Source organism: Zoogloea sp. (assembly GCF_041914405.1).
Classification (GTDB): Bacteria; Pseudomonadota; Gammaproteobacteria; order Burkholderiales; family Rhodocyclaceae; genus Zoogloea.
On the sequence record NZ_JAYSDK010000008.1, the window covers coordinates 115,344 to 157,462 of the forward strand.

General features: G+C 60.4%; 39 protein-coding genes and 1 pseudogene. 12 read left to right on the plus strand and 28 right to left on the minus strand.

All coding sequences use genetic code 11. From position 1 onward, the window contains the following. Window positions 1–87 precede the first annotated feature (87 nt). Window positions 88–537 (plus strand): thioredoxin TrxC, encoded by a 450-nt coding sequence (trxC, locus tag ACE3RX_RS07060; RefSeq protein WP_374481755.1) that lies wholly within the window; start codon window positions 88–90, stop codon window positions 535–537. 16 nt (window positions 538–553) lie between these two features. Here the strand turns inward: trxC and ACE3RX_RS07065 are convergent, their stop codons facing one another. After that, complete coding sequence (locus tag ACE3RX_RS07065; RefSeq protein ID WP_374481757.1) at window positions 554–1,915, minus strand: protein kinase; 1,362 nt, start codon at window positions 1,913–1,915, stop codon at window positions 554–556. A 162-nt stretch (window positions 1,916–2,077) separates the two neighbouring features. Here ACE3RX_RS07065 and grpE point away from each other — a divergent pair, with 162 nt between their 5' ends. The 4 genes from grpE to ACE3RX_RS07085 all read left to right on the plus strand — a co-directional run bounded on the left by grpE (window position 2,078) and on the right by ACE3RX_RS07085 (window position 7,216). Further along, window positions 2,078–2,668: a nucleotide exchange factor GrpE gene (gene grpE / locus ACE3RX_RS07070; RefSeq protein WP_374481759.1), complete on the plus strand. Its 591-nt coding sequence runs from the start codon at window positions 2,078–2,080 to the stop codon at window positions 2,666–2,668. 92 nt (window positions 2,669–2,760) lie between these two features. After that, complete coding sequence (gene dnaK / locus ACE3RX_RS07075) at window positions 2,761–4,695, plus strand: molecular chaperone DnaK (protein ID WP_374481761.1); 1,935 nt, start codon at window positions 2,761–2,763, stop codon at window positions 4,693–4,695. 105 nt (window positions 4,696–4,800) lie between these two features. Then, on the plus strand, window positions 4,801–5,925 hold the full coding sequence (dnaJ, locus tag ACE3RX_RS07080; protein WP_374481763.1) for a molecular chaperone DnaJ: 1,125 nt from the start codon (window positions 4,801–4,803) through the stop codon (window positions 5,923–5,925). Between the two features lie 133 nt (window positions 5,926–6,058). Beyond that, on the plus strand, window positions 6,059–7,216 hold the full coding sequence (locus tag ACE3RX_RS07085; protein WP_374481765.1) for an ABC transporter substrate-binding protein: 1,158 nt from the start codon (window positions 6,059–6,061) through the stop codon (window positions 7,214–7,216). Between the two features lie 99 nt (window positions 7,217–7,315). On the opposite strand, the gene cysS is transcribed toward ACE3RX_RS07085, so the two are convergent. Continuing rightward, window positions 7,316–8,698, minus strand: a complete 1,383-nt coding sequence (gene cysS / locus ACE3RX_RS07090) for a cysteine--tRNA ligase (RefSeq protein WP_374481833.1) — start codon at window positions 8,696–8,698, stop codon at window positions 7,316–7,318. Between the two features lie 223 nt (window positions 8,699–8,921). Between cysS and ACE3RX_RS07095 the strand changes: the two genes are divergently transcribed. From ACE3RX_RS07095 to ACE3RX_RS07115, 5 genes are read left to right on the plus strand one after another with little or no spacing between them, the layout of a single operon-like run. Further along, window positions 8,922–9,998: a tetratricopeptide repeat protein gene (locus ACE3RX_RS07095; protein ID WP_374481767.1), complete on the plus strand. Its 1,077-nt coding sequence runs from the start codon at window positions 8,922–8,924 to the stop codon at window positions 9,996–9,998. Then, window positions 9,965–11,188 (plus strand): L,D-transpeptidase family protein, encoded by a 1,224-nt coding sequence (locus ACE3RX_RS07100; RefSeq protein WP_374481769.1) that lies wholly within the window; start codon window positions 9,965–9,967, stop codon window positions 11,186–11,188. Before ACE3RX_RS07095 ends, ACE3RX_RS07100 begins: the two co-directional genes overlap by 34 nt. 31 nt (window positions 11,189–11,219) lie before the next feature. Beyond that, on the plus strand, window positions 11,220–11,789 hold the full coding sequence (locus tag ACE3RX_RS07105; protein WP_374481771.1) for a peptidylprolyl isomerase: 570 nt from the start codon (window positions 11,220–11,222) through the stop codon (window positions 11,787–11,789). 28 nt (window positions 11,790–11,817) lie between these two features. Beyond that, window positions 11,818–12,312: a peptidylprolyl isomerase gene (locus ACE3RX_RS07110; protein WP_374481773.1), complete on the plus strand. Its 495-nt coding sequence runs from the start codon at window positions 11,818–11,820 to the stop codon at window positions 12,310–12,312. A gap of 21 nt (window positions 12,313–12,333) precedes the next feature. After that, a complete protein-coding gene (locus ACE3RX_RS07115) occupies window positions 12,334–13,074 on the plus strand; it encodes a UDP-2,3-diacylglucosamine diphosphatase (protein ID WP_374481776.1) in 741 nt (246 codons plus the stop codon). Between the two features lie 157 nt (window positions 13,075–13,231). Here the strand turns inward: ACE3RX_RS07115 and purF are convergent, their stop codons facing one another. The 25 genes from purF to fdxA form a co-directional block, all read right to left on the minus strand. After that, window positions 13,232–14,761: an amidophosphoribosyltransferase gene (purF, locus tag ACE3RX_RS07120; protein WP_374481778.1), complete on the minus strand. Its 1,530-nt coding sequence runs from the start codon at window positions 14,759–14,761 to the stop codon at window positions 13,232–13,234. A 10-nt stretch (window positions 14,762–14,771) separates the two neighbouring features. Then, window positions 14,772–15,263, minus strand: a complete 492-nt coding sequence (locus tag ACE3RX_RS07125) for a CvpA family protein (protein ID WP_374481780.1) — start codon at window positions 15,261–15,263, stop codon at window positions 14,772–14,774. Window positions 15,264–15,275: 12 nt separating this feature from the next. After that, window positions 15,276–16,097 (minus strand): SPOR domain-containing protein, encoded by an 822-nt coding sequence (locus ACE3RX_RS07130; RefSeq protein WP_374481782.1) that lies wholly within the window; start codon window positions 16,095–16,097, stop codon window positions 15,276–15,278. A gap of 13 nt (window positions 16,098–16,110) precedes the next feature. Continuing rightward, the gene (folC, locus tag ACE3RX_RS07135; RefSeq protein ID WP_374481784.1) at window positions 16,111–17,385 is read right to left on the minus strand and encodes a bifunctional tetrahydrofolate synthase/dihydrofolate synthase; all 1,275 of its coding nucleotides are present in this window, start codon (window positions 17,383–17,385) and stop codon (window positions 16,111–16,113) included. A gap of 3 nt (window positions 17,386–17,388) precedes the next feature. Next, complete coding sequence (accD, locus tag ACE3RX_RS07140) at window positions 17,389–18,264, minus strand: acetyl-CoA carboxylase, carboxyltransferase subunit beta (protein ID WP_374481786.1); 876 nt, start codon at window positions 18,262–18,264, stop codon at window positions 17,389–17,391. Continuing rightward, window positions 18,261–19,073, minus strand: coding sequence for a tryptophan synthase subunit alpha (trpA, locus tag ACE3RX_RS07145; protein ID WP_374481788.1), 813 nt, complete (start codon window positions 19,071–19,073; stop codon window positions 18,261–18,263). The genes accD and trpA overlap by 4 nt, the downstream gene beginning before the upstream one ends. Before the next feature lie 58 nt (window positions 19,074–19,131). Beyond that, window positions 19,132–20,343, minus strand: coding sequence for a tryptophan synthase subunit beta (trpB, locus tag ACE3RX_RS07150; protein ID WP_374481790.1), 1,212 nt, complete (start codon window positions 20,341–20,343; stop codon window positions 19,132–19,134). Further along, window positions 20,330–20,953 carry a phosphoribosylanthranilate isomerase gene (locus tag ACE3RX_RS07155; protein WP_374481835.1) on the minus strand — a complete coding sequence of 208 codons (624 nt, stop codon included), beginning with the start codon at window positions 20,951–20,953 and terminating at the stop codon, window positions 20,330–20,332. The genes trpB and ACE3RX_RS07155 overlap by 14 nt, the downstream gene beginning before the upstream one ends. 5 nt (window positions 20,954–20,958) lie before the next feature. Beyond that, window positions 20,959–21,753: a tRNA pseudouridine(38-40) synthase TruA gene (gene truA / locus ACE3RX_RS07160; RefSeq protein WP_374481792.1), complete on the minus strand. Its 795-nt coding sequence runs from the start codon at window positions 21,751–21,753 to the stop codon at window positions 20,959–20,961. Then, window positions 21,750–22,355 carry a CbiQ family ECF transporter T component gene (locus tag ACE3RX_RS07165; RefSeq protein WP_374481793.1) on the minus strand — a complete coding sequence of 202 codons (606 nt, stop codon included), beginning with the start codon at window positions 22,353–22,355 and terminating at the stop codon, window positions 21,750–21,752. Before ACE3RX_RS07165 ends, truA begins: the two co-directional genes overlap by 4 nt. Before the next feature lie 29 nt (window positions 22,356–22,384). Then, a complete protein-coding gene (locus ACE3RX_RS07170; protein ID WP_374481795.1) occupies window positions 22,385–24,952 on the minus strand; it encodes a FimV/HubP family polar landmark protein in 2,568 nt (855 codons plus the stop codon). Between the two features lie 568 nt (window positions 24,953–25,520). Continuing rightward, a complete protein-coding gene (gene asd, locus ACE3RX_RS07175; RefSeq protein ID WP_374481797.1) occupies window positions 25,521–26,645 on the minus strand; it encodes an aspartate-semialdehyde dehydrogenase in 1,125 nt (374 codons plus the stop codon). 37 nt (window positions 26,646–26,682) lie between these two features. Next, a complete protein-coding gene (gene leuB / locus ACE3RX_RS07180) occupies window positions 26,683–27,744 on the minus strand; it encodes a 3-isopropylmalate dehydrogenase (protein WP_374481799.1) in 1,062 nt (353 codons plus the stop codon). A gap of 45 nt (window positions 27,745–27,789) precedes the next feature. Continuing rightward, window positions 27,790–28,428: a 3-isopropylmalate dehydratase small subunit gene (leuD, locus tag ACE3RX_RS07185; RefSeq protein ID WP_374481801.1), complete on the minus strand. Its 639-nt coding sequence runs from the start codon at window positions 28,426–28,428 to the stop codon at window positions 27,790–27,792. Continuing rightward, complete coding sequence (locus tag ACE3RX_RS07190) at window positions 28,428–28,553, minus strand: entericidin A/B family lipoprotein (RefSeq protein ID WP_374481803.1); 126 nt, start codon at window positions 28,551–28,553, stop codon at window positions 28,428–28,430. Before ACE3RX_RS07190 ends, leuD begins: the two co-directional genes overlap by 1 nt. Window positions 28,554–28,573: 20 nt before the next feature. After that, window positions 28,574–29,983, minus strand: a complete 1,410-nt coding sequence (gene leuC, locus ACE3RX_RS07195) for a 3-isopropylmalate dehydratase large subunit (RefSeq protein ID WP_374481805.1) — start codon at window positions 29,981–29,983, stop codon at window positions 28,574–28,576. Between the two features lie 34 nt (window positions 29,984–30,017). Further along, the gene (locus ACE3RX_RS07200) at window positions 30,018–30,737 is read right to left on the minus strand and encodes a M48 family metallopeptidase (RefSeq protein ID WP_374481807.1); all 720 of its coding nucleotides are present in this window, start codon (window positions 30,735–30,737) and stop codon (window positions 30,018–30,020) included. A 153-nt stretch (window positions 30,738–30,890) separates the two neighbouring features. Continuing rightward, on the minus strand, window positions 30,891–32,042 hold the full coding sequence (locus tag ACE3RX_RS07205) for an MFS transporter (protein ID WP_374481809.1): 1,152 nt from the start codon (window positions 32,040–32,042) through the stop codon (window positions 30,891–30,893). Window positions 32,043–32,122: 80 nt separating this feature from the next. Beyond that, on the minus strand, window positions 32,123–32,365 hold the full coding sequence (locus ACE3RX_RS07210) for a YdcH family protein (protein ID WP_374481811.1): 243 nt from the start codon (window positions 32,363–32,365) through the stop codon (window positions 32,123–32,125). An 85-nt stretch (window positions 32,366–32,450) separates the two neighbouring features. Continuing rightward, on the minus strand, window positions 32,451–33,590 hold the full coding sequence (aroC, locus tag ACE3RX_RS07215; RefSeq protein WP_374481813.1) for a chorismate synthase: 1,140 nt from the start codon (window positions 33,588–33,590) through the stop codon (window positions 32,451–32,453). A gap of 99 nt (window positions 33,591–33,689) precedes the next feature. Next, a complete protein-coding gene (ilvN, locus tag ACE3RX_RS07220) occupies window positions 33,690–34,025 on the minus strand; it encodes an acetolactate synthase small subunit (RefSeq protein WP_374481815.1) in 336 nt (111 codons plus the stop codon). 18 nt (window positions 34,026–34,043) lie between these two features. Next, on the minus strand, window positions 34,044–35,708 hold the full coding sequence (gene ilvB, locus ACE3RX_RS07225) for an acetolactate synthase large subunit (RefSeq protein WP_374481817.1): 1,665 nt from the start codon (window positions 35,706–35,708) through the stop codon (window positions 34,044–34,046). Between the two features lie 287 nt (window positions 35,709–35,995). Beyond that, window positions 35,996–37,660, minus strand: a complete 1,665-nt coding sequence (locus ACE3RX_RS07230) for a long-chain-fatty-acid--CoA ligase (protein WP_374481819.1) — start codon at window positions 37,658–37,660, stop codon at window positions 35,996–35,998. A 219-nt stretch (window positions 37,661–37,879) separates the two neighbouring features. Continuing rightward, window positions 37,880–38,329 (minus strand): CBS domain-containing protein, encoded by a 450-nt coding sequence (locus ACE3RX_RS07235; RefSeq protein WP_374481821.1) that lies wholly within the window; start codon window positions 38,327–38,329, stop codon window positions 37,880–37,882. A gap of 178 nt (window positions 38,330–38,507) precedes the next feature. Next, window positions 38,508–38,831, minus strand: a complete 324-nt coding sequence (gene fdxA, locus ACE3RX_RS07240) for a ferredoxin FdxA (protein ID WP_374481823.1) — start codon at window positions 38,829–38,831, stop codon at window positions 38,508–38,510. A gap of 337 nt (window positions 38,832–39,168) precedes the next feature. On the opposite strand from fdxA, the gene trxA reads away from it, so the two are divergent. Both trxA and rho read left to right on the plus strand, forming a co-directional pair. Beyond that, complete coding sequence (gene trxA, locus ACE3RX_RS07245; protein ID WP_374481825.1) at window positions 39,169–39,495, plus strand: thioredoxin TrxA; 327 nt, start codon at window positions 39,169–39,171, stop codon at window positions 39,493–39,495. Window positions 39,496–39,656: 161 nt separating this feature from the next. Continuing rightward, the gene (gene rho, locus ACE3RX_RS07250; protein ID WP_374481827.1) at window positions 39,657–40,916 is read left to right on the plus strand and encodes a transcription termination factor Rho; all 1,260 of its coding nucleotides are present in this window, start codon (window positions 39,657–39,659) and stop codon (window positions 40,914–40,916) included. A gap of 181 nt (window positions 40,917–41,097) precedes the next feature. On the opposite strand, the pseudogene ACE3RX_RS07255 reads toward rho, so the two are convergent. Beyond that, window positions 41,098–41,776, minus strand: a pseudogene (locus ACE3RX_RS07255) (IS3 family transposase); the annotation flags it as partial. Window positions 41,777–42,119: the final 343 nt, after the last annotated feature.

Here is a 42,119-nt window from a genome sequence, read left to right on the forward strand (position 1 = left end):
TTAGATTTTCACGATATAACCAACGGTTTTCACTTGAAACACCGGATGCCCCGCCCAACATAGACAGAAACCCTCTGGAGCCCTTCGATGAGCGACACCGTGCTGATTGCCTGCCCCCACTGCCACACACTCAACCGCATGCCCGCCACACGCCTCGACGACGCCGGGCAATGCGGAAAGTGCAAGCAAGCCCTATTCAATGGCCAGGCCTTGCATCTGACCGGAACAAACTTCGCTTCTCATGCGGAACGCAGCAGCCTTCCCCTGCTGGTGGACTTCTGGGCGGCCTGGTGCGGCCCCTGCCGCAGCATGGCGCCAGCCTTTGCGAGCGCCGCAGCCAAGCTCGAGCCGCGGGTCAGGCTGGGCAAGGTAAACACCGAGGAAGAACCTGGACTGGCCGCGCGCTTTGGCATTCGCAGTATCCCGACCCTGGTCCTTCTCCACGAAGGGCAGGAAATCGCGCGCCACTCGGGCGCCATAGGCAGCGAGGACATCTGCCACTGGACGCTGGCGAATCTCGGTCGTCACGCCAGCTGAAGGCAGCAGAGCTGCCTCAGTTGTCGACGAGCTGAAGTTCCATACCAAAGCCACTCGCCGTGATGCGCTCGGCTGGAGGGCCGTCCTTCGACACATCCCGGTAGGCCTGCCCCAGACGGCGCGCCACAACGGTGACGAGCCGGGAGCGGAAGGCCTCCTGACATTCGTCCGTGGCCAGGGACAAGGCCGCCGGGTTGAGCTCCAGATAGACGGTGGACGTCGTCGTAACCACCGTAGTCATATGTTTGTGCTCCTGCTGGTCGAGATAGGCCAACTCACCGAAAACCTCGCCATAGCCATGCTCGCAGACACGATGGCCATCGACGGAGATCTCGACGCGCCCGTCGATGACAATCCCAAAACGCTGATCGGCATCCCCTTCGCGCATCAACAGGGTGTTCGAATCCACCTTACGCCAACGGGAGATACGCAGGATCTCCCAGATCTCCACATCCTCGAACTCCACAAAGAAAGGCATCTTGCGGAGGATTGAGTAACGCGTCGTATCCTGCGGGAGGCTCGTGTCATCAAGGATCTTGTACCTCACGGCCGACAAGTCCTTGGCAAAGTCAGCGCCGTTCTTGTAACGGGAATACAGATCCTTCTCGAGCGCCTTGCGGATAACCGTATCCAGTTGCTCAGGTAGATCCGCGTTGATCTGCGAGACTAACGGCGGCTCGGTATTGAGGATCTTGTAGATCAACTGGGCCGGATTCTTGGCCCGAAACGGCAAACGCCCGGTCAGCATATGGAAGAGCACGACGCCAAGTGAAAACAGGTCGGTCTTCTGGTTCAGCGGATAACCCTTGATCTGCTCGGGGCTCATATATGCCGGAGACCCGACCCCCATGATGAAGGTCGAGTCGGACTCGCTCTTCTTGCAGATGTTGAGGGCCAACCCGAAGTCAGTGATTTTGACGTTGTCCTGCTCGTCGATCAGGATGTTGGCCGGCTTGATGTCCCGGTGCACGATGCCCTGGCGGTAGGCGTAATCCAACGCCATGCAGCACTTGAAAACAACACCGATCGTCCGGTGCAGCGGCAACAGATTCTGGAAAGTGCAGTACTGCTCCAGCGTCGAGCCGGGGAAGTACTCCATGACGATATAGGCGTAATCTTTTTCGACAGCCGTATCGAAGATCTTGATGATGTTCGGGTGATCCAGGCGGCGGGAAACGTCCATCTCGGCCCGCAATAGCTTGAGAAGCCGCCGGTTCCACTTCGCCCCGTCCTTCGACTTGTCCTCAAAACGGATCAGCTTGAGCGCAACCGGATCTGGATACTGGGGGTGCTCGGCGAGATATACGGTTGCCGTTGCACCACGACCAACCTCGCGGAGTAGCTTGTATTTGCCGATTTTGCCGGGTTCTTGTTCCATACCTGCTTTACGCCCCAGAGCCTGGAAAGATGACCGGGACACGCCGGACTCAACATAATTTTACACCCTCGGTGGATATCGAGCGGTGCAGATGAAAATTACCCCTTGAAATCTTAACCCGCGCCCCCAAGTTATCGCGAGTCCCAAAAAGGAGCCTTACCCATGCAAGACCAAGACACCCCGCTGAGCGCCGACGAAAAGCAGGCACCTGAACTCGTGGATAACGCCGCCGGCATCGCGGCCGAGCAAGTCTCCCAGCCCGCCGACGAGCCGAGTGTCGACTCCCTGCCGAACATTGCCGAGCAGCTCCGCCAAGCCGAATTGAAGGCGGTTGAACACCATGATGCGTGGTTGCGCGCCAAGGCCGAGACCGAGAACGTCCGCCGTCGCGCCCAGGACGACATCGCCAAAGCCGGCAAATTCGCCGCCGACAAATTTGCCCAGGCCATGCTTCCGGTCAAGGACAGCCTCGAGGCAGCCCTCGCCACCGAAAACGCCACGCTGGATAGCCTGAAGCAAGGTGTCGAGCTGACTCTCAAGCAACTGATTTCCGCGTTTCAGGGTGCCAACGTCGTCGAGGTGAATCCGGTCGGCGAGAAGTTCGACCCGAACAAGCATCAGGCGATCAGCGCCATCGAGGCCGACGGCGAACCCAACACTGTGATCAATGTGCTGCAGAAGGGTTACCTGCTGCACGACCGCACCATCCGCCCGGCGCTCGTCGTCGTGTCGAAAGCCAAATCCGCCGCTTGAAAGCGGCGACGACATCCCCATATCGGTAACAAGCCGGCGCCCCGACACCATCGGAGCGCATGTCAAACAGAATTCGAACTGAAGGAAAACTCATGGGCAAGATCATCGGCATCGACCTCGGCACCACCAACAGCTGCGTTTCCGTGATGGAAGGCGGCAAGCCGAAGGTCATCGAGAACTCCGAAGGTGCGCGCACCACCCCGTCCGTCGTTGCCTACGCCGACGACGGTGAAATCCTGTGCGGCGCTCCGGCCAAGCGCCAGGCCGTCACCAACGCCCGCAACACCCTCTACGCGGTCAAGCGCCTGATCGGCCGCCGCTTCGAAGAGAAGGAAGTACAGAAGGACATCGATCTGATGCCCTTTACCATCACCAAGGCCGACAACGGTGACGCCTGGGTTGAAGTGCGCGGCAAGAAGATCGCTCCGCCGCAGGTTTCCGCCGAAGTGCTGCGCAAGATGAAGAAGACCGCCGAAGACTACCTCGGCGAAGAAGTGACCGAAGCGGTCATCACCGTGCCGGCCTACTTCAACGACAGCCAGCGCCAGGCCACCAAGGACGCCGGCCGCATCGCCGGCCTCGACGTGAAGCGCATCATCAACGAGCCGACCGCCGCGGCGCTCGCCTTCGGCCTGGACAAGCACGGCAAGGGCGACCGCAAGATCGCCGTCTATGACCTGGGCGGCGGCACCTTCGACATCTCCATCATCGAGATCGCCGATGTCGACGGCGAGAAGCAGTTCGAGGTGCTGTCGACCAACGGCGACACCTTCCTCGGCGGCGAGGACTTCGACCAGCGCATCATCGACTACATCGTCACCGAGTTCAAAAAGGAACAGGGCGTCGATCTCAAGAATGACGTGCTGGCCCTGCAGCGCCTGAAGGAAGCCGCCGAGAAGGCCAAGATCGAGCTGTCCTCCGGCCAACAGACCGAAATCAATCTGCCCTACATCACCGCCGACGCCACCGGCCCGAAGCACCTGGCTCTGAAGATCACCCGCGCCAAGTTCGAATCGCTAGTCGAAGACCTGGTCGAGCGCACCATCGAGCCCTGCCGCGTGGCCCTGAAGGATGCCGGCGTGAAGGTCTCCGACATCGACGACGTGATCCTGGTCGGTGGCCAGACCCGCATGCCCAAGGTCATCGACAAGGTGAAGGAGTTCTTCGGCAAGGAGCCGCGCCGCGACGTCAACCCGGACGAGGCCGTCGCCGTGGGCGCCTCCATCCAGGGCGGCGTGCTGCAGGGCGAAGTCAAGGACGTGCTGCTGCTCGACGTCACCCCGCTGTCGCTCGGCATCGAGACCCTGGGCGGCGTGATGACCAAGCTGATCCAGAAGAACACCACGATCCCGACCAAGGCTTCGCAAGTGTTCTCCACCGCCGACGACAACCAATCCGCCGTGACCATCCACGTGCTGCAAGGCGAGCGCGAAATGGCTGCCGGCAACAAGAGCCTCGGCCAGTTCAACCTGTCCGACATCCCGCCGGCCCCGCGCGGCATGCCGCAGATCGAAGTCACCTTCGACATCGACGCAAACGGCATCCTGCACGTGTCCGCCAAGGACAAGGCCACCGGCAAGGAAAACAAGATCACCATCAAGGCTAACTCCGGCCTGTCGGATGACGAGATCCAGCAGATGGTCCGCGATGCCGAGGCTCACGCCGAGGAAGACAAGAAGGCCCACGAACTGGTCGACGCCCGCAACCAGCTCGACACCCTGGTCCACTCCGTGAAGAAGGCCCTGGCCGAGCACGGCGACAAGATCGGCGAAGACAAGGCCAAGATCGAAGCTGCCATCAAGGATGCCGAAGAGGCGATCAAGAGTGGTGACAAGGCCGCGATCGATGCCAAGAGCGAAGCCCTGGCTGCCGTCAGCCAGAAGCTCGGCGAACACATCTACGCCCAGGCCCAGGCTGAAGCCGGTGCCGCCGGTGCCGGTGCAGGTGCTGCTGGTGGCAGCAGCTCCAAGGCCAACGATCCGGACGTTGTCGACGCCGAGTTCACCGAGGTGAAGGACAAGAAGTAAGCCTGTCCGGCATCACTGCCGCATAGACAGTTCCGGCCGAGCCATGCCGGCGCCCCGTGCGCCGCTCGGCTCGGCCTTTCCACAAGATAGCCAGAGCACCCAAAAATGGCGAAACGGGATTTATACGAGATCCTCGGCGTCAATCGCGACGCCTCCGAGGATGAATTGAAAAAGGCCTACCGCAAGCTGGCCATGAAGTACCACCCGGACCGCAATCCGGACAACAAGGAAGCCGAGGAGAAGTTCAAGGAGGTCAAGGAAGCCTACGAGATCCTCACCGACAGCAACAAGCGCGCAGCCTACGACCGCTATGGCCATGCCGGCGTCGATCCCTCCATGGGCGGCGGCGGTGGCGGCCAGGGCTTCGAGGGCTTCGCCGATGCATTCGGGGACATCTTCGGTGACATCTTCGGAGGCGGCGGCGGACGCGGGCGTTCTAACGTCTATCGCGGCGCCGACCTGCGCTACAACCTCGAGATCACCCTTGAGGAAGCCGCCCGTGGTGCCGAGAAGACCATCCGGATTCCGGCCCTCGAGGAATGCGACAGCTGCCACGGCAGCGGCGCCAAGCCCGGCACCCAGCCCAAGACCTGCCCGACTTGCGGCGGCGCCGGCCAGGTGCGCATCCAGCAAGGCTTCTTCTCGATCCAGCAAACCTGCCCGAAGTGCCACGGCAGCGGTCGCATCATTCCAGAGCCCTGCACGTCCTGCGGCGGCGCGGGCCGGATCAAGCGCCAGAAAACACTGGAAGTGAAGATCCCCGCCGGCATCGACGACGGCATGCGCCTGCGCCACAGCGGCCACGGCGAGCCTGGCGTCAATGGCGGCCCAGCGGGCGATCTCTATGTGGAAATCCACATCAAGCAGCATCCGGTCTTCCAGCGGGACGGCGACGACTTGCACTGCGAGATGCCGATCAGCTTCACTACCGCCGCTCTGGGTGGCGAGATCGAGATCCCGACCCTCGACGGTGCCGCCAGCATCCGCATTCCGGCCGAGACCCAGAGTGCCAAGGTCTTCCGGCTACGCGGCAAGGGCATCCGCAACGTGCGTAGCCACGCCCCCGGCGACCTGATGGTGCACGTTATCGTGGAAACCCCTGTCAAGCTGACCGACAGACAGAAGGAACTACTGCGGGAATTCGATGAGATCGCGTCTTCCAATGCAGAGCGTCACAACCCCAAAGCCAAGTCCTGGATGGACAAGGTGAAGGACTTCTTCGGCGCCTGATTTTTGCCGCAGTGCAGCACCCTGGCACACGGGCCGACGTTGAAACAACGTCGGCCCGTGTGCTTTCCGAAAGGCATTTTTTTTGTCCTATACTCGGGGCCGGCTCCGATTTGATTAACAAAAAATAATGACAATGATGCCCTTCCACACCATCAAGAAACTGATCGCATGTATTGGCGCCGGCCTGATGCTCACGGCCAGCGCCACCGGATACGCAGCAGATACCGGGGTAGGAGACACCACCATCACGCTGGGCATGTCGGCCCCGTTCAGCGGCCCCAACGGCGCCTACGGCAAAGAAATGAAGGAAGGCGCTCTCGCCTACTTCGCGCAATTGAATGCCAGCGGCGGCATCAACGGCCGGAAGGTGGAGCTGGTTGCTCTCGACGATGGTTACGAAACCGAGAAGACGGTCGCCAACACCCGCAAGCTGATCAACGAACAGAAGGTTTTCGCTCTAATGGCCTTTTACGGCTCGTCGCCGACAACTGAGGCGATGAAAGTCTTCAGCGAGGCGAAGGTTCCGCTAATCGGCACCATCAGTGGCGCGGGCAGCCTGCGCAGCCCGGTCAATCGCTACATGTTCCATCTGCGCGCCAGCTATGCCGACGAGACCGAAGCCATCGTCAACCACCTTGTCGGCCTGGGCATAACCAGCATCGCGGTGTTCTACCAGAACGACGGTTTCGGAAAATCAGGACTGGACGGCGTGACCGCCACCCTCGCCCATCACAAGCTCAAGCCGGTCGCCGTCGGCTCGATCGAACGCAACTCACTGGAAGTCGGCCCCGCCGTCACCCAGATCGCCAAGGCCAGTCCGCAGGCGGTCATCATGGCAACTCTTTACAAGCCCAGCGCCGAGTTCATCCGGCAGATGCGCAAGGCCGGACAAATGCCTCAGTTCTCAACCCTGTCGCCTATCGGAGCAGATCTACTGGTCGGAGAACTGGGCGCGAAGGAGGCCCACGGCATCGGCATCTCCCAGGTCATGCCCTACCCCTGGAACGACATCCTGCCGGTCGTGAAGGAATACCAGAAGGCCTTGCAGGCCTCTGCGAAGCACAGCAATTACAGCTATTACGGCATTGAGGGCTATATCAACGCCAAGTTGGTCAGCGAAGCGCTCAAGAGGGCAGGCAAGGACCCCAGCCGGGACAAATTGGTCTCGATACTTGAGGGCGGCAGCATCGATGTCGGCGGCTATCGGGTGACCTACACGCCATCCAATCACAATGGATCGCGCTTTGTCGACCTGACAGTGTTGGGCCGCGACGGTCGCGTGCTGCACTGAACCACCGCACAGTACGGGCGTCAGCCCCACGGCAAAAAGCCTCGCAACCCTCTAGGGTCCGCGAGGCTTTTTGACTTGCCAGCAGCGACGAACGGACTATCAAGCGCGCCGCCAGATCGTTCCCTGCGGCGTGTCCTCAAGCACAATGCCGGCGGCGAGCAATTCGGCACGAATCCGGTCGGCCTCGGCAAAATCCTTCGCTTTCTTGGCTGCGATCCGTGCGGCAATCTTTGCATCGATCTCTGCCGCACCACCCTCCTCGCCGTCAGCACCGCCTTGCAGAAAGGTCGTGGGGTCCTGCTCCAGCAGCCCCAGCACGCCCGCCAGTGCCTTGAGTTCAGCCGCAACCTCCGCCGACTGGGACCGATTCACCTCGTTGGCCAGATCAAAGAGCACCGACAGGGCCTCAGCCGTGTTGAAGTCATCGTCCAGCGCCAGCTTGAAGCGGGCAGCGGCGGGCGAGGACCAGTCGATCCCGACATCCGCTGCCGGCGGTACATTGCGCAAGGCGGTGTACAGGCGCGACAGGGCGTTGCGGGCATCTACCAGGTGGGCATCGGAATAATTGAGCGGGCTGCGGTAGTGGGCTCGCAGGATGAAGAAGCGCACCACTTCCGGCGCATAGTCCTTCAGCACGTCGCGAATGGTGAAGAAGTTGCCAAGGCTCTTCGACATCTTCTCGTCGTCCACACGGACAAAGCCGTTGTGCATCCAGTAATTGACGAAAGAACACTGATGCGCGCCTTCACTCTGCGCGATCTCGTTCTCGTGGTGGGGAAACTGCAGGTCAGCACCACCACCATGGATATCGAAGTGCTTGCCCAGCAGTTCGGAACTCATTGCCGAGCACTCGATATGCCAACCCGGGCGTCCGACACCCCACGGGGAATCCCACTTCACCTCGTCGGGTTCTTCGGCACGAGCGTGCTTCCACAGCACGAAATCGAGGGGATCATTCTTGCCGCCGGCAACCTCGACACGCTCGCCGGCGCGCAACTCGTCAAGCGACTTGCCTGACAACTTGCCATAGCCATCGAACTTGCGCACCGAATAGCACACGTCCGAATTGTCCGCCTTGTAGGCCAGGCCATGCTGCTCAAGATCCCCGATGAGCCGCAGCATCGATGGGACAAACTCCGTGGCTCGCGGCTCGTGGTCCGGGCGTAGCACGCCCAGCGCATCGGCATCCTCGTGCATCGCCGCGATGAAACGGTCAGTCAGCGCACGGATGCTCTCCCCGTTCTCCTGGGCCCGCTTGATAATCTTGTCGTCGATGTCGGTGATGTTGCGCACGTAGGTCACCGCATATCCGCTCGAACGGAGCCAACGAGCCACCATGTCGAAAACCACCATCACGCGCGCATGCCCCAGATGACAAAAGTCATAAACCGTCATTCCGCAAACGTACATGCGGACCTTGCCAGCTTCGATGGGAGAGAACTGCTCCTTCTTACGCGTCAGGGAGTTATGAATTTTCAACATGAGGAAAACCGCTAGGCAGAAAACCGATTGGAAATGGTGAGCTGCGGCGGGCACCACGCCGACAAAAGACGGATGCACACCACGAATGTGATGGCTTCAGGCTTCAGAGACACCGGGGGTGCTCATGGTAGGCAACTACGCTTCTTGCTAAAATGAAGAGCTTGTAGCCGAACCACCCCGACACAAAGCCTGCGTGCCTTGCGCATGGGCCTGATCATAACACATGTCAAAACGAGCCCTGGCCGCCGCCCTGTTCCTTCAATCCCTGCTGTTATGCACCCCGGCACGAGCGGAATCGGCGCAGGACCTGCAGCTACTCCTCAAGCAAGGCCAGTTCGCGCGAGTCGTGGAACGTGCGGACGTAGCACTCTCGGCCAAGCCGCGCGATGCGCAAATGCGCTTTCTGAAGGGCGTCGCGCTGGTAGAGCTCAACCGTAATGCGGAGGCCATCGCGGTTTTCCAGAAGCTGGCTGAGGACTATCCCGACCTGCCCGAGCCCTACAACAATCTAGCCGTGCTCTACGCACAGCAGAAGCAGTACGAGAAGGCACGCGTCGCCCTGGAAACCGCCATCCGGACTCACCCCAGTTATGCCACGGCCCACGAGAATCTGGGCGACATCTACGCGCGGCTGGCGAGCCAGGCTTACGACAAGGCCCTGTCCTTGGACTCATCCAACGCCGCGGCCCAGAATAAGCTGTCAATGATCCGAGAGATCATGAGCCTGCCTAGAGCCAGCCAGCCCGCTCCTGCAGCCATCGCCACGGTATCGCCCCCCGCTCGCCCGACACCGCAGCAGCCTTCTGCCGCACCGGTCGCCAAGGCGGCGCCCGCTTCAGTTCCGGCTACGCCAGCTCCTGCCCCAGTGGCCGCAGCGCCAGCAACGGCACCAACAGCCAGGGAAAATGCCAAAACAGAGCCCAAGCGCACATCGGAAACGAGTGAAGACGCAACACTTTCGGCGACAGCTGTCATCAAGACTGTACAAAGCTGGGCGGCAGCCTGGTCCCGGAAAGACGTGAAAGGCTATCTTGCCTGTTACTCCCGCGATTTCACTCCCCCCAAAGGTCAGAACCGTAAGGCATGGGAGGATGAACGCAATCAGCGCCTGTCAAAGCCTGGCGAAATCGAGGTCAAGATCGAAGACCTCAAGGTCGTCGGCATTGATAGCAACCGAGCCACGGTCAAGTTGCGCCAGAACTATCGGTCCGCCAATCTATCTTCCTCGTCCGGCAAGACCCTCATCCTGGTCTGGCAGGACGGGAAATGGCTGATCCAGCAGGAGCGGGTTGGCAACTGATGCGCCGGGTTCACACCGTCTTGCGGGGAGGGCTTGTGTTAGCGCTGTCCCTCCCCCTGCTCGCAGAGGGAGGGACAGCCGCGCCCTCGGCGAGCGGCGCTGATGCGGCACTCGGAGCTATCATCCAGGCAATCTCACATGCCAGGCTGGATGAGGCTCTGGCCAAGACCGACACGCTCATTGCCCAGTACCCCAACTTCCGGCTTGCCCACCTGATCCGTGGCGATCTTTTGCTCGCCCGCGGGCGCCCGCTAGATCGTTTTGGCAGCGGCAGTAGTGCGCCAGAGGAAAAAGTCGACGATTTGAGGGACGAAGCAGTCGTTCGGCTGAAGGCTTATCGCAATCGCCCCCCCAGCAGCTACATCCCGCGCTATCTGCTCCAGATGGCCCCCGAGCAAACGCATGCGGTTGTTGTGGACACCCTTCGCTCGCGCCTTTACGTCTATCAGAACGACAACGGCCAGCCCCGCTTTGTCAGCGACTACTACATCACTCATGGCAAGCTCGGCACGGAAAAGGGACGCGAAGGAGACAAGCGCACACCCATCGGCGTCTATCACGTCACGGCCAGTCTGCCGCCGCAGAAGCTCACCGATTTCTACGGAAACGGTGCCTTTCCTATCAATTACCCGAACGAGTGGGACAAGCTACAGGGAAAGGATGGACACGGCATCTGGCTGCACGGCACGCCCAGCGACACCTATTCCCGCCCCCCCCGGGCCTCGGATGGCTGCGTCGTGCTGACCAACCCCGACCTTGCCAGCCTCGCTGGCTTTCTGCAGGTTGGCGTAACGCCGGTTATTATCAGCAACACCGTCGAATGGCTCAATATCGATGACTGGCGCACCGAGCGTACCGCCGTGCTGCGCCAAGTGGAGGCTTGGCGCAAGGATTGGGAAAGTCGCCGTGTTGATCGATACCTTGCCCATTATTCCCAGCGATTCCGCAACAACGACGGTGGTTACGACCAATGGGCTGAGCAGAAACGCATGGTGGCCGCGGGCAAGACCTGGATCAAGGTCGAACTGGGCAGACTGAGCGCCTTCCGCAGTCCAGGCAAGCAGGACATGGTCGTGGTCACCTTCGAGCAGGACTACCGCAGCAACAATCTTTCAAACGTGCTCCGAAAGCGGCAATACTGGCAGAAGGAACGGGGCCGCTGGAAGATCGTCTATGAAGGCTTCGCCTGATCCTCACCATCACCGCACCCAAGGACATTACATGAAGAAAGCCCTTCTGGCCCTAGCGCTTGCCGGCCAAAGCCTCCTTGCCCTGGCCGCCAATCCCCAGGTCGAAATGAAGACCAGTGAAGGCACTATCGTACTTGAGCTCTATCCCGAAAAAGCCCCCAAGTCGGTGGCGAATTTTCTCGAGTATGTGAAGAGCGGCTTCTACGACGGACTCATCTTCCACCGTGTCATCGACGGATTCATGATCCAGGGCGGCGGCATGAATGCCCGGATGGAAGAAAAGCAGACTCGTGCGCCAATCGCCAACGAGGCCCGCAACGGACTTAAGAACGACGCGGGCACGATCGCCATGGCCCGCACCCAGGATCCCAATTCCGCCACCGCCCAGTTCTTCATCAATCTCGAGGACAACCGCCCGCTAAACTACCCGTCGCCTGACGGCGCAGGCTACGCGGTTTTCGGTAAGGTCACCGGTGGAATGGACGTCGTCCGCAAAATCGGCAAAGTGCCCACCACCAACCGCGGCTTCCACCGGGACGTTCCCGCCTCACCCGTCACCATCCAGTCGGTCCGCCAGCTTCCTGAGCAGGCCGGCAAATAAGCCTCACACCAACCAACAGGAGTACTTCATGGCTGTCAAACTCAGCACCAACCACGGCGACATCGTCCTCGAACTCGACGCCGAAAAGGCCCCCGAAACCGTCAAGAACTTCCTTGCCTACGTAGAAGCCGGGCACTACGACAACACGATCTTCCATCGCGTGATCAACGGTTTCATGATCCAGGGCGGCGGTTTCGAGCCGGGCATGAAGCAGAAGGCCACCCAGGCTCCGATCAAGAACGAAGCCGACAATGGCCTCAAGAACGACATCGGCACCATCTCCATGGCCCGTACGCAGGATCCGCACTCTGCCACGGCCCAGTTCTTCATCAACGTGGGCAACAACGACTTCCTCAACTACCGCTCCCCTGACATCCAGGGCTGGGGCTACTGTGTATTCGGCCGCGTGACCGAAGGCCTGGACGTCGTCGAGAAAATCAAGGGCGTGAAGACCGGCTCCGCAGGCTTCCACCAAGATGTGCCGAAGGACGACGTGGTCATCACCCGCGCCGAAGTCATCTAAAGACTAGGGGCGACCGGCACCATGCAAATCCATTTCATTTCCGATCTGCACCTGAGCGCCGATCGCCCCGAGCTGACCACCCTGTTTGAACGCTATCTGGCCGGCGTGGCTCGGGAGGCCGGCAGCTTGTACATCCTGGGCGACCTGTTCGAATACTGGGCTGGCGACGACGACCTCGACGACCCGCTCAATCGCGAAGTAGCCGAAGAGCTTGCCCGCTTTGCCCACAGCGGCAGAACGGTCTACTTCATGGCGGGCAATCGTGACTTCCTGCTTGGAAACGAGTTCGCCGCGCGCGCGCGCCTGACGATCTTGCCGGAACCGACTCCGATCCAACTGGGTGAACAGCCTACTCTGCTGTGCCACGGCGACAGCCTGTGCACCGACGACATCGCTTACCAAGCTTTCAGAAGCCAGGTGCGCAACCCAGCCTGGCAGGCCCAATTTCTGGCGCAGCCCCTAGCTGTCCGCAAGCAGATCATCGCCGGTGTGCGTATGCAAAGCGAAACCGCCAAGTCCGGGAAGGACGCGGCAATCATGGACGTCAATGGCTACGCGGTTGCGGCGCTACTGCGCAAGCATGGTTTTCCACTGCTGATTCATGGCCACACTCATCGGCCAGCGGTCCACAAGCTCGACGTGGACGGACACGACTGTGAGCGCTGGGTACTGGCAGATTGGCGAGTAGAGGCGGCCGGGCAGGCCTCTGGAGAAGTATTGGTATGGGCCGACGGGAAACTCTCCCGGCGCCCCCTGAACTGATAGACGTGCTGCCGCAGACTCAGGTCTACACCAACCGCCGCAGAAGACGAAACTCGACGCAGCTTCTACAGACAGCCCCACAACGTATTTGTTGAATTGACTGCACTCAATGCCGGGGCGTGCCGCCGACATCAAGTGCAGGTCATCCATCACCCACTTAACCTTCGCTGCGGGAAATCAGGTTAAGGTCCATCTGGCCACCACCTTCTTCACCAGCCGGCTTGCTGGCAGCATCGCTACGCTGGTTCTCGACACCGCTCAGGTATTCCTGAGTCACGTCGCCTGTGACGTAAGTACCGTCAAAACAGGACGTCTCGAAGACCGAGATCGACGGATTCAGCGCTTTCACGGCTGCCTTGAGATCCTCCAGATCCTGGTAGATCAGCGCATCGGCACCAATCTCGGCACAGATCTCCTCTTCGGTGCGATCGCTGGCGATCAACTCGGCCTTGGTCGGCATGTCGATACCATAAACGTTCGCATAACGCACCGGGGGCGCGGCGGAGGCCATGTAGACCTTGGTTGCCCCAGCATCCCGGGCCATCTGCACGATCTCACGGCTGGTGGTGCCGCGTACGATGGAGTCGTCCACCAGCAGCACGGCCTTGCCCTTGAACTCCTGATGAATGGTGTTGAGCTTCTGGCGCACTGACTTCTTGCGGATCGCCTGCCCAGGCATGATGAAAGTACGACCGATGTAGCGGTTCTTCACGAAGCCTTCCCGGTACGGCACGTTCAGCTGGTGGGCCATCTCCATTGCCGACGGACGGCTGGAATCGGGAATCGGAATAACCACGTCGATCTTCAGGTGCGGCAGGGTCTCGCGCAACTTCTTGGCTAGGGAGCTGCCCATGTTGATGCGCGCGTCGTACACCGAGATGCCATCGATCAACGAGTCCGGACGGGCCAGATACACGAATTCGAACATACAGGGAGCATGCACCGTGTGGGTCGCACACTGGCGGCTGTGGAAACGCCCTTCGGTGTCGATGAGGATCGCCTCGCCCGGCGCCACGTCACGCACCAGCTTGAAGCCCATCACATCCAGCGCCACGCTCTCGGAGGCGATCAGCCACTCGACGCCATTGGACGTGTCGTTCCGACCGATGACCAGCGGACGAATACCGTACGGATCGCGGAAGGCCAGCAGGCCGGTTCCGGAGATCATCGCCACAGTGGCGTAGGCGCCGCGACAACGGCGATGCACGCCAGCCACCGCATCAAAGACGGTCTCTTCATCCAGGCGGAAGCTCTTGGCAGCCGCTTGCAACTCGTGGGCCAGCACGTTGAGCAGCACTTCAGAGTCGGAATTGGTGTTGATGTGCCGCAGATCCGACAGGAACATTTCCCGCTGCAGCTCTTCCGCGTTGGTCAGGTTGCCGTTGTGGGCCAACATGATGCCGAAAGGCGAGTTCACGTAGAAAGGCTGGGCCTCTGCAGCGGCCGAAGCCGAACCGGCCGTCGGATATCGAACATGAGCGATACCCATATTGCCGGGCAGATCCCGCATGTTCCGGGTCCGGAACACGTCGCGCACCAAGCCCGACGCCTTGTGCATGTGAAACCGCCCGCCTTCCGCAGTGGCGATACCCGCTGCGTCCTGGCCACGGTGCTGAAGCACTTGCAGGCCATCATAAAGGAGCTGATTGACGGGGGTTGTCGCTACTACGCCCAGAATGCCACACATTTCAAACCACCTATCGGTATCTAAGTCTCTTTGCCAGAAGCTCGGGGAGCCACGGTTTGGAAGCCATTGCAGCAGTTTCGAGGGGCGCCGAGAAACTCGCCTCCTGCCACCACCTGCTTCCGGCGAAGCCGCCGAGGCCGACGAGCAACGCCACTGCAAACACAATCACACCACCTCGGACAGCACCAAAACATGCCCCGAGAAAACGATCCGCAAAGCCCAGCCCCGCCGCCTTCACGAGTTCACCAAGGGCCCAGCGCAGGATCGCTACCAGAATCAGTACGACTACAAATATCGAGACAAATGCCGCCGGCACCTGCAGCACCTGCTCCTTCACGAGCACTGCCACATAAGGCTGCACACTCGCCGTAAGCGCTTTGGCAGCCAGGAATGCCAACACCCATGCGCACAGCGCAACCAGCTCCGACAGCAGGCCCCGCCAGAAACCCAGCACTGCCGACACGCCCACAACGGCCAACAGGAAATAATCAAACCCGTTCAAGGAAGTCGCACGTCAGGGCTTCGAGGCCACGGAAGCCGGCACCCCGAGGATCTTGCTGATCCGCGCCGCCGCCTTGTCCGCAGCCGCTTTGTTGGGGAAAGGGCCTGCGCGCACGCGGATCTTGTCCCCTAGAGGCTCCACATAAGAAGCGTAGCCTTCCGCCTTCAACTTGGCACGCAGACTCGTCACGTTCGCCGCCTCACGATAGGCGCCAAGCATCACCACGTGCGCGCCGGCACTGGCCTCCTTCGGCGGAGTGGCTCCAGTCAGCAGCGCTTTGGCGCGCTCTGCTTCGGCACGAGCCTTATCGGCTTCTGCCTTTTCCTTTTCGCGCTCCCGTTCCTTCTGCTTGGGTTCGGTCTTCGCTTCAAGCTTCGGCTCAGGCTTCTTTACATCGGGCTTGGCTTCGGCTTTTTTGGGAGGCTCCGGCTTGGGCTCGGGCTTCTTCGCAGGTTCGGGCTTAACCACCTCGGCCTTCTTCAGCCTAGACGGCGGCAGCAGCTCCTGACCCGGCTTGAGCAGGGGCGGCGGCAGCTCCGCATCCTCCTTGTGGTGCGCCCCGTCGTCCACCTCCGGCACAATGACCGCATCCTCTGCAGCCGTCCCTGCCACCGGTTGCGACGGAGCGGGCGCCTTGCCGGTGATCACCCTTGACGTGAAATTGCCGCCCTCCTGGCTCGGAATACGGATCTGCACATCAGGCACGGCTTGTCGCGGCTCGTGATCCATCACCATCGGCAGAATGATCACTGCAGCCAGCGCCAGCGCAGCAGACCCAACCAGGCGACGACGCGCGCGCTTCTTCAGGTCGATCTGGGAATCGTTATCGGCCATCTTGCAGCAATACCTATTTGGACGCCCCGGCCACAGCCAGAACATCGGCTACCGTGAGGAAGGAGCCAAAGACTACAATTCTATCACCCTCGGCAGCCTGACCACGCGCCGCTTTATAGGCTGCGCCTGGCGATGCGAACTCAGTGATGTCGACACTCACCCCTACCTCGCGCAGGATACCAGCCAGGTGCTCCGCCCCAAGGCCTCGCGGCCCCGGCAGGGTCGCGACCAACCAGTGATCGACACGATCACGCAGCAGACGGATCACACCCGGCACATCCTTGTCAGCCAGCATGCCAATCACCGCCCAGGTTTCCGGGAAGAAACCCATGCTCGCAAGGTTTTCGTTGAGCACCCCGGCGGCCTGGGGATTGTGGGCCACATCCAGGATTACCGAAGGACGTCCCGGCAAGACCTGGAATCGCCCCGGCAGGTCGACAAGCATGAAGCCCTCGCGGATCGCCTGCATCGGCACCGGCAAGATCTCACGAACCGACTCGCAGGCTGCCATCACCGCCGACGCGTTGAGCAGCTGGTTCGTACCGCGCAGCGCCGGATAAGCAAGCCCCCCACGTCTGGAGCCTCCTGCCAGCCAGAAGGCCCATTGCTGCTGATCGCCGGCGAAGCCAAAATCACGGCCACTGACCAGCAGCTTCGCGCCGATCGCTTCAGCATGGGCCAGCAAGGAAGCCGGGGGCATAGGGTCACTACAGATTGCCGGCTTGCCGGCGCGGAAGATGCCGGCTTTCTCGAAGCCGATGGTCTCCCGGTCGTTACCCAGGAACTCCATGTGATCCAACGCTACGCTGGTGACGATGGCACAGTCAGGCTCGAAGACATTAACCGCGTCGAGACGGCCGCCGAGGCCCACTTCAAGGATGATCGCATCCAGCCCGGCTCGACAGAAGGCCACCCAGGCAGCCAGCGTCCCGTGCTCGAAATAGGTCAAGGGCGTCTCGCCGCGGGCGCGCTCCACCTCGGCAAAGGCATCGACCAGCACCTTATCCTCGACCTCAAGGCCATCGATGCGCACGCGCTCGTTATAGCGCAGCAGGTGCGGCGAGGTGTATAGCCCCACGCGATAACCGGCCGCCAGCAATACGGACTCCAGCAGTGCGCACGTGGACCCCTTGCCATTGGTGCCGCCAATCGTGAAGACTGGACAAGCCTGGGGAAGATTCAGTGCATCACGAACCTGGCGGACACGCTCGAGACCGAGCTGGATGGCCTGGCCATGACGCGCCTCCAGCAGGCCGAGCCAGCCTTCAAGGGTTTCAGGCAATTGCATGGATCAGACGACGCCGCCGACGGACGGCTGGCGGGTGAGAAGTGTGATGAGTTCAGGAAGCCGGTCGCGCAGTTCGCGACGGTCGATGATGAGGTCCAGCGCGCCCTTCTCAAGCAGAAACTCGGAACGCTGGAAGCCTTCCGGCAATGTCTCCCTCACGGTCTGCTCGATGACCCGCGGGCCGGCGAAGCCGATCAGGGCACCCGGCTCACCGATCACGAGATCCCCCATGAAGGCGAAGCTGGCCGACACACCGCCCATGGTCGGATCGGTCAGCAGGGTGATAAACGGCAGGCGACGCTCGCCGAGACGCGTAATGGCCGCCGTGGTCTTGGCCATCTGCATCAGCGAGAACAAACCCTCCTGCATCCGAGCGCCGCCGGTGGCCGTCGCACAGATGAAAGGCAGGCGCTGCTCCAGCGCAGCCTTGACGCCACGCACGAAACGCTCGCCAACAACGGACCCCATGGAGCCGCCGAGAAACTCGAACTCGAAGCAGGCCACCACAACCGGCACCGTTTTGATCGCGCCCTGCACCACCACCAGCGCATCAGCTTCACCGGTATCCTCGTTGGCCGCAGCAAGTCGATCCGGATAGCGCTTGGAATCCTTGAACTTCAGGGGGTCGACAGGAACGACCTCGGCGCCGATCTCGAAACGTCCTTCCGGATCGAGCAGGAAGTCGATCCGCTGTCGGGCACGAATACGTTGATGGTGCCCGCACTTCGGGCAGACATTGAGATTGCTCTCCAGATCGGAACGATAAAGCACCGCCTCGCAGGACGGACATTTGCTCCACAAGCCTTCGGGAATCGACTTGCGCGCCGACGGCGTATCCCGCTTGATCTTGGGAGGCAGCAGCTTGGTCAGCCAGCTCATTGTTGCCCCCCTGCGGCGTCGATCGCTTCACGAATGCCGCGGATAAACGCCTGCACGCGAGCCGGAGCCTCGGCGCGCTCGCCTTGCTCGATCTCTTCGATGATGCGGCTGCCGATCACAACCGCATCGGCAAGCCCGGCAATCCGCGCAGCAGTCTCCGCATCGCGGATACCAAAGCCGACGCCAACCGGCATACCGACCTTCTCCCGGATGACGGGAATACGCCGGGCAACCTCATCCAGATCGAGCGTCGCCGAACCCGTAACGCCCTTCAGGGACACGTAGTAGATATAGCCGCTACCGGCTGCCGCCACATCGGCAAAGCGCTTCTCGGTAGACGTCGGGGCCAGCAGGAAAATCGGGTCGAGGCCAGCCGCACGACAAGTCTCGGCAAAGCCTTGGCATTCTTCCGGCGGATAATCCACTACCAGTACACCATCGGCGCCCGCAGCCGTGGCTGCACGGGTGAAAGTCTCCAGCCCCATCGCCTCGATCGGGTTGGCGTAGCCCATCAGCACGATCGGGGTCTCATCCCCCGTCGCCCGGAAGCTGCGCACGATCTCCAGCACCTTGCGCAGGCTCATACCAGCCGCCAGCGCCCTTTCGGACGCACGCTGAATGGTCGGCCCGTCGGCCATCGGGTCGGAGAACGGGACACCAAGCTCGATGACATCGGCGCCGCCCGCCACGAGTGCCTGCATCAGCGGCAGGGTCATCTCGGGAGCAGGGTCGCCAGCCGTGATGAAGGGGATGAGCGCCTTGCGGCCTTCGCCCTCCAGGCGCTTGAAGGTTCGTTGAATTCTGGACATGAATGGGTACGAATGATCAGCAGCCTCGCCGACCTGGGCCGGCAAGGCTGTGAAGAGGTTAGAACTGGATACCAGACTTCTCGGCGACGGTATGCATATCCTTGTCGCCACGGCCGGAAAGATTGACCAGCAAGACCTTGTCCTTCGGCAGCGTCGGCGCCAGCTTGGCAGCATAGGCCAGGGCATGGGACGACTCCAGTGCCGGAATGATCCCCTCGAAGCGGCAAAGGTCGTGGAACGCCTTCAGGGCCTCCGCGTCAGTGATGCCGACATACTCGGCGCGCTCGATGTCCTTGAGCCACGCATGCTCAGGACCGACGCCGGGGTAATCCAGACCCGCCGAAATCGAATGCGTCTCGATGATCTGCCCATCTTCGCTCTGCAGGAGGTAAGTCCGGTTTCCGTGCAGCACGCCGGGACGTCCGGCCGACAGGGAAGCCGCGTGCATGCCCGTCTCGATGCCGCTGCCGGCCGCCTCGACGCCGACGAGGCGCACGTCCTTCTGATTGATATAGGGGTAGAAGATCCCCATTGCGTTGGAGCCGCCGCCCACACAGGCGATCACGTAGTCCGGCTGGCGACCGACCATCTCCGGCATCTGTTCGATGCACTCTTCACCGATGATCTTCTGGAAATCGCGCACCATCATCGGATAGGGATGCGGCCCGGCGACCGTACCGATAATGTAGAAGGTATCGCCGATATTGGTGACCCAGTCACGCATCGCTTCGTTGAGTGCGTCCTTGAGGGTCTTGGAACCGCTCTCCACAGGCACCACTGTGGCACCCAACAGCTTCATGCGGTACACGTTGGCAGCTTGGCGGCGCACGTCCTCCGAGCCCATGTACACAACGCACTCCATGCCGTAACGGGCCGCCACCGTGGCCGTTGCCACGCCGTGCTGCCCGGCACCGGTCTCGGCAATCACCCGCGGCTTGCCCATCCGACGCGCCAACATGGCCTGGCCGATACAGTTATTGACCTTGTGAGCGCCGGTATGGTTGAGATCTTCCCGCTTCAGGTAGACCTGGGCGCCGCCCAGCAACTCGGACCAGCGCTTGGCATGGTAGATCGGGCTCGGACGCCCGACGTAGTGCTTCAGCTCGTAAGCGTACTCGGCCATGAAAGCCGGATCCCGTTGAGCCTCTTCGTAGGCCTGGCGCAGCTCACTCAGCGCCGGAATAAGGGTTTCCGCGACGAACACGCCGCCATAGGGACCAAAATGGCCGCGCGCATCGGGTAGATCGTAAGGGGCATCAGCCATGTGCATGTCGAACTCCGGCAACAAATTCGGTAATTCTGGCGGCGTCCTTGACGCCCTTCGCCGCTTCCACGCCACTGGACACATCAACGGCCCAAGGCCGGACGCGCCGCACGGCTTCCGTCACATTGCCCGCGTGCAACCCACCGGACAGGATCAGGGGCACGGGTAGCCCGGAAGGAATCAGCGACCAGTCAAAAGTCTCACCCCCACCGCCATAGCCTTCGACAAAGGCATCAAGGAGCAAACCCTGGGCGCCGGGGTAACAAGCCGCGTATTTTAGCAGATCAAGACCCTGCCGCATCCGCGCCGCCTTGATGTAGGGCAGACCGAAGCCAAGGCACTGACTCTCGGACTCATCACCGTGGAACTGCAGCACCTGAAGCGGCACCGCCGCCTTGGCAGCCTCAATGTAGCTGCGCTCGGCATTGACGAACAGGCCAACCACCGTCACGAAGGGCGGCACGAGACGAGCCAACTCAGCCGCCCGCTCGAAGCAGACGAAACGTGGGCTGGGGGGGTAGAAAACGAAGCCAATGGCGTCCGCGCCAGCATTGACGGCCGCGAGAACGTCTTCTTCCCGAGTCAGACCACAGATCTTGATGCGGGTACGATGCATGGCGTTCATGGCACGAGAAGTTGGGGAGGCGCGATGATACGCCCCCCGCCGGGCAAGGGCCACCGATCGGGATACTCGACCCCAGCCAAGTAGAGGCCACCAGGCGCGAACGTCGGCGCAGCCTGGGTCCGGTCCCGCTCCGCAAGCAATTCTGCCATCCATTCAACGGACTTGCGCCCGAGCCCAACATAAACGAGGGAACCCACAAGATTGCGGATCATGTGATGCAGGAAAGCATTCGCATGGAAGTCAAACAGAACGACCTCCCCCGCACGCTGGATCCGCACCGAATGCATCTGCCGCACCGGCGATTTGGCCTGGCATTCAGCAGCCCGGAACGATGTGAAGTCATGAGTCCCGATCAAACACTCCGCGGCCCGCACCATCCTATCCACATCGAAGTCGCCATGAATCCAGCCGACGCGCCCCTCAAGCAGACTGGGACGAACCCGCCGGTTGAGCAAGACGTAGCGGTAGTGACGGGACTCCGCGCTGAAGCGTGCGTGAAACTCTTCATCCACCTCGACCGCCCACAGAACACCAACGCTCACTGGCAGATGGCTGTTGACGCCACGCACCCACGCCTCGATGGGACGCTTGGCCGTGGTATCGAAATGCGCAACCTGCATACTGCCGTGCACCCCTGTATCCGTTCGCCCGGCGCAGACCAGCGCCACCGGATGCTGGGCAATGATCGCCAGCGCCCGCTCCAGCGCATCCTGAACCGTCCGCCCATGGGGCTGGGTCTGCCAACCCAGAAATGCATTGCCGGCGTACTCGACACCTATTGCGATCCTCAACGAACAGCTCCCAACAAAATCAACACCACCACTCCAAAGCCTACGATTCCATCCCACCAGCGCAGCGGAAACATCCGTATACGCAGGTTCTCCGCGACGGGCGTCACGTCCTCGTGCACAAGCAATGCTCTCCACCCCCCCACAGGAGGACGCTCCACATAGCGAAAGACCAGCAACACGCGCACCGCAAGTCGATCCACCGGCAAACCCAGCCCGCGCAGAGGTCTGCTCAGCACCATCAGGCCCGCCACCAGATCCTGCTCCCGTGTCGTTTCCAGCAAGACCGCCACCAGGAGCACCACCACCAGAAGCTGGACACAGTGCGCGAAGGCCGCTCCCAAACCCTCCTGCGTGGGTCCCGCACTACCGAGAAGCGGAACGACCAGCTCCCCCGGGGTGAACAGCGCAAACAGCACACACAACACCAACAACAGCACTCTCACCCGCTTGATGAGCCGCCACGCACGATGCCGGGAAAATAAAACAGCCACTACAAGAACAATAAGCCCGAGGCCCCATAACCAGGGACCTCGGGCCAATTGCGCTAGAACTACCAGCGCAGCCCAGGCGACAAGTCGCGTCGCCGGGTGCAATCCAATCATCTTAGCTTCATGGAGCTAACTTCAGAAAATCAGGAAAGGCGGGCGAGAATCTTGCGCGCCTCGTCCTTCTGCTCAGCACTACCTTCCCGCAAAACCTCTTCCACCAGCTCACGCGCGCCATCCTTGTCGCCCATTTCTTCGTAAGCGCGAGCGAGTTCGAGCTTGGTCGCCACCTCCTGCTGCAGTTCCAGATCCAGCGGCGGCTCGGTAGGCGGCCCCGCGTCCGGAAGTTCAAGCTCGTTATCAGCAGCTGAAGGCAGATCAAGATCAATGGAGTTCAGATCGACCACCGGCTCAAAAGGACGCGTCTCCGACATCTTGTCGTCCAGCTTCTCGTCCAGCTCGAAATCGAAGTCCAGCAGACTGCTGTCGAAACTGGTCTTCTCGAGATCCATCGTAGCCGCCCCTGCCTCATCACGCAGCGCTTCATCGGCGAGGGTCGCAGTCAGATCGACATTTACAGTCGCATCCATGGCTGGCTCGAGCTTGTGCTCACCAAACTCCGAGCTGATTTCGAAATCCAGGTCACTCGGATCAGGCAGACTGAAGTCGTCGCTCAACCGCTGGGGACGCGTCGACGTTGCCTCGAGACTTGCCGGCATGCGATCCCCCACCATCTGCGTGGTCTGTGCAGCCGCCGGCTCGTGGTCAAAGCCGAGATCGAAATCCAGGGCACTGGCCGTCGGCGAAGCCCCTTCGCTGGCATGCGACTCCTGCCCTGCACCTGCGTCGGCATTCAAATCCAGGTCGAAATCAAGTACCCCAACATCCGGAGTAACAGCCGGCGCATCCGACGCTGCTGCGGGTGCAACCCGACCAATGTCCTCGAGGCTGGCATACTGGTTTAGCTCACCAGGCAGCGCCCAGGTGTCTTTGAGCTGGGAAGGCGACTCCAACGGATCTTCGTGCCCGGTTGCAGCGGTCGGCACGGGCGCGGGCTCAGGCGCGCGGCTCTGGGCCGACGCCGATTGAGCCGACACGAAACCCGTCGAAATTGGAGCAACAGTCTGCGGACCTGGCGCAGCAGCCACGCCGGCGCTGGACACCGCCCCAGGCGTCGGAATGCGGTACAGGGGGCTGTCAGGATCCACCTTGCGCCCGAGGGCGGCGGCCTTTTCCCAGTCCTGCCCATTCCCGCCCGTCAGCGAATAGAGCTCGGTCGCCGTCGTTTCGAACTGCTTCAGATTCTTGCGCTGGGCATAAATCTCGAGCAGCTTCAGATGAACACCGGTGCGGCCAGGGTCCGTCTTAAGGGCATCCAGCAGGATCTCCTCCGCCTGGGCATCCCTGCCATACGCCATGTACACATCGGCCTCGGCCACCGGGTCGACACCTTCGTCGGTATCGATCGAGGACAAGCCAGACTGGCTGAAATCGGTCTGGATCTGGCTGCTGCTGCCGGTATCCACGCTTTGCCCACCCGAACTGCCGAATACGGAATTGGAACCCTCCCCAAATTCCGAGAGCGCAGAAGTCGTCGTCGGTGCGACTTGGGCGCGGCGGCGCTGATAAAGCTTGTAGCCCCCCCAGCCCAGCAGCAGCGCGAGAATCCCACCGCCCCCCATCACCAGGGAGAGATCTTCGGAAGACTCCGCCTGAGGCGCAGCCTCCGCAGGCTTGGCCTGCGTCGGCGCGGGGAGCGGCGGAGCAGCCGGCGACACAGGCTTGGCTTCCGGAATGGAATCCGGCACTTTCTCAGGCTCAGGCTTAGCAGCTTCCGGCGCGGGAGGATTGACCTGCGCGCTGGCCGGCGCCTCGACAGGGGCGGCAGCAGCCGGTGCAGCCGGCTTGGCTTGCTCGGCTGTGGACGCCAGCCCCTGGCTCTTCAATTCCACCAGTCGCTGGAGCTCCTTGATGCTCTTTTCGAGATCTGCGAGCCGATTGTTTGCTTCCTTCAGTGCCTTGTCGCGGGAAACCAGATCCTCTTCCAGCGCCTGCAGGCGCGCCCCGGACTTGTCTCCACCGACGGCCCCCGTGCGACCTTCATCACCCTTCGAAACCTTAAGCTGGTCGGTAGTGCCGCCGGCCATCACCGCGCGGTCATCCACCTTCGCACCAATCCGCCCCCCAGCCCCTTGGCGGGCGGGCGTTTCCTTAGCCGGCACATTCGCAGCTTGTTCTGCCAGTTTCTGCCGGTAACGCCCGAAATCGGCAGACTTGCCGACCAGCTGCCCACGCTCTGCACCGCCAGCGAGCTGACGCGCCGTCTCTGCATCGGGAATACGCAGGATCTTTCCAGCCTGCAAGCGATTGACGTCATTGGCATCGAAGGCGGAGCGATTGCCCTGGAACAAGGCCGCTAGCATCTGCTCCATCGAAACACCATCGGGACGGTTGTCAGCCGCAATCCGGTGCAGCGTATCTCCGGGCTTGACCATGTAAGTACGACCAGCCGCCCCACTTTCCCGAGCCGCGCGGCCTGCCGGCAACGGACGACGCGCAGCTGGAACCTCGGCACGCGTGGCCGCCACGCTGGAGCGGATCTCAGGAGCAGCTACAGGCACGGCACGACGCCCTGCGCCAGTGTCAGGCGGATCCAGCAGGAAGGTGTACTCGCGGATCAGCCGACCCGCAGCCCAGTTCAGCTCGACCAGCATGTCGACGAAGGGCTCGTTGATGGGCCTGTCACTGCTAACCCTCACGACAGCGCCCCCTCCCCTGCGCTCTATCGCCATACGCAGGCCATTGATGGAAGGAGCGTAATCGACGCCAGCCTGCCGGAAAGCCTCCGCCGATGCGAGCCGCGCCGTCATGTTCTGGAGTTCTTCGGGGGTCGCTGCCACCTCAACTTCGGCCCGCAGAGGCTGCCCCAGGCCACTCAGGACCGTGATCCGCCCTAGACCCGCCGCGTTGGCTCCAAGGGACAGGGCGCTGATGGACGCGGCAAGCAGGGTAAGCTTTAGCCGGCTATTCACAGGGTTCTTATGCACGAAGGCTGATCATTAGAATCAAGTTATTGATGAACATAACATCATGGGTTTGGAGTGGCAAGTTCAAGCCGTTTTTGAAGTCCTTACCCCGAGCCCGGTGCGGCTATACAGCAACGAGGCATCCCGTTTCCAGGCCTTGAGCCGCCGGGGCACGGCCCGCTTGTATCCCGTAAGCCTCAAAAAAAATGCCGTTCCACTATTGCGGAACGGCATCTGGACTACCGATCAACAGGGATCAGTCTTCGAGCAGGATACGCAGCATGCGACGCAGCGGCTCGGCCGCTCCCCACAAGAGCTGGTCACCCACGGTGAAGGCGGACAGGTACTCACCCCCCATCGCCAACTTGCGCAGACGACCGACCGGCACGGTCAAAGTCCCCGTTACCGCAGTCGGCGTCAGGTCGCGCACAGATGCCTCACGCTGATTCGGCACTACCTTGACCCAGTCATTGGCGCTGGCCAGCATACCTTCGATCTCGTCGATCGGGATATCCTTCTTCAGCTTCAGGGTCAGAGCCTGGCTATGGCAGCGCATTGCACCGATGCGCACGCAAAGGCCGTCGATGGGCACCACCGGCGTACCAAAGCCTTCGCCACGGCCGAGGATCTTGTTGGTTTCGACGCCGCCCTTCCACTCTTCCTTGGACTGGCCATTACCCAGATCCTTGTCGATCCAAGGGATCAGGGAGCCCGCCAGCGGCACACCAAAGTTGGACGCCGGGAATGCGTCGTCGCGCATCGTGCCCGCAACCTCACGGTCGATGTCGAGGATCGCGGAGGCCGGGTCGTCCAGCAGCTCCTTGACCGAACGGTTCAGCTCGCCCATCTGGGTCAGCAGCTCACGCATGTTCTGAGCACCGGCGCCAGAGGCGGCCTGGTAGGTCATGGAGGTTGCCCACTCGACGAGGTCGCGCTGGAACAAGCCACCCAGAGCCATCAGCATCAGGGACACGGTACAGTTACCGCCGATCCAGTCACGGCCGCCCTTACCCAGGGAATCCTTGATGACGTTCTGGTTCACCGGATCAAGAATGATCACGGCACGGGGGTCCATCCGCAGGGAGGAGGCAGCGTCGATCCAGTGGCCATTCCAGCCGGCAGCACGCAGCTTCGGATACACCTCGTTGGTGTAATCACCACCCTGGCAGGTGATGATGATGTCCAGGCCCTTCAGCTCGTCAATGCTCTTGGCATCCTTCAGTGCCGGGGCTTCCTTGCCGAAATTGGGTGCCTTGCCCCCCGGATTGGACGTGGTGAAGAACACCGGCTCGATCAGAGCAAAGTCGTTTTCCTCGCGCATGCGCTGCATGAGCACGGAACCGACCATCCCGCGCCAGCCAACCAGACCTACTTTTTTCATATTGATCCCCAATCAGGCTTGAATTGTCTTCTTGTGCTCAGAGGGACGCGATGACTGCGTCGCCCATCTCCTTGGTGCCCACGCGCCGGGTACCCGCCTCATAGATATCACCAGTGCGATAACCGGCAGCCAGCACCTTCTTCACGGCCGTTTCGATGCGAGCAGCTTGTGCCTCCAGGTTGAAGGTGTATCGCAGCATCATCGCCGCCGAAAGGATGGTTGCCAGCGGATTGGCCAGCCCCTTGCCGGCGATATCCGGTGCGGAACCATGACTGGGCTCATAGAGGCCTTTGTTATTGGCATCGAGGGAGGCCGAGGGCAGCATGCCGATGGACCCGGTAAGCATGGAGGCCTCGTCCGACAGGATGTCGCCGAACATGTTGCCGGTCACCATCACGTCGAACTGCTTCGGTGCACGCACAAGTTGCATCGCAGCGTTATCCACGAGCATGTGGGACAGCTCGACATCCGGGTAGTCGGCCGACAGCTCGATCATCACATCGCGCCACAGTTGGGTACATTCAAGCACGTTCATCTTGTCCACTGAGCACAGCTTTTTGCCGCGCTTGCGGGCCGCCTCAAAGGCCACCTTGCCGATACGGCGGATCTCGGATTCCGAGTACACCATCGTATTGAAACCAACGCGCTCGCCGTTTTCCTCACGAATGCCACGGGGCTGACCGAAGTAGATATCACCAGTCAGTTCACGCACGATCAGGATATCCAGGCCAGACACCACTTCGGGCTTCAGCGTGGAGGCGTTGGCCAGTTCCGGGTAAAGAATGGCCGGACGCAGGTTGGCGAACAGGTTGAGCTCCTTGCGGATGGCCAGCAGGCCACGCTCGGGACGCTGCTCACGCGGCAGAGAGTCCCACTGCGGGCCGCCCACGGCGCCCAGCAGAATCGCGTCTGCTTCCTTGGCCAGCTTGCTGGTTGCCTCGGGGTACGGCGTACCGGTGGCATCGACAGCACAACCACCGATCAGGGCCTTCTCGGCCACGAAGTCGAAACCATCACCGCGCAGCGCCTCGAGCACGCGCAGCGCCTGCTCCATGATTTCGGGGCCAATGCCATCACCGGGCAGAACACAAATCTTCATCGTCATTCTCTAAATCGAATTCGTTACAGGGACGCCAGTCGGCGATCAGGCAAAAAGCCAGGGTTGGTCGATACGCCGACGCGCCTCAAACTCCCGGATCTTGTCGGCATGGCGCAAGGTCAGGCCGATATCGTCCCAGCCATTGAGCAGGCACTCGCGGCGGAAGGCATCCACGTCGAAGGGGATCACCTTGCCATCGGGGCGAGTAATGGTCTGCGCTTCGAGATCCACCGTCAGGCGATAGCCGACCGTCTCGGAGCACTGCGCGAACAGCGCGTCCATTTCCGAAGCCGACAGCTTGATCGGCAACAGGCCGTTCTTGAAGCAGTTGTTGTAGAAGATATCGGCGAAGCTTGGCGCGAGAATCACGCGGAAGCCGAAATCCTCCAGCGCCCAAGGCGCATGCTCACGCGAACTGCCGCAACCGAAGTTGTCACGGGCGAGCAGAACCTGCGCGCCTTGATAACGCTGCTGGTTTAGCACGAAGTCCGGGTTTTTCGGACGCGTGGAGCAGTCCTGGCCAGGCTGGCCGACGTCCAGATAACGCCATTCGTCGAACAGGTTGGGGCCGAAGCCGCTGCGCTTGATCGACTTGAGGAACTGCTTCGGGATGATTGCGTCGGTATCAACGTTGGCGCGATCCATCGGCGCCACGAGACCGTCGAGTCTACGGAAGGGATTCATTACTTGACCGCCTTCTGGATGGCTTCGCCACCCTTTTCAATATCCTTGCCAATGCCCTGAACGGTATTGCAACCGCTCAGCAGCACGACGACAAATGCACCGAGCACTGCGGCAAATTTACGCATAACGCAGTATCTCCGGACGCTCAGGCCAGCTCACGGACGTCGGCGAAATGCCCGGCAATCGCCGCGGCAGCCGCCATGGCCGGGCTCACCAGGTGGGTACGACCACCAGCGCCCTGACGCCCTTCGAAGTTGCGGTTGGATGTGGATGCGCAGCGCTCACCCGGCTCCAGCCGATCCGCATTCATGGCCAGACACATGGAGCACCCCGGCTCACGCCATTCGAAGCCGGCGGCGATGAAGATCTTGTCGAGCCCTTCAGCCTCGGCCTGGCGCTTGACGAGACCAGAGCCCGGCACCACCAGCACCTGCTTCACGCTATCAGCCTTGCGGCGACCACGTGCGACGTGAGCTGCAGCCCGCAAGTCCTCGATACGCGAATTGGTACAGGAACCAATAAAGACCTTGTCGATGGCGACGTTCTTGATCGGCGTCCGCGGGGTGAGGCCCATGTATTGCAGCGCACGCTCCATGCCCTCGCGCTTGACCGGATCTTTCTCAAGCGCCGGATCTGGAACGATCCCGTCGATCGGGGCGACCATCTCGGGCGAGGTGCCCCAGGTCACCTGCGGCTTGATCTGCGCGGCGTCGAGTGCGACGACTGCGTCGAAATGGGCGCCGTCATCGGAATGCAGGGTACGCCAGTACTCGACGGCGCGATCCCACACTTCGCCGCGCGGCGAGAACGGGCGATCCTTCAGGTAGGCGATGGTCTGCTCGTCCACCGCTACCAGACCGGCGCGAGCCCCCGCTTCGATCGCCATGTTGCAGACGGTCATGCGACCTTCCATCGTCAGGCTGCGGATCGCGCTGCCACCGAACTCGATAGCGTAGCCGGTACCACCGGCAGTGCCGATGCGACCAATGATGGCCAGAACCACATCCTTGGCGGTCACACCCGCGCCCAGCACGCCGTCAACGCGCACGAGCATCGTCTTGGACTTTTTCTGCAGAAGGCACTGGGTCGCCATCACGTGCTCGACTTCGGAGGTGCCGATGCCGTGGGCCAGGCAGGCGAACGCACCGTGGGTCGAAGTGTGCGAATCACCACACACCACGGTCATGCCCGGCAGCGTAGCGCCGTTTTCAGGTCCGATGACGTGCACGATGCCCTGCCGCTCGTCCTTGAACGGGAAGTAGGCCAGCGCACCGACTTCACGGATGTTGCTGTCCAGGGTCTCGACCTGCTGACGGGAAACCGGGTCCTGGATGCCCATTTCCCAGTGATCAGTCGGAGTGTTGTGGTCGGCCGTCGCTACGATGGAGTTCACGCGCCACGGCTTGCGCCCGGCCAGCTTGAGGCCTTCGAAGGCCTGCGGGCTTGTGACTTCGTGAACGAGATGACGGTCGATGTAGATCAGCGCCGTGCCGTCATCCTCGACGTGCACCACGTGGCTCGACCACAATTTTTCGTAAAGCGTTTGCGCTTGCATGGGCGAAGTAGAGCTGAGGGCGGAAAAACTTTAATTATTTCACAGGCCTTGCGTGCTGAGTAGCTTGCTCGTAAAGGGGCATCACACGAGCAGCGTACTCGCTCAGGTCACGCTGGCGGGTTTCATTCGACGGATGGGTCGACAGCCACTGGGGCTGGCCACCGTTGGAGACCTTGGCCATTTTCTGCCAAAGGCTGATGGCAGCCCGCGGGTCATAGCCTGCTCGCGCGGCCAACTCGACCCCCATACGGTCCGCCTCGGTCTCATGCTCACGGCTATTGGGCAGCTCAAAACTGACCTTCGCCACGCTACCCATTAAGTCAGTCCCGGCCCGGCCCACACCAAGAGCGGCCCCGAGTACGCTGACTCCAATGTTGGTCACCATGGCCTGTGACGCTCGCTCTCGCGCATGCTCACGCAGCGCATGGGAAATCTCGTGCCCCATGATCGCGGCGATTTCGTCATCGGTCAGATCAAGGCGCTCGATGATTCCGGAATAGAAAGCGATCTTCCCCCCGGCCATGCACCAGGCGTTGAGCTCCTTCGAGCTCAGCACGTTCACCTCCCATTTCCAGGCCGGCGCATCGGGACGGAAGATACCCGTCACCGGAATCAGGCGCTGGGCTACCGCACGCACGCGCTCGACCTCTTCCCGGTCCCGGTTCAAGGCATTTTTCTGGGAGGCTTCCTGAATGATCTTCTGGTAACTCTGGGACGAGGCCTGCTCCATCTCCCGCGATGAAACCATCATCATTTGCCGCCGCTCCACCCCAACCGCTCCGGAATGGGTAGTCTGTACGGACTGGCAGGCAGCCAGGCCGGCGACAACAAAGACGGCAGCACACAACTTGCGCAAGCACCCGAAACCCGTTCTCATCCTGCTCTCAATATCCTGTTCAACAGCGTGTCAGACCACCCCGACAACCAAACGATCCCGCCACCCGCGAGCCAAGACCACCAGGCCCATCAGGGCGAACAGGGACGCAAGGGTATAAGTCCAGCCGGCACCAACGACCTCCCATGTATAGCCGCTGATTAAGCCGCCAAGCACCCCACCAGCGCCAAAGGAAATGCTTCCGTAAAGCGCCTGCCCTTGTGCCTGATGTCTGGCACCAAACCAGCGATTCACAGCTGCCACCGCAGCAGCATGATAGGAACCGAAGGTTGCTCCGTGCAGCAACTGGGCGAACACCAGAACAACCAGCGAGTCGGCGCCCCAGCCGATCATCACGAACCGAAGAACCGCAGCCGCAAAACTGAAGATCAGTAGCGTACGCAGGGAAAAAGACCGTAGCAATTGGGGCATACCCATGAACACCAGGATCTCTGCCAGGACGCCCAGGGTCCACATCCAGCCCACCAGCGTCTTACTGTATCCATGAGCAACCAGATGCAGCGAATAGAAGACGTATAAAGCGCCATGGGCCGCCGACATGAAGAAACAGGCGGTCAATAGCGCGCGTACCTCGGGACGCCGCAGAATGCTCCCCAGGGAAACAGAGGTAACACCCTCCCGCACCTTGTGAACCTCGGGAATCATCATGGCACACACCAGAATCCCCCCGAGAATGCCCAGCGTGACCCACAGCAAGCCCTTGATCGGCATCTCGTCGAGTAGATAGCCAAGCGCCAGCACCGCCAGAACGAAGCCGACGGAGCCCCACACCCGGATGCTGCCGTAGCGACTCGCCTGCCCCTCCAGATGCGCGAAAGTGAGGGTTTCAACCAGCGGCAGTGCCGCACTCCAGAAGAACGCCAGAAAGGCCATGCTCGCGAACAAGGCGCCGTACGCGGTACTGAGCAGAAAACCTGAGAACCCTAGCACTGACAAGGCCGCCGACAAGCGCACGATCGGCGCGCGCATCCCGAAACGGTCGGCCAGCCATCCCCAAAGCGTCGGGGCCAGTGTCCGCATGACCGACATCAGGGACATCAGCACCGCAATCTCGGCCGCAGAACTTCCGATAGACTGCAGGTAAAGGCCAAAGTATGGAGAAAAGGCGCCGACAAAGGCGAAGTAGAAGAAATAGTAGCCGGACAGGCGCCAGTAAGGAATCATCGAATAAGTGCAGGGAGAGCAGTAACTACCAAGCAAAAGAGCGCCCGAAAGCGCTCTCTCCATTTGCCGGATTCGCTAGCTCAGGTGAGCGCGGACGTCTTCAGCAATTCGTGCAGTTGATCCTTCAGTTTCAGACGACGCTTCTTCAACTCCTCAAGTTGCACGGACGTAGCCAACTCGGCATTGACCTCGACACGTACGACATGGCGATTGACATCGTGATACTCGTCGAAGAGGCGGGAGAAACGCCCGTCCGACATCTTCAAAGCGTGAATCTGCTCGTGATACTCGGGAAACTCGTGCTTAAGATCATGTTGCTCCATACAGTGGCTCCCACCTGTTGATAAATTCTCGATATCAGGTGAGAACCACTCTACGCCGCGCCCTAGAGAACACCGTTGACTACGGTCAAGCCTTACGGCCCGGGGATGGAACGGTTTGCACACCAGCAGGCGCCAGCCCAGCAACCTTCGGCGTGGAACACTCCACATCCCCATTTTGTGCGCGATGGCGCAAGGCATGATCCATCAGCACGATGGCCAGCATGGCCTCCGCAATCGGCGTAGCACGAATGCCGACACAGGGATCATGCCGGCCATGGGTATTGACGACCACGGGCTCTCCGGCCTTGTTGATGGAGTGCCGATCGAGACGGGTGCTGGACGTGGGCTTGATGGCCATGCTAACAAACACGTCCTGCCCAGTCGAAATACCACCCAAAACCCCCCCCGCATTGTTCGACAGGAAACCCTCCGGCGACATTTCATCTGAATGCTGCGTTCCAAGCTGGGCCACGCTGGCAAAACCCGCTCCGATCTCCACCCCTTTCACGGCGTTGAGGCTCATCATCGCGTAAGCGATGTCTGCATCGAGGCGATCGAAGACAGGCTCGCCCCAGCCAACGGGAACACCGGTCGCAACGACATTTATCCGCGCGCCAACCGAATCACCGGACTTGCGCAGATCGTCCATATAACTTTCAAGCTGCGGAACGATGGACTGATTGGGAGCAAAAAATGCGTTGCCATCGACCTCATCCCAGGAGACAAAGGGGATATCGACCGGCCCAAGCTGAGCCATGTAACCACGGATCACCACCCCATAGCGCTCCTGCAGCCACTTGCGAGCGATTGCGCCAGCCGCCACGCGAACAGCAGTCTCACGGGCGGACGAACGACCGCCGCCGCGGTAGTCGCGAATCCCATATTTCTGCCAGTAGGCATAGTCTGCATGCCCCGGACGAAAACTCTCGGCGATGTTTCCGTAGTCCTTGGAACGCTGGTCCTGGTTACGAATCAGCAGCGCAATCGGGGTTCCAGTCGTAACCCCTTCGAAGACACCGGACAGGATTTCAACCTCATCCGGCTCCCGGCGCTGGGTCACATGCCGGGAGGTACCCGGCTTGCGCCGGTCCAGTTCGGCCTGGATATCAGCCTCGCTGATCTTCAATCCCGGAGGACAACCATCGACCACACAACCGATGGCGGGGCCATGGGATTCACCAAAGGAAGTGACGCAGAAAAGCGTACCAAGGGTATTACCGGACATGGGAAGACTCGCGGAGACAGGAGATTAAAGACTAGGCAAGCAAGGCGGCGGAGTCTAGCACGCCGCCGGCACCAGGCCGGCGACGGAAAAGGACGAGACTTACTTGAAGAACTCGTCGAGTCGGCTGAACACGGGGTGCTCGCCATCATGCTGATTCACGTAGAGCACATCCTCGAGCTTTTCGACCTGCCGAATCATTTTGGCCAAACGCTCATCTTCGAAAATGAGCAGCCAGATTCGGCTGGTCTCCCCGGAGCCCACCGGCATGCACAGGATACCTTCCACGTTGAAGGCACGGCGGGCGAACAGCCCGCAGATGTGGCTCATCACCCCGGGATGGTTGGCCACGCCCAGCTCGAGAACGACCTTCTTGAAGCCCGTATGTTCAGGCACATCGGGGATGTATTCGGAAAGATTGGTGTTTTGTTCGGACATCGTATTCTCTCCTCGGGTTTAGCCGATCATCTCGGAGTTGGCGGCACCCGGCGGCACCATGGGGTAGACGAATTCGTTCGGGTCGATGGTTGCGTGAATGAGGCAAGGCCCCGGCGTATTAAGCGCCTCGGCCAGCACGGCACGGGGATTGGGCGCCGGATCCAGATCGACAGCCCGCATGCCGAAGCCATCGGCGATCTTCAGGAAGTCGGTCGGGCGCTCATAGCGGGAAGCCATGATCCGCTTGCCGTAGAAGAGATTCTGTTGCTGATGCACCAGCCCAAGGGACTGGTTGTTGAACAGAACGATCTTCACATTGACGTTTTCCTGGGCCGCCGTCGCCATTTCCTGGATGTTCATCTTCAGGCTGCCATCGCCCGAGAAACAAACCACCGTACGTTCGGGCTCTGCGAGCGCCGCACCGATCGCCGCCGGAAAACCAAAACCCATGGTGCCAAGGCCACCCGAGTTGAGCCACTGGCGGGCACGGCGGAATGGGTAGGCCTGTGCAACCCACATCTGGTGCTGCCCCACATCGCTGGTAATGATCGCGCTGTCGTCCAGACTGTTTGCAACCGCATGGATGAGGCCATAGGGCGAACGAGGATTGTCCACGCCCGGCATGGCCAGCGGGAAACGGCTCTTCAGGCTCTCGACATGAGACAACCAGCGCTTGCGCAGCTGGGGCTTCACGCGCGGCAGCAATTCAGACAGAACCTGCCCCACATCACCGGCGATTGCCACATGAGCCGTCTTCACCTTATGCAACTCGGAGCGATCAATGTCGATGTGGATGATCTTGGCGTTCGGGCAGAACTCGGCCGTCTTGCCGATCGCACGATCATCGAAGCGGGCCCCTACACAGATCAGCAGATCGGCTTCTTCCAGCACATAGTTGGTATAGCGCGCGCCATGCATGCCCAGCATGCCGAGGGACAGCGGATGATCCATCGGCATCGCACCGAGCGCCATCAGCGTCATCGTGGTGGGCAGGGACGCCTGTTCAGCCAAGTTCACCGCGAGCTGGGACGCACCGGAATGGATCACACCGCCCCCCAGATAGAGCACGGGGCGTTCGGCAGCCTCGATCATCTTGGCAATTTCCTCAATGGCACCAAGATCGAAGCTCGGCGCGGCATCGGGCACCACCACGTCGGGGTATTCCTCGAAGCTGACCATCTGGTTCTGCACGTCCTTGGGCACATCCACCAGCACCGGCCCCGGCCGATCGGACATGGCGATACGGAAGGCCGCCGGAATCGCCGTCAGCAGCTCCTTCGCGGAGCGGACCAGGAAATTGTGCTTTGTGATCGGAATAGTCAGCCCGTAGGTATCCACCTCCTGGAAGGCGTCGGTACCGATCATCGACAAGGGCACCTGCCCGGTCAGCGCGATAATGGGGATCGAATCCAACTTAGCATCGGCAATCGCCGTGATCAGATTGGTAGCGCCCGGGCCGCTTGAGGCCAAACAGACCTCCGGCCGACCGGACACCCGCGCCATACCCTGGGCAATAAAACCGGCCCCTTGCTCGTGACGACAGAGCACATGGTGAATCTGCTCACTCTTGGACAGTGCGTCATACATCGGCAGTGCCGCACCACCCGGAACACCGGCAATAGTGCTAACACCCTGCCGCTCGAGCAGCTTCACGATAAGGTCCGCTCCAGTCATTTGCATCATCAAAATTCTCCTTGAGGCTTTGGGAGCCGTACGACATTCCGGGCCGAGGGACAAAAAACAAAAACCCCCGCCGGTTGCGCGCCGGCGGGGGTCTGAAAATTCTTTACCGATTACCTACGGACCCTTACGACGCGCGTGCACCTACGCTTACTACGCGTACTACTACGACTACGTCGACAGGAAGGGAACGAGTGATCGGGCTCATAAGGTCATATACAAGACTACTCGACAATTATTCTTCACATCCAGGCTAAAACACAAGCCTTTTTTGCAACTCAATCATGGGCCTAACCAGAATCCCGCAGGGCACGCCGAAGAATCTTGCCCACATTGCTCTTCGGCAATGACTCGCGGAACTCCACGAAGCGAGGAACTTTGTAACCCGTCAACCCGGCCCTGCAGTGTTCGATGAGAGCCTCTGCAGTCAGGTTCGGATCCTTTCTCACGACGAAGATCTTCACTGCCTCGCCCGAATGCCCGTCAGGGACTCCGAGGGCGGCAACTTCCATCACACCGGGATGACTCGCAACTACATCCTCTACTTCGTTCGGATAAACGTTGAAACCGGAGACCAAAATCATGTCCTTCTTCCGGTCAACGATTCGCACAAAGCCTTCTGGGTCGATGGTTGCCACATCTCCGGTCCGCAGGAATCCATCCGACGTGAAGGCACGAGCGGTATCCTCTGGCCGCCCGAAATACCCCTTCATCACTTGTGGTCCCTTCACACACAATTCGCCGGCCTCGCCAGGAGCCACCTCCCTGCCCTCGTCGTCTCGGAGACTTATAGACGTTGATGAAATCGGCAAACCGATAGAGTGATTGAACGCGGGCAAGTCGAGCGGATTGATACAGACCGCCGGGGACGTCTCGGTCAAGCCGTACGCCTCCGCCAGCGGTTTTCCGGTCACGACCTTCCATCGATCTGCCACGCTCTGCTGCACGGCCATGCCGCCACCGAGGGCAATCTTCAAGGCCGAAAAGTCCAGCTTGGCGAACCCGGGATCATTCAGAAGCGCGTTGAAGAGGGTATTGACACCTGTAATGACGGTAAAGCGATGGCGCCCCAACTCCGCGACAAAGCCCGGTATGTCCCTAGGATTGGTGATGAGGACATTGGCTGCACCGATCTTTAGGAAAGTCAGGCAGTTCGCGGTGAGAGAAAAGATATGGTAAAGCGGCAAGGCCGTGATGATGAGTTCCTCGCCCACCTTCACATAAGGGCTTATCCACGCATGAGCCTGCAGCAGGTTTGCGACGACATTACCATGCGTCAGCATCGCCCCTTTTGCGACCCCAGTTGTTCCACCCGTGTACTGGAGATATGCGAGGTCATCATGACTAACAGGCACAGCCTGTAGGTCATGGCCTCTCCCACGATCAAGTGCCGCATTGAACTTCTGGTAGCCCGGCACACGCCAAGGCGGAACCATTTTCCGCACGTGGCGAATGACAAAATTCACCACCGCCGACTTCGGGAAACCCAGCAGATCCCCCAATCCCGTCACGACCACATGGCGCACAGAGGTACGTGCCACCACATCCTGGAGCGTGTGGGCAAAATTCTCGACGATGACAATCGCCTCACAGCCCGCATCACGCAATTGATGCTCAAGCTCGCGGGCAGTGTACAAAGGGTTTACGTTCACCACCACGCACCCCGCCCTCAACACGCCAAACATGGCTACGGGGTATTGAAGGCAGTTCGGCATCATCAGCGCGACACGCGCACCTTTGATCAAGCCTACTTCGCACTGCAGGTATGCCGCAAAATCACGGGAATAACGATCCAGCTCCGCATAACTCATGGAGCGCCCCATGCACATGTATGCGACCTGCGCACCGAAGGCTCCGACACTCCGGTCAAACAGATCGACAAGCGATGAAAACTCGCTCGTGTCGATCTCAGCCGGAACGCCTGGCGGGTAGCTTTTCAGCCAGATCTTGTCCACCTTGCCTCCTTGGCCGCATCAGACATCTGGCAGAGGGAACCTTGCCCATCTACTAGGCTCCGCCATCCAGAGCCCTTTGACGGCTTGCAAGAGGTGGCTCCCAACACGCCGCGCCCGCCACCTGTCGTACCCCCAGCAGCCTCCGAGGAGGACGGACCTTTCCGAGCCCCCCTTCAGCCCAAAACCCCGGTTACATGCGATACAGCATCAGCTCGCCCGTCACGCCTGGTCTTCCTCGGCAGGCCAATTGCGGATGTAGTTCTTCAGCATCCGATTCTCGAAACTCTGCTCTTCCAGCACCGCTTTCGCCACATCATGGAACGACACCACCCCAAGCAACACCGCGTCATCCATAACGGGGAGGTATCGCTGATGGTGCTCCACCATCTGCCTGCGGAGTTCGTCCATTTCCATGTTCGGCGCAGCCACAACGGGAGTCGTCAGCATTGCATCTGCAACCGGTAGTTCCTGCCAAGCAGCTCCCGCTTTCTGGGTGCCGAGCAAAACCTCCCGAAAAGTCAGCAAACCCGCCATGCGTCCTTTATCGAACACCACCAAAGACCCAACATCCTGCTCCGTCATGATGGCGACGGCCTCGGACAGCGCTTTGTTGGGTGCAATGGTAAAAAGTACCTTGCCCTTGATCGCGAGGATTTCACTGACCAGCATTTTTTCGTTCCTATGGATAGCGCTCATGCGCCTGAAAATGGTTACTGCAGGCGATGGTATTCGATTGCAGGGACAGCGAAAAGTCCGCGGGGATCAGGGCCTTCCCTTACATATCACCCACTAACCAGACACTGTCCATTTTCAATTCAGGCTGCCGGGCCTTCTACACCGAGGGGCGTCAGCGCTCCAGAAACTTCAGCTTATCCTTGACGCCACGCCACTGGTCCGCATCCGCGGGAGGATCCTTGCGTTCGACAATCGGCGTCCACTGCGAAGCCAACTCTGCGTTGAGCGCGATGAACCCTTGCTGATCCACTGGCACGTCATCCTCTGCGTAGATTGCCTCAGCGGGGCACTCCGCTACGCACAGCGTGCAGTCGATGCACTCCTCCGGATCGATCACGAGGAAATTGGGTCCCTCCCGGAAGCAATCCACCGGGCAAACATCAACGCAGTCGGTGTACTTGCAACGAATGCAGTTCTCGGTAACAACATAGGCCATGGGCGTGTGCTCCTGTATGTCTTGGCGTTGGCACTCGCGGAGATACCTCGCAGCACCAAGTCTTGCCATAAATGGTTCAGGGGCCGAAATATACTCCATTCGCCACAGCGGAAGCTCCTGCCGCACCTCCTCGGCCTCCCAACCATCAAAGAACGCGGAAATCTTGCAGCCGATTGCTTTATCACAATTTAGCCGAACTGGCGAGAAAAACGCTTTTCTTGCAAAGCAAGATTCGCTAGCATGATCATCACCATCATCCAGTTGTGTAGGCCTCGCAGCCCCAATGCGCTGCCTTACATCGCCTGCAACACCCCCAACCCCGAATGTACGAGGCATCATGAGCGAACACATCCACTATGTCACTGACTCCAACTTTGAGGCAGAGGTACTCCAGTCCGCCAGCCCTGTGCTCGTGGACTATTGGGCGGAATGGTGTGGCCCGTGCAAGATGATCGCGCCCATCCTCGACGAAGTCGCCAAAGAATACGAGGGCAAGCTCAAAGTAGCGAAGCTGAACATTGACGAGAATCAGGACACCCCGGCCAAGTACGGCATTCGCGGCATTCCGACCCTCATGCTTTTCAAGGGTGGCAACATCGAGGCCACCAAGGTCGGCGCGCTATCGAAGTCCCAGTTGGCAGCGTTCATTGACAGTCACCTCTAAATCAGGTTAAGTTAGAAAAATCCTCGTCGATGCCAGAACGAATGTAATAACCGTTCTGGCATCAAGGTGCAGTTCCGGTATCCAGCCGCTGCACAAATCGTGACAGCTCTGTCACATCCTAGGTCTTTTACTCCCCACATCTCCCCTCACCGCTGCCCGCCATGCAACTCTCGGAGCTGAAGTCCCTCCATGTTGGCCAATTGCTTGAAATGGCCATTGCCAACGAAATCGAGGGCGCCAATCGCCTGCGCAAGCAAGAGCTCGTTTTCGCACTTCTCAAGAATCGCGCCAAAAAGGGCGAGCCCATCTACGGTGATGGGGTCATGGAAGTATTGCCTGACGGCTTTGGTTTCCTTCGCTCACCAGACACCTCCTATCTGGCAGGCACCGATGACATCTATGTCTCCCCCAGCCAGATCCGGCGATTCAATCTCCACACCGGCGACACTGTCGAAGGCGAGATTCGTACGCCCAAAGACGGAGAACGGTACTTCGCGCTGGTCAAGGTCGATAAAGTAAATTTCGAGCCCCCAGAAGCCTCTAAGCACAAAATCCTCTTCGAAAACCTGACCCCTCTTCATCCCAATCAGTGCCTGAAGCTGGAGCGGGATATTCGTGGAGAGGAGAACATCACCTCCCGGGTGATCGACATGATCTCCCCGATCGGCAAGGGGCAGCGAGGGCTTCTGGTTGCCCCGCCGAAGAGTGGCAAAACTGTGATGCTTCAACACATCGCACACTCGATTACTTCGAACCATCCCGATGTCGTCGTAATCGTCCTGCTGATCGACGAGCGTCCCGAAGAAGTCACGGAAATGCAGCGCTCGGTAAAGGGCGAAGTCGTTGCCTCAACGTTCGACGAACCGGCCATTCGGCACGTACAAGTGGCCGAAATGGTGATTGAAAAGGCAAAGCGCCTTGTCGAACACAAGAAAGATGTCGTTATCCTGCTGGATTCCCTGACTCGCTTGGCACGGGCATACAACACCGTTGTTCCAGCCTCAGGCAAGGTCCTGACCGGCGGCGTTGATGCCAATGCCTTGCAGAAGCCGAAGCGCTTCTTCGGGGCTGCCCGAAATATCGAAGAGGGCGGCTCTCTGACGATCATCGCAACTGCTCTTATCGATACAGGCAGCCGCATGGATGACGTTATTTACGAGGAATTCAAAGGCACCGGCAATATGGAAATCCACCTGGATCGCCGTATGGCTGAAAAGCGCGTTTACCCTGCGATCAACGTCAACCGATCCGGCACTCGTCGCGAAGAGCTCCTTCTCAAAGCGGATGTGCTCCAGAAAGTCTGGGTTCTTCGTAAACTCCTTTACGGCATGGATGACATCGACGCAATGGAGTTCCTCCTCGACAAGATCAAGGCAACGAAGAATAACAACGAGTTCTTTGACGCCATGCGTCGCGGTTGATACTCAATTTTTTGCAGAGACAGCAGCACATGACCCAGCAAACCTTGCCCGGGTCAAGCTGCGGAAACAGATTCTTCACGTAGATCTCGGACGCACCTTGCTCCCCGCAGCAAAGGCTGAAAGATTAATCGTTGCATTTAATGAATTGGTCATTTTTTGCTCGCTGAGCAAGACGAGGCACCTGCAAGGGTTTTCGACGCCAGACGGCCATCAGCAAGGCGCCGATGGCTAGCTCCCGGGTCATCCGCTCGCCCATCGACCAGCCGACGATCTGGCGTGAGAACAGATCGAGCACCACCGACAGATACAGCCACCCTTCGTGGGTTCGGATGTAAGTGATGTCGGTCACCCACGCCGTGTTGGGCTCGGCGACGTCGAACGCCCGCTTCAGGTGGTTCGGTGCCACTACAGCCGGCTTTCCGCTGCGAAACCCAGGCCGACGTGTGTAGCCCGTCTGGGACTTCCGGCCGGCCTGGCGCATTAGCCGGGCCACCCGGTGCTTGCCACAGCGCTCGCGCAGATCGTTGCAGACCTTGCGGTAGCCATAGACCCGCCCGCTCTCGAGCCAGGTTGATGTGCGAGAGCGCTCACGCGTCGGTCGTCTTGGCTGCGCGGTGAATGGGGCTGCCGGCGCCATGCATAGTAACCGCTGTGATGGACCGCCAGCACAGCACACAGGCGCCGCACCGGGTGGCGATCCTCGTGGGCCTGAATGAACGCATACATCACCCGGACTGCCTGGCAAAGTGCGCGGCGGCCCTTTTTAAGATGTCGCGCTCTTCAGTTATCCGACGCAACTCCGCCTTGAGGTGCCGGATCTCTTCGCTCTGGCTGTCCTGCTGGACACCCTGCGCCGGCGGAACGTCTTAGCGTTTGATCCAGGCCACAGCTCGGCCACCGTCGTCTTGCCCTGCAGGAGCTCCATCACACCAACGCGCTCTTGCGCTTGGCCGTCCGGCGCTTGATTTCGTCTTTCATCTCCGCACTCATGTGTCGCCCCTTTTAAGGTTAACACCTGAGCAGGGTTTCACTGGGACAATACAGCTATAGCCAGACATGCCACATGTGGCTGCTGAGCGCCTAGCCAGTGATTCTAATTTTGCGTTTTTCCGCCCTATCTCGGAGTTGGAATGTTCGGTTGATGGGCAGGCGAGACGGTGCAGTGTTTTTTGCTTTTAAAAACATAAAGCCCCCGCAGAGATT

What these genes read in the sequence shown, in the direction of transcription:
- folC (WP_374481784.1), bottom strand. Translation starts at nt 17,385, where the DNA reads ATGCAATTGCCTGAAACCCTTGAAGGCTGGCTCGGCCTGCTGGAGGCG.
- trxA (WP_374481825.1), top strand. Translation starts at nt 39,169, where the DNA reads ATGAGCGAACACATCCACTATGTCACTGACTCCAACTTTGAGGCAGAG.
- ACE3RX_RS07085 (WP_374481765.1), top strand. Translation starts at nt 6,059, where the DNA reads ATGATGCCCTTCCACACCATCAAGAAACTGATCGCATGTATTGGCGCC.
- ilvN (WP_374481815.1), bottom strand. Translation starts at nt 34,025, where the DNA reads ATGTCCGAACAAAACACCAATCTTTCCGAATACATCCCCGATGTGCCT.
- asd (WP_374481797.1), bottom strand. Translation starts at nt 26,645, where the DNA reads ATGAAAAAAGTAGGTCTGGTTGGCTGGCGCGGGATGGTCGGTTCCGTG.
- ACE3RX_RS07200 (WP_374481807.1), bottom strand. Translation starts at nt 30,737, where the DNA reads ATGATGATGGTTTCATCGCGGGAGATGGAGCAGGCCTCGTCCCAGAGT.
- ACE3RX_RS07165 (WP_374481793.1), bottom strand. Translation starts at nt 22,355, where the DNA reads ATGATTGGATTGCACCCGGCGACGCGACTTGTCGCCTGGGCTGCGCTG.
- ACE3RX_RS07115 (WP_374481776.1), top strand. Translation starts at nt 12,334, where the DNA reads ATGCAAATCCATTTCATTTCCGATCTGCACCTGAGCGCCGATCGCCCC.
- aroC (WP_374481813.1), bottom strand. Translation starts at nt 33,590, where the DNA reads ATGTCCGGTAATACCCTTGGTACGCTTTTCTGCGTCACTTCCTTTGGT.
- trxC (WP_374481755.1), top strand. Translation starts at nt 88, where the DNA reads ATGAGCGACACCGTGCTGATTGCCTGCCCCCACTGCCACACACTCAAC.
- ACE3RX_RS07065 (WP_374481757.1), bottom strand. Translation starts at nt 1,915, where the DNA reads ATGGAACAAGAACCCGGCAAAATCGGCAAATACAAGCTACTCCGCGAG.
- ACE3RX_RS07205 (WP_374481809.1), bottom strand. Translation starts at nt 32,042, where the DNA reads ATGATTCCTTACTGGCGCCTGTCCGGCTACTATTTCTTCTACTTCGCC.
- ACE3RX_RS07190 (WP_374481803.1), bottom strand. Translation starts at nt 28,553, where the DNA reads ATGCGTAAATTTGCCGCAGTGCTCGGTGCATTTGTCGTCGTGCTGCTG.
- dnaJ (WP_374481763.1), top strand. Translation starts at nt 4,801, where the DNA reads ATGGCGAAACGGGATTTATACGAGATCCTCGGCGTCAATCGCGACGCC.
- dnaK (WP_374481761.1), top strand. Translation starts at nt 2,761, where the DNA reads ATGGGCAAGATCATCGGCATCGACCTCGGCACCACCAACAGCTGCGTT.
- ilvB (WP_374481817.1), bottom strand. Translation starts at nt 35,708, where the DNA reads ATGATGCAAATGACTGGAGCGGACCTTATCGTGAAGCTGCTCGAGCGG.
- ACE3RX_RS07105 (WP_374481771.1), top strand. Translation starts at nt 11,220, where the DNA reads ATGAAGAAAGCCCTTCTGGCCCTAGCGCTTGCCGGCCAAAGCCTCCTT.
- fdxA (WP_374481823.1), bottom strand. Translation starts at nt 38,831, where the DNA reads ATGGCCTATGTTGTTACCGAGAACTGCATTCGTTGCAAGTACACCGAC.
- ACE3RX_RS07210 (WP_374481811.1), bottom strand. Translation starts at nt 32,365, where the DNA reads ATGGAGCAACATGATCTTAAGCACGAGTTTCCCGAGTATCACGAGCAG.
- accD (WP_374481786.1), bottom strand. Translation starts at nt 18,264, where the DNA reads ATGAGCTGGCTGACCAAGCTGCTGCCTCCCAAGATCAAGCGGGATACG.
- leuC (WP_374481805.1), bottom strand. Translation starts at nt 29,983, where the DNA reads ATGCAAGCGCAAACGCTTTACGAAAAATTGTGGTCGAGCCACGTGGTG.
- purF (WP_374481778.1), bottom strand. Translation starts at nt 14,761, where the DNA reads ATGTGTGGCATTCTGGGCGTAGTAGCGACAACCCCCGTCAATCAGCTC.
- ACE3RX_RS07130 (WP_374481782.1), bottom strand. Translation starts at nt 16,097, where the DNA reads ATGGCCGATAACGATTCCCAGATCGACCTGAAGAAGCGCGCGCGTCGT.
- ACE3RX_RS07170 (WP_374481795.1), bottom strand. Translation starts at nt 24,952, where the DNA reads ATGCTGGTCGAGCTGAACTGGGCTGCGGGTCGGCTGATCCGCGAGTAC.
- cysS (WP_374481833.1), bottom strand. Translation starts at nt 8,698, where the DNA reads ATGTTGAAAATTCATAACTCCCTGACGCGTAAGAAGGAGCAGTTCTCT.
- ACE3RX_RS07095 (WP_374481767.1), top strand. Translation starts at nt 8,922, where the DNA reads ATGTCAAAACGAGCCCTGGCCGCCGCCCTGTTCCTTCAATCCCTGCTG.
- grpE (WP_374481759.1), top strand. Translation starts at nt 2,078, where the DNA reads ATGCAAGACCAAGACACCCCGCTGAGCGCCGACGAAAAGCAGGCACCT.
- ACE3RX_RS07235 (WP_374481821.1), bottom strand. Translation starts at nt 38,329, where the DNA reads ATGCTGGTCAGTGAAATCCTCGCGATCAAGGGCAAGGTACTTTTTACC.
- ACE3RX_RS07155 (WP_374481835.1), bottom strand. Translation starts at nt 20,953, where the DNA reads ATGCATCGTACCCGCATCAAGATCTGTGGTCTGACTCGGGAAGAAGAC.
- leuD (WP_374481801.1), bottom strand. Translation starts at nt 28,428, where the DNA reads ATGAATCCCTTCCGTAGACTCGACGGTCTCGTGGCGCCGATGGATCGC.
- ACE3RX_RS07100 (WP_374481769.1), top strand. Translation starts at nt 9,965, where the DNA reads ATGGCTGATCCAGCAGGAGCGGGTTGGCAACTGATGCGCCGGGTTCAC.
- ACE3RX_RS07110 (WP_374481773.1), top strand. Translation starts at nt 11,818, where the DNA reads ATGGCTGTCAAACTCAGCACCAACCACGGCGACATCGTCCTCGAACTC.
- trpB (WP_374481790.1), bottom strand. Translation starts at nt 20,343, where the DNA reads ATGCACATGGCTGATGCCCCTTACGATCTACCCGATGCGCGCGGCCAT.
- rho (WP_374481827.1), top strand. Translation starts at nt 39,657, where the DNA reads ATGCAACTCTCGGAGCTGAAGTCCCTCCATGTTGGCCAATTGCTTGAA.
- trpA (WP_374481788.1), bottom strand. Translation starts at nt 19,073, where the DNA reads ATGTCCAGAATTCAACGAACCTTCAAGCGCCTGGAGGGCGAAGGCCGC.
- leuB (WP_374481799.1), bottom strand. Translation starts at nt 27,744, where the DNA reads ATGAAGATTTGTGTTCTGCCCGGTGATGGCATTGGCCCCGAAATCATG.